At 61.7% G+C, this 54,393-nt stretch carries 53 protein-coding genes; 32 read left to right on the top strand and 21 right to left on the bottom strand.

Translation table 11 applies throughout. The annotated features are described in order from the left end of the window. Positions 1-140 precede the first annotated feature (140 nt). Positions 141-362, bottom strand: a complete 222-nt coding sequence (rpmE, locus tag EDE05_RS23270; RefSeq protein ID WP_105374499.1) for a 50S ribosomal protein L31 — start codon at positions 360-362, stop codon at positions 141-143. A 103-nt stretch (positions 363-465) separates the two neighbouring features. Between rpmE and EDE05_RS23265 the strand changes: the two genes are divergently transcribed. Together EDE05_RS23265 and EDE05_RS23260 are read left to right on the top strand one after the other, a co-directional pair. Continuing rightward, positions 466-2,358, top strand: coding sequence for an ABC transporter transmembrane domain-containing protein (locus EDE05_RS23265; RefSeq protein WP_342588639.1), 1,893 nt, complete (start codon positions 466-468; stop codon positions 2,356-2,358). Between the two features lie 29 nt (positions 2,359-2,387). Continuing rightward, positions 2,388-2,633 (top strand): DUF982 domain-containing protein, encoded by a 246-nt coding sequence (locus EDE05_RS23260; RefSeq protein WP_105374501.1) that lies wholly within the window; start codon positions 2,388-2,390, stop codon positions 2,631-2,633. Between the two features lie 27 nt (positions 2,634-2,660). On the opposite strand, the gene EDE05_RS23255 is transcribed toward EDE05_RS23260, so the two are convergent. The 7 genes from EDE05_RS23255 to EDE05_RS23225 form a co-directional block, all read right to left on the bottom strand. After that, entirely contained in the window at positions 2,661-2,858 is a 198-nt protein-coding gene (locus EDE05_RS23255) for a hypothetical protein (RefSeq protein WP_245423005.1), read from the bottom strand. Between the two features lie 20 nt (positions 2,859-2,878). After that, positions 2,879-3,910, bottom strand: a complete 1,032-nt coding sequence (locus EDE05_RS23250; RefSeq protein WP_105374503.1) for a peptidoglycan -binding protein — start codon at positions 3,908-3,910, stop codon at positions 2,879-2,881. 3 nt (positions 3,911-3,913) lie between these two features. Continuing rightward, the gene (locus EDE05_RS23245) at positions 3,914-4,957 is read right to left on the bottom strand and encodes a MotA/TolQ/ExbB proton channel family protein (protein WP_105374504.1); all 1,044 of its coding nucleotides are present in this window, start codon (positions 4,955-4,957) and stop codon (positions 3,914-3,916) included. A gap of 239 nt (positions 4,958-5,196) precedes the next feature. Next, on the bottom strand, positions 5,197-5,997 hold the full coding sequence (locus tag EDE05_RS23240; RefSeq protein WP_105374505.1) for an inositol monophosphatase family protein: 801 nt from the start codon (positions 5,995-5,997) through the stop codon (positions 5,197-5,199). A gap of 146 nt (positions 5,998-6,143) precedes the next feature. Further along, positions 6,144-7,412, bottom strand: a complete 1,269-nt coding sequence (locus tag EDE05_RS23235; RefSeq protein ID WP_105374506.1) for a DUF4010 domain-containing protein — start codon at positions 7,410-7,412, stop codon at positions 6,144-6,146. A gap of 112 nt (positions 7,413-7,524) precedes the next feature. Beyond that, positions 7,525-8,658 (bottom strand): tetratricopeptide repeat protein, encoded by a 1,134-nt coding sequence (locus EDE05_RS23230; RefSeq protein WP_245423006.1) that lies wholly within the window; start codon positions 8,656-8,658, stop codon positions 7,525-7,527. Positions 8,659-8,667: 9 nt separating this feature from the next. Further along, positions 8,668-9,321 (bottom strand): thiamine phosphate synthase, encoded by a 654-nt coding sequence (locus EDE05_RS23225; protein ID WP_105374507.1) that lies wholly within the window; start codon positions 9,319-9,321, stop codon positions 8,668-8,670. Between the two features lie 113 nt (positions 9,322-9,434). Between EDE05_RS23225 and EDE05_RS23220 the strand changes: the two genes are divergently transcribed. Together EDE05_RS23220 and EDE05_RS23215 are read left to right on the top strand one after the other, a co-directional pair. Beyond that, complete coding sequence (locus tag EDE05_RS23220) at positions 9,435-10,205, top strand: sulfite exporter TauE/SafE family protein (protein ID WP_105374508.1); 771 nt, start codon at positions 9,435-9,437, stop codon at positions 10,203-10,205. Between the two features lie 93 nt (positions 10,206-10,298). After that, a complete protein-coding gene (locus EDE05_RS23215) occupies positions 10,299-10,559 on the top strand; it encodes a metalloregulator ArsR/SmtB family transcription factor (protein WP_105374509.1) in 261 nt (86 codons plus the stop codon). A 120-nt stretch (positions 10,560-10,679) separates the two neighbouring features. Here the strand turns inward: EDE05_RS23215 and EDE05_RS23210 are convergent, their stop codons facing one another. After that, on the bottom strand, positions 10,680-10,856 hold the full coding sequence (locus EDE05_RS23210) for a DUF465 domain-containing protein (RefSeq protein WP_105374510.1): 177 nt from the start codon (positions 10,854-10,856) through the stop codon (positions 10,680-10,682). A 236-nt stretch (positions 10,857-11,092) separates the two neighbouring features. Between EDE05_RS23210 and EDE05_RS23205 the strand changes: the two genes are divergently transcribed. From EDE05_RS23205 to EDE05_RS23175, 7 genes are all read left to right on the top strand, one after another. Further along, positions 11,093-11,296, top strand: a complete 204-nt coding sequence (locus tag EDE05_RS23205; protein WP_105374511.1) for a DUF465 domain-containing protein — start codon at positions 11,093-11,095, stop codon at positions 11,294-11,296. Positions 11,297-11,308: 12 nt separating this feature from the next. Next, complete coding sequence (gene purE, locus EDE05_RS23200) at positions 11,309-11,806, top strand: 5-(carboxyamino)imidazole ribonucleotide mutase (RefSeq protein WP_105374512.1); 498 nt, start codon at positions 11,309-11,311, stop codon at positions 11,804-11,806. Next, positions 11,803-12,873, top strand: coding sequence for a 5-(carboxyamino)imidazole ribonucleotide synthase (locus EDE05_RS23195; RefSeq protein ID WP_105374513.1), 1,071 nt, complete (start codon positions 11,803-11,805; stop codon positions 12,871-12,873). The genes purE and EDE05_RS23195 overlap by 4 nt, the downstream gene beginning before the upstream one ends. A 126-nt stretch (positions 12,874-12,999) precedes the next feature. Further along, positions 13,000-13,125: a type B 50S ribosomal protein L36 gene (gene ykgO / locus EDE05_RS23190; protein WP_006726873.1), complete on the top strand. Its 126-nt coding sequence runs from the start codon at positions 13,000-13,002 to the stop codon at positions 13,123-13,125. 98 nt (positions 13,126-13,223) lie between these two features. Beyond that, complete coding sequence (locus EDE05_RS23185) at positions 13,224-13,823, top strand: hypothetical protein (protein WP_105374514.1); 600 nt, start codon at positions 13,224-13,226, stop codon at positions 13,821-13,823. A 13-nt stretch (positions 13,824-13,836) separates the two neighbouring features. Then, entirely contained in the window at positions 13,837-14,877 is a 1,041-nt protein-coding gene (locus EDE05_RS23180; RefSeq protein ID WP_105374515.1) for an alpha/beta hydrolase, read from the top strand. A 75-nt stretch (positions 14,878-14,952) separates the two neighbouring features. Continuing rightward, a complete protein-coding gene (locus EDE05_RS23175) occupies positions 14,953-15,684 on the top strand; it encodes a hypothetical protein (protein ID WP_132413205.1) in 732 nt (243 codons plus the stop codon). A 78-nt stretch (positions 15,685-15,762) separates the two neighbouring features. Here the strand turns inward: EDE05_RS23175 and pyk are convergent, their stop codons facing one another. Both pyk and EDE05_RS23165 read right to left on the bottom strand, forming a co-directional pair. Further along, positions 15,763-17,202, bottom strand: coding sequence for a pyruvate kinase (gene pyk / locus EDE05_RS23170; protein WP_105374517.1), 1,440 nt, complete (start codon positions 17,200-17,202; stop codon positions 15,763-15,765). Next, positions 17,202-17,612 (bottom strand): DUF1036 domain-containing protein, encoded by a 411-nt coding sequence (locus tag EDE05_RS23165; RefSeq protein ID WP_105374547.1) that lies wholly within the window; start codon positions 17,610-17,612, stop codon positions 17,202-17,204. The genes pyk and EDE05_RS23165 overlap by 1 nt, the downstream gene beginning before the upstream one ends. A 262-nt stretch (positions 17,613-17,874) precedes the next feature. Here EDE05_RS23165 and EDE05_RS23160 point away from each other — a divergent pair, with 262 nt between their 5' ends. The 3 genes from EDE05_RS23160 to EDE05_RS23150 all read left to right on the top strand — a co-directional run bounded on the left by EDE05_RS23160 (position 17,875) and on the right by EDE05_RS23150 (position 19,351). After that, positions 17,875-18,666, top strand: coding sequence for an N-formylglutamate amidohydrolase (locus EDE05_RS23160; protein WP_105374518.1), 792 nt, complete (start codon positions 17,875-17,877; stop codon positions 18,664-18,666). 21 nt (positions 18,667-18,687) lie between these two features. Then, positions 18,688-18,996, top strand: a complete 309-nt coding sequence (locus EDE05_RS23155) for a DUF1244 domain-containing protein (RefSeq protein WP_105374519.1) — start codon at positions 18,688-18,690, stop codon at positions 18,994-18,996. Positions 18,997-19,078: 82 nt separating this feature from the next. Beyond that, on the top strand, positions 19,079-19,351 hold the full coding sequence (locus tag EDE05_RS23150; protein ID WP_105374520.1) for a DUF2312 domain-containing protein: 273 nt from the start codon (positions 19,079-19,081) through the stop codon (positions 19,349-19,351). Positions 19,352-19,423: 72 nt separating this feature from the next. On the opposite strand, the gene EDE05_RS23145 is transcribed toward EDE05_RS23150, so the two are convergent. Together EDE05_RS23145 and EDE05_RS23140 are read right to left on the bottom strand one after the other, a co-directional pair. Then, a complete protein-coding gene (locus EDE05_RS23145; RefSeq protein WP_105374548.1) occupies positions 19,424-21,238 on the bottom strand; it encodes a DUF882 domain-containing protein in 1,815 nt (604 codons plus the stop codon). Between the two features lie 253 nt (positions 21,239-21,491). Then, entirely contained in the window at positions 21,492-23,057 is a 1,566-nt protein-coding gene (locus EDE05_RS23140; protein ID WP_105374521.1) for a sigma-54 dependent transcriptional regulator, read from the bottom strand. A gap of 164 nt (positions 23,058-23,221) precedes the next feature. Here EDE05_RS23140 and EDE05_RS23135 point away from each other — a divergent pair, with 164 nt between their 5' ends. The 10 genes from EDE05_RS23135 (at position 23,222) to hemH (ending at position 34,078) form a co-directional block, all read left to right on the top strand. Continuing rightward, positions 23,222-25,081, top strand: coding sequence for a M3 family oligoendopeptidase (locus EDE05_RS23135; RefSeq protein WP_105374522.1), 1,860 nt, complete (start codon positions 23,222-23,224; stop codon positions 25,079-25,081). A gap of 8 nt (positions 25,082-25,089) precedes the next feature. Then, on the top strand, positions 25,090-26,265 hold the full coding sequence (locus EDE05_RS23130; protein ID WP_105374523.1) for an aminodeoxychorismate synthase component I: 1,176 nt from the start codon (positions 25,090-25,092) through the stop codon (positions 26,263-26,265). Continuing rightward, positions 26,250-26,930: an aminotransferase class IV family protein gene (locus tag EDE05_RS23125; protein ID WP_105374524.1), complete on the top strand. Its 681-nt coding sequence runs from the start codon at positions 26,250-26,252 to the stop codon at positions 26,928-26,930. Before EDE05_RS23130 ends, EDE05_RS23125 begins: the two co-directional genes overlap by 16 nt. Before the next feature lie 6 nt (positions 26,931-26,936). Further along, positions 26,937-27,314 carry a DUF4440 domain-containing protein gene (locus tag EDE05_RS23120; RefSeq protein WP_105374525.1) on the top strand — a complete coding sequence of 126 codons (378 nt, stop codon included), beginning with the start codon at positions 26,937-26,939 and terminating at the stop codon, positions 27,312-27,314. Between the two features lie 83 nt (positions 27,315-27,397). Beyond that, positions 27,398-27,565 (top strand): hypothetical protein, encoded by a 168-nt coding sequence (locus EDE05_RS26970; RefSeq protein WP_157949106.1) that lies wholly within the window; start codon positions 27,398-27,400, stop codon positions 27,563-27,565. Between the two features lie 131 nt (positions 27,566-27,696). Then, a complete protein-coding gene (locus tag EDE05_RS23115) occupies positions 27,697-28,629 on the top strand; it encodes a DUF3445 domain-containing protein (RefSeq protein WP_132413207.1) in 933 nt (310 codons plus the stop codon). Between the two features lie 154 nt (positions 28,630-28,783). Further along, entirely contained in the window at positions 28,784-30,229 is a 1,446-nt protein-coding gene (locus EDE05_RS23110) for a homospermidine synthase (RefSeq protein ID WP_105374527.1), read from the top strand. 145 nt (positions 30,230-30,374) lie between these two features. Further along, positions 30,375-30,737, top strand: a complete 363-nt coding sequence (omp10, locus tag EDE05_RS23105; protein WP_105374528.1) for an outer membrane lipoprotein Omp10 — start codon at positions 30,375-30,377, stop codon at positions 30,735-30,737. Between the two features lie 213 nt (positions 30,738-30,950). Beyond that, entirely contained in the window at positions 30,951-32,918 is a 1,968-nt protein-coding gene (locus EDE05_RS23100; RefSeq protein ID WP_105374529.1) for a 5'-nucleotidase C-terminal domain-containing protein, read from the top strand. A 125-nt stretch (positions 32,919-33,043) separates the two neighbouring features. Next, entirely contained in the window at positions 33,044-34,078 is a 1,035-nt protein-coding gene (hemH, locus tag EDE05_RS23095) for a ferrochelatase (protein WP_105374530.1), read from the top strand. 38 nt (positions 34,079-34,116) lie between these two features. On the opposite strand, the gene EDE05_RS23090 is transcribed toward hemH, so the two are convergent. Together EDE05_RS23090 and queC are read right to left on the bottom strand one after the other, a co-directional pair. Further along, a complete protein-coding gene (locus EDE05_RS23090) occupies positions 34,117-34,881 on the bottom strand; it encodes an MBL fold metallo-hydrolase (RefSeq protein ID WP_105374531.1) in 765 nt (254 codons plus the stop codon). A 102-nt stretch (positions 34,882-34,983) separates the two neighbouring features. Beyond that, a complete protein-coding gene (gene queC / locus EDE05_RS23085) occupies positions 34,984-35,694 on the bottom strand; it encodes a 7-cyano-7-deazaguanine synthase QueC (RefSeq protein WP_105374532.1) in 711 nt (236 codons plus the stop codon). Positions 35,695-35,843: 149 nt separating this feature from the next. Here queC and EDE05_RS23080 point away from each other — a divergent pair, with 149 nt between their 5' ends. Then, positions 35,844-36,881: an SPFH domain-containing protein gene (locus EDE05_RS23080; RefSeq protein WP_105374533.1), complete on the top strand. Its 1,038-nt coding sequence runs from the start codon at positions 35,844-35,846 to the stop codon at positions 36,879-36,881. Between the two features lie 4 nt (positions 36,882-36,885). Then, entirely contained in the window at positions 36,886-37,344 is a 459-nt protein-coding gene (locus EDE05_RS23075; protein WP_105374534.1) for an NfeD family protein, read from the top strand. Between the two features lie 39 nt (positions 37,345-37,383). Here the strand turns inward: EDE05_RS23075 and EDE05_RS23070 are convergent, their stop codons facing one another. Next, entirely contained in the window at positions 37,384-38,379 is a 996-nt protein-coding gene (locus EDE05_RS23070) for a KpsF/GutQ family sugar-phosphate isomerase (RefSeq protein ID WP_105374535.1), read from the bottom strand. A gap of 144 nt (positions 38,380-38,523) precedes the next feature. Here EDE05_RS23070 and EDE05_RS23065 point away from each other — a divergent pair, with 144 nt between their 5' ends. Then, positions 38,524-40,044 (top strand): outer membrane beta-barrel protein, encoded by a 1,521-nt coding sequence (locus EDE05_RS23065; RefSeq protein ID WP_105374536.1) that lies wholly within the window; start codon positions 38,524-38,526, stop codon positions 40,042-40,044. Positions 40,045-40,171: 127 nt separating this feature from the next. Next, a complete protein-coding gene (locus EDE05_RS23060) occupies positions 40,172-40,630 on the top strand; it encodes a hypothetical protein (RefSeq protein ID WP_105374537.1) in 459 nt (152 codons plus the stop codon). A gap of 65 nt (positions 40,631-40,695) precedes the next feature. Here EDE05_RS23060 and galU read toward each other — a convergent pair whose 3' ends face one another. Beyond that, positions 40,696-41,583 (bottom strand): UTP--glucose-1-phosphate uridylyltransferase GalU, encoded by an 888-nt coding sequence (gene galU, locus EDE05_RS23055; protein ID WP_105374538.1) that lies wholly within the window; start codon positions 41,581-41,583, stop codon positions 40,696-40,698. Between the two features lie 198 nt (positions 41,584-41,781). Between galU and EDE05_RS23050 the strand changes: the two genes are divergently transcribed. Both EDE05_RS23050 and EDE05_RS23045 read left to right on the top strand, forming a co-directional pair. Next, a complete protein-coding gene (locus tag EDE05_RS23050) occupies positions 41,782-42,999 on the top strand; it encodes a lytic murein transglycosylase (protein ID WP_105374539.1) in 1,218 nt (405 codons plus the stop codon). A 66-nt stretch (positions 43,000-43,065) separates the two neighbouring features. After that, positions 43,066-44,310, top strand: coding sequence for a DUF459 domain-containing protein (locus EDE05_RS23045; protein ID WP_245423007.1), 1,245 nt, complete (start codon positions 43,066-43,068; stop codon positions 44,308-44,310). Positions 44,311-44,470: 160 nt separating this feature from the next. Here the strand turns inward: EDE05_RS23045 and EDE05_RS23040 are convergent, their stop codons facing one another. The 3 genes from EDE05_RS23040 to gltB are packed head-to-tail and all read right to left on the bottom strand — an operon-like array spanning position 44,471 to position 50,823. Beyond that, entirely contained in the window at positions 44,471-45,925 is a 1,455-nt protein-coding gene (locus tag EDE05_RS23040; protein WP_105374541.1) for a glutamate synthase subunit beta, read from the bottom strand. Positions 45,926-45,937: 12 nt separating this feature from the next. Beyond that, on the bottom strand, positions 45,938-46,105 hold the full coding sequence (locus EDE05_RS26965; protein WP_157949107.1) for a hypothetical protein: 168 nt from the start codon (positions 46,103-46,105) through the stop codon (positions 45,938-45,940). Then, positions 46,102-50,823: a glutamate synthase large subunit gene (gene gltB, locus EDE05_RS23035; protein ID WP_105374542.1), complete on the bottom strand. Its 4,722-nt coding sequence runs from the start codon at positions 50,821-50,823 to the stop codon at positions 46,102-46,104. The genes EDE05_RS26965 and gltB overlap by 4 nt, the downstream gene beginning before the upstream one ends. A gap of 469 nt (positions 50,824-51,292) precedes the next feature. Here gltB and EDE05_RS23030 point away from each other — a divergent pair, with 469 nt between their 5' ends. Further along, positions 51,293-52,342: a low specificity L-threonine aldolase gene (locus tag EDE05_RS23030; protein WP_105374543.1), complete on the top strand. Its 1,050-nt coding sequence runs from the start codon at positions 51,293-51,295 to the stop codon at positions 52,340-52,342. A gap of 13 nt (positions 52,343-52,355) precedes the next feature. Here EDE05_RS23030 and EDE05_RS23025 read toward each other — a convergent pair whose 3' ends face one another. Continuing rightward, complete coding sequence (locus EDE05_RS23025; protein WP_105374544.1) at positions 52,356-53,213, bottom strand: LysR family transcriptional regulator; 858 nt, start codon at positions 53,211-53,213, stop codon at positions 52,356-52,358. A gap of 87 nt (positions 53,214-53,300) precedes the next feature. Between EDE05_RS23025 and EDE05_RS23020 the strand changes: the two genes are divergently transcribed. Then, complete coding sequence (locus EDE05_RS23020; RefSeq protein WP_132413209.1) at positions 53,301-54,299, top strand: bile acid:sodium symporter family protein; 999 nt, start codon at positions 53,301-53,303, stop codon at positions 54,297-54,299. The last annotated feature ends 94 nt before the right edge of the window (positions 54,300-54,393 follow it).

Raw genomic sequence — 54,393 nt, 5'->3', positions numbered from 1 at the left:
CTTCCGCAGTTGCGCTTCACTTCGCTCGCCATGACCAGCTTACGGTGGGACTTCCACCCACAAGAATGCGCCCATGCTGGGCGCACAACAAAAAAAGCCCGGCTTTCGCCAGGCTTTTATCGGATCGTTCGAAAAGCAGCTTAGAGGCCGAGGCCGCCGAAGCGCTTGTTGAACTTGGAGACGCGGCCGCCGCGGTCCATGAGCTGCTGGTTGCCGCCCGTCCAGGCCGGATGCGACTTCGGGTCGATTTCCAGGTTCATGGTTGCGCCTTCAGAACCCCAGGTCGAGCGGGTTTCGTACTCGGTGCCATCGGTCATGACGACCTTGATCATGTGGTATGCGGGATGAATGTCAGCCTTCATGTCGATAATCCTGCTCTGCGAGGTCCATATGTCGCAATTGCGAGCGAGAACCCTCTTTAATAAATGAAGCCGCAGACCGGTCCGGTCACGGCTTCCCAATTCGATGCGGAGCCTATACAGGAAGGTCGCCCGAAGCACAAGTACCCGCGCCTTTCGAAAAGCGCCCCGACACCAGAGGGAAAAATTGGCCGAAGCCCGCGAAAACCAGCCCAGCGAAAGCCCCCGGAGAGGCAAGGCACTCAGGCCGCTTGCAAGGCTTGTCCCCTACCTTTCACGTTACCGGCCGATGGTTGCGGCGGCAACATTCTTCCTCGTCCTGGCCGCTGCCACGACGCTGGCGCTGCCGCTCGCCGTACGACGCATGGTCGATCATGGCTTTGCCTTTTCGGATGGCAGCTTCATCAACAACTACTTCGGCATGCTGATGGCGCTGGCCGCCCTTCTCGCGGTCGCGAGCGCCATGCGCTACTATTACGTCATCACCATTGGCGAACGGGTGGTCGCAGACCTGCGCCGCGAGGTCTTCTCGCACATCACCCGCCTGTCGCCCGCCTTCTACGACGTCAACCAGTCGGGCGAGATCGTCTCGCGCCTGACGGCCGATACGACCCAAATCAAGTCCGCCTTCGGTTCGGCCGCCTCGCAGGCGCTGCGCAACACCATTCTCTGTCTCGGCGCAATGGGGATGATGATCTATACGAGCCCCAGGCTTTCCGCCCTGGTGCTCGGGGCGATCCCCCTCATCGTCTTCCCGCTGGTCGGCTTCGGCCGCTCGGTCAGGCGCCGCTCGCGCGCCGCCCAGGATACGCTTGCCGAAACCTCCGCCTTTGCGGCCGAAACGATCGGCGCAACGCGGACGGTACAGGCATTCGGGAGCGAAACGACGGCCGCAAACCGCTACGGCAAAACCGTCGAAAGCGCCTATCACGCGGCCCGAACGGCCATCAAGGCGCGTGCGCTGCTGACCGGTTTCGGCATCCTGCTTGTCTTCGGCAGCGTCGTCGGCGTCCTGTGGTACGGCGCCCAGAGTGTTCTGGCGGGCACGATGACTGCTGGAACGCTCGGCCAGTTCGTGCTCTATTCGGTCATCGCGGCAAGCTCCCTCGGGCAGCTTTCCGAAGTCTGGGGCGAGCTTTCTGCCGCCGGCGGAGCTGCCGAACGGCTGACCGAATTGCTGCACGAAGTCCCGGCGATCCGCGACCCGGACCGCCCTGTCGCGCTCCCCTCTCCGCCGCATGGCGAAGTGGAATTTGACGCGGTATCCTTCGCCTATCCCGCCCGCGTCAGCGCCATCACGCTCAATTCCCTATCGTTCCACGTCAGGCCCGGCGAAACGGTTGCGATCGTCGGCCCATCGGGCGCCGGCAAGAGCACGATCTTCTCTCTGCTGATGCGGTTCTATGATCCATCCAGCGGAACCGTGAAGCTCGACGGCGTCGATCTGAGGCAGGCGAGGCTTGCGGATCTGAGGTCCCGTCTGGCGATCGTACCGCAGGACGTGACGATCTTCGCCGCGTCGATCCACGACAACATCGCCTTTGGCGTGCCGGATGCCAGCCGGGAGGCTGTCCGCGCCGCGGCCATCGCTGCGCAGGCGGACGAGTTTATCTCGCGGCTCGATCAGGGCTATGATACGCTTGCCGGCGAGCGCGGCATCACGTTGTCCGGCGGCCAGCGCCAGCGTATCGCAATCGCCCGCGCTATTTTGAAGGACGCACCGGTCCTGCTGCTCGACGAAGCGACCTCGGCGCTGGATGCGGAAAGCGAGACCTTGGTGCAGAAAGCCCTCGACGGACTGATGCAGAACCGCACGACACTCGTCATCGCCCATCGGCTGGCGACCGTGCTAAAAGCCGACCGCATCCTTGTCATGGAAAATGGTCGGGTCGTCGAGGAAGGCACGCACCAGAGCCTGGTGGCGCAGGGCGGGCTCTACGCCAAGCTCGCCCGCCTGCAGTTTCACGACATCGAAAGGCAGAGCGCGACGGCGCTCTAACCCGTGGTCAAAGGATAATGGTGATAGCCATGGACTCTCTCTGGAAGAATCCGGTCGTCGTGTCGATCGGAGAGCCGCCCGTCGAAACCGTGATCGACACCACGCAAGCCGCGGCCTGGGCGATGATCGAAGACTGGCCCATGGAAGATGGCACGGCGCTCGATCGAGCTCTTGCCCTCTGCGCCGCGGTCGATGCCGGAAAGCGCAAACCGGAAGAGGCAAGGCATGCCTTTGTCGAAGCGGCCAAGGAAGCGGGTATCTTCATCCGAGGCTGAATTGGGTGCCCGACAACGCCCCACCCGTCACGTCACGCGTCTGAAAGTCCATTTCACGACATAGTCGCCGTTGCGCTTCAACTTGCCCTTCGTGCGTACCTCGACAGGACCGCCCAATTCGATTTCCGCCTTGGCGAAAGCTTCACGGGCTTCCGCCATTGCCTTGTGATAGACGCTGTTGTCTCGCCTCGGGCTGTCGGCGACCGCCTTTACGAGGGCGGTCATATCCTTGTCCCCGGCCATCGTTATCGCTCGGTGAGCTTCAGCTCGATGCGGCGGTTCTGCGATTTGACGTCTGGGGTGTCTCCCTGCGCGATCGGCTGGAACTCGCCGAAGCCGGCCGCCACCAGACGGTTCGCCGGCACGCCTTTGGAAATGAGATATTTCACCACCGAGGTGGCGCGGGCGGAAGAGAGCTCCCAGTTGTCGCGATAACGGCCGATGCCGGAAAGCGGCGAATTGTCGGTATGGCCATCCACACGCAGTACCCAATTGATCTCGGCAGGAATTTCCTTCGCCAGATCGAGAAGCGCCGCGGCCAGTTTGTCCATCTCGGCGCGACCGGCATCATCGAGTTCGCTGCCACCCACGGGAAAGAGAACTTCCGACTGGAAAACGAAACGGTCGCCGACGATGCGGATGTTCTCGCGATCGGAAAGGATTTCGCGAAGCCGTCCGAAAAAGTCGGAGCGGTAGCGGTTGAGTTCTTGCACGCGCTGCGCCAGCGCCACGTTCAGGCGCCGGCCGAGATCGGCAATCTGTGCCTGCGATGACGAATCCTTCGCTTCCGAAGCCTGCAGCGCCTGCTCGATGGCGGCGATCTGCGCGCGGAGGGCGGCAATCTGCTGGTTCAGCAGCTCGACCTGGCTTGCCGCGCGGGCGCTCAGCTGCTGTTCCTGGTTGAGCTGGCTGGTCAATTCGCCGACGCGCGCATTGGCCGCGGCACTGCTGCCGGCACCCTCGCTCAGCAATTGCTGCAGCCGCGACCGTTCGCTTTCCGAAGCCGAAAGGGAGGACTGCAGGCTGGCGAGCTGGTCCTCGAAATCCTGGCTGTTGCTCTTTTCGAGCGCCAGGAGCTCGGTCAGCTCGGCGATCTGGCTGTTCAGCCGGTTCAGCACCTCGTCGCGGCCGGTGATTTCCCGGCTTAAAAGGAACTGCGCCAGCACGAAGACGGTCAGCAGGAACATGATGGCGAGGAGCAGCGTGGAGAGCGCATCCACGAAACCCGGCCAGAAGTCGACGGACCGATCCCGGCGGCGGTTCTTGGCGAGGGCCATCGGTTATTTCCCCCCGACCTTGTCGGAAAGTCGGTCGAGGGTGCGGCGTAGCGCCTTGGCCTCTTCCTGCTGCGCTTCGATCCAGTCGCGCAGCATCTGCTGCTCATTGCGCATGTTCTTCACAAGCCCCTGGATGCCTTCGGCAAGATTGGCCATCGCCGAGAGCGAACGATCGGAATGGTGGCCGTCGGGCGCCTTGGACTGGGCGGCGGCAAGGGCTTTTAGTTGTTCGGTAAGCGCGCGGATATCTTCCGAGGAGCCATGCGCGATCGTCTCCGCCACGGCAGGCATGTCCGACCCGAGGTCCGTCACCGACGAAAGCCAGTTTTCGAGCTCGGTGTAAAAACGGTTCTGGGCCCGGCCCGCCTGCAGGTCGAGGAAGCCGAGGATCAGCGAACCGGAGAGACCGAGCAGCGACGAGGAGAATGCCGTGCCCATGCCGGCGAGCGGCTGAGCGAGACCGCTCTTGATCGCTGCAAGAACGTCGTTCGAATCGCCTGAATTCGGGTCGAGCGCGCCGATGACATTGCTGATCGAGCCGATCGTCTGGATCAGGCCCCAGAAGGTGCCGAGTAGACCGAGGAAAACCAGCAGGCCGATGAGGTAGCGGGAAATGTCGCGTGATTCGTCGAGGCGGGTGGCGATCGAATCGAGGATCGAGCGGAAGGCGTTGGTCGACAGCGCCATCTTGCGGCGCCCGCCGATCAGCGTTCGCATCGGCGCGAGCAGCTTCGGTTCGCGGCCGACCTTGTCGGCGCTGCCGGCGGCGCGGAAGGAGTTGAACCAGCGTACTTCCGGGATGAGTCCGATCACCTGGTTGAAGACGAGAATGATGCCGATCAGCAGGACGCCGAGAATCAACCCGTTGAGACCCGGATTGGTCTGAAAGGCATGCGCGGCCTGGCGATAGAGAATGGAGGCGACGAACCCGACGATGATCAGGAAGATCAGCATCGTCCACAGGAATGACGCCGGATTGGAAAGTTTGTAGGTATAGCCGCTGCGCGCTTCAGACTCGTCCAGATCGTCCACTCTCGCATTCGCCATGATACGCCTTCAGCCTCCGATACTCTTGCACGTCGGAGGCTACGGCATGTCCTCCGGAAGTGCAAAGCGGTTTCGGGACAAGGACATGCGTAAAACAAGAGTCTACGGCATATCGCGTGAATCCCTCTTTCACGCGATATGCTGTAGTTTAAAATTGCGACGAATTGAAGTGCGGACGCTACGGAAAACAGTCGGCTATCAACCGTCCGCAGCGCCGGCCTATCGGCTTTGAGTTCCGCTCAGCGAGTCGGCACGGGCCGGTTGGCAACCTCGAGCAGTGCCTTCTGGATGAGCTCGTTGCCCGCGACGATGTTGCCGCTGCCGAAGATATCCGTGGTGCCCTTCATGTCGCTGGCGAAACCGCCTGCCTCGCGGATCAGCACGATGCCGGCAGCCATATCCCAGGCAGAAAGGTCGGTTTCCCAGAAACCGTCGAGACGGCCGGCTGCCACATAGGCAAGGTCGAGCGCGGCAGCACCCATACGGCGGACGCCTGCCACTTCCCCCATGACGTGGCGGAGTTCGATGAGGAACTTTCCGTGGTTGCCGCGGCCAAGATGCGGCACGCCGCAACCGATCACGCAGTCGGACAGCACGCGGCGGGCAGCGACCCGGATGCGACGATCGTTCATGAACGCGCCGCCACCCTTTTCGGCGGTGAACAATTCGTCGGTCGCCGGATTGAAGACGACGCCGGCGACGATTTCGCCGTTGCGCTCGAGAGCGATCGAGACGGCGAACTGCGGAATGCCGTGCAGGAAGTTTGTGGTGCCGTCGAGCGGATCGACGATCCAGCGATGGGCGCCGTCCGTGCCCTTCAGCTCTTCGCTTTCCTCGCCGAGGAAGCCGTAGGTCGGGCGCGCCTTCATCAGCTCGTCGCGGACGATCTTTTCCGCCTTGAGGTCGGCCTGGGAGACGAAGTCGCTCGGCCCCTTTACGGAAACCTGCAGGTTCTGCACTTCGCCGAAATCCCTGGAGAGCGATTTGCCTGCCTTGAGGGCAGCCTGAACCATGACGTTGAGAAGGGCGGAGCGGGCCATGCGGGAAATCCTTGGACGCAGTCCCGGATTGCATCTGACGGGACGATATTTTCAGTTTTTCTTGATGGGCGGCTTCAAGACCACAAAACAGCGGGAAATTCAAGTCGTCCGCCGGAAACGAACGCGTTGAACAACTTGCCGCCCTCTCAGACTACAGCTCGCGCCCAAACGGCAGCCATCCCCGCCGCAATAGACAACAGGGAGGCAACGACCAGATGGACGGCAAAGCCGCGGCTGCCGAAAACCGCCGCGTAGGCGGCCTTCGCTGCCATATTCACGATCACGCCAATGCCGATCGCCTGGGCTGCCAGCTTCGGTTCGAGCGTCGGCAGCATACCTGCAACCGTCACCGTTACAGCGTCCACATCCGCAAGGGCGGAAAGTGCCGATGCAACGATCAGGCCCTCGCTGCCGAAATACTGGGTCGCCGCGCGGGCCAGAAATGCCACGCCCGCAAGGAGCGCCGCCATCTTCGCTACTGCAGGCAGTTCGAACGGATTGCCGGGAAGATTGTCCGCAGCGGGCTCCTGCCGCCCGAAGGAGAGAAATGCCGCATGACCAAGCATGACAACGGCCCCGACGCCCAGAGGTAAAATCAGGTCCGCAGCCAGGCTCGGCGCCAGCATGACAACCAGGGCGGCAGTCCGCAGCAGCGACACCGCACCGGCGGCAATTGCGCCCGCAGCGAGTGAACCGGTGCCGGCCGCGACCAGGCTTCGCCGCGCAAATGCGACGGTGGTCCCGGTCGAGGAAATAAGGCCTCCGATCGCTCCCGCCAAAAGGTCACCACGCGACGCCCCAAGCATCCGCACCGCCAGATAGGCCGCGAAGGAGATCGATGCGAGCGTTATGACAAGTATGATGAGATTTCGCGGTGAAATGCCTCCGAACGGCCCCACCGGCTCGGCGGGTATGATCGGCAGGAGCATGAAGGTCATCGCAATCAGGATCACCGCCGAACGGAGTTCGATCCATTTCAGACGGCGGATCGACGCGTGCAGGAAATTGCGGCTGGCCAGAATCGTCACTAGCGCCGCTCCCGCCGCGGAGACCAGCACCATATCGCCGATGACGGCAAGTACGCCGAGACCGAAGGTAAGGATCGCAACGATGACGGAAGTGGCGCTGAAAGATTCTTCTGCAATTGCCTCGCGCAATTCGAACACGGCCATGACGGCAGCGACAGCAATCAGAAAGCCGACAGTCACGATACCCGCATAGCCGGAGCCGGGGTTGAGGCTGCGCTCGATCAGGCCCGCGATGCCGCCGACCATGCCCACCATGATAAAGGTGCGGATGCCCGCCGTACGGCTGCCCGCCGGCTCGTCGCGCTCGCGCCAGTGTCGCTCGACCCCGACCGCGGCGCCGATCGCGATCGCCAGACCGACCCGCTGGAAAAGCTCGACATGGTCCAAATCTGCCCCCTGCACGCACTCCGAAGAGTGCTCCCGGCCTTCCGTTCACGCTTAGAGGCGTTCGACGCCGAAAGCGATCCCTCGATCGATTTTCCGTTCGCCGGACCGCCCCTTACCCTCGACGGAACCTGTTTGCCGCCTCGATCGCCTGTTTCTGTGTTTCCTCATTGATTCCGAGGTAGAAATCTTCGAGTTCCGGATCCTTCATTCCTGCGCGGCGCGAGAGAACATACCACTTTGCCGCCTCGATGGGATTGGGCCGTGTGCCCAGCGCATTGATATAGAGATGCGCCAGCTTGTTCTGCGCCGCGACGTTGCCGCGATGGGCGGCAATCCGCATCCATTCGAAACCCTTCTCGTAGTCGCGTTCGCCGCCAACGCCGTTCACCAGCCAGATTCCCATATCGAGCTGTGCTGTGTCGAAACCTGCCTTGGCGGCACGCTCCATCCATTCTCGGGCCTTGGCCTTCTTCTTCTCCGGTACGTCCCTGAGCGCCACATAAAGTTGCGCGACGGCATATTGAGCGTCCGCCACCCCCTGCGCTGCGGCCTTTTCGTAAAAGGGCAGTGCCAGGTGCAGGCCTTTTTCGCCGGGATTGTCGGAGACGAGGATCTGCCCCCAGTTGAACTGCGCCGAGGAATTTCCAGCCTCTGCGGCCTTGCGCATGAAATCGTCGGCCTGTTTCTTGTCGCGCGGGACGTCGCGTCCGCTCATCAGGAGCAGCGCATATTGGAACATGGCAGCCGGATCGCCGCCTTCTGCCGCCTTTTTGTACCAGAATGCCGCCGTCTTGGCGTCCCGTTTAAGGCCCAGGCCCTTGGTCATCATTTCGGCGACAAGCGTCTGCGCCGCTGCATCGCCGGCTCCCGCCCGCGTCAGCGCCCGGTCGAGCGCGGTGGCATAAAGACCGCGCTGATAAGCGCCGTAAGCCTCGTCGATGGCACCTGCATAGGGTCTTTCAGGTGGGGCGGGTGGCAGAGCCGCGCCCATGCGTTGGTAGAGTGCGACGCCGCCGGAGGGAACGATGCCAACCGCCTGCCCCTCCGGTTCGGCCGTATCTCTCGATGCATCGGGTACCGGCTGTGTCTCCACCCGATCTTTCTTCATCGGCTGCGTGCCGGGATCGACTGGCCGGGTTACCGGCCTCATATCCTGTGCCATGGCCAACTCGGTCATCGTCGCCGATGCGAAGACGCTCGCAAGCAGCCCGTTCAGAATCACGCGGAAAAATCGGTTCGATGCCATGGCGGAGCATCAAGCCTCAAACCGTGGCGCTTTTTCGTCCAGGATTGCGTTGACCTCGGCGACGACAGCTTTTGCTGCTTTTTCGGAAGAAAACACCGCCTTATGCAGGGCGACGAATTCCGCGCCTGTCTCGGCAACAGCAAGCACAGATGAGGGATCGCTGCCGCCCATGACGATGCAGGGAATTTCCACCATGGAGGCCCACCATTCGCCAAGCGCGAGGTTCTTCGGATGCGCCTCCGGTTTGATGTCGCCGTCGAGCTTGCCGAAAAAGATGTAGTCCGGGCGGCGTTCGCCGATTTCGAGCGCCTGGTGCCGGTCGGCAGCCCCGCCCGTGCCGACGATCATCTTGGGCACGAACTTCTCGATCGCTTCGTCAAGCTCCGTCAATGTGCCGTTCATATGCAATCCGTCCGCCTTGACCCGGCCCGCCACGCGGCTGTCGCCGGCAATCAGCGCCGCCGCGCCTGCCCCCTGAACGATCGGCACCATAAGCTCGGCGCGCTTCTGAAAGGCCTGATCGTCGAGACCGTATTGGGGTATGATCACCGATGCGACATCCCCCCCTGCAAGCGCGTCTTCGAGCTGTCGCGCCTGTCCGGCGGTATCATCGCTCTCCGGCAAGATCAGCACGAGGCGGCAGCGGTCTTCCGGTTGGGTCATCTCAAATCCTGTTCGCGGATTCGGCTCAGTGAAATCCGCACTCGTTTTCTGTCTGCAAATTCGATAGACCGGACCGATTGAAGGATCAACCGCCTCTCCCCTCCGAAAGCTTCATGCCCGACACCCTCAGCCTGACCTTTTTTACCTTTGCGGTGCCTGCCGTTTTGCTTGTCGGCCTTTCGAAAGGGGGAATCGGAGGCGCGATCGGCCTGATGGGCGTGCCTCTCATGTCCATGGCCGTGGATCCGGTCAAGGCGGCGGCGATCTTCCTGCCGATCCTGATTCTCATGGATATCGTCGCGCTGTGGTCGTGGCGGAAGTATAACGACCCGACGACGCTTTTGATGATCCTCCCGGGCGGCATCATCGGCATCGCGCTCGGCTGGGCGACATCGGCCTATGTCTCGGACGATGCGCTGCGCCTGGTGATCGCCATAGCCACCATTCTTTTTACCGTCCGTTACTTCTGGCAGGTCTATGGGCCGCACTCCAGCAGGCCCGCAGATCCTCTGCCGCACCGCCCGGTCGCCGCGACGTTCTGGGGCGCGCTTTCAGGTTATGCGAGCTTTGTCGCCCATGCGGGCGGCCCGCCATTCCAGATCTATGTCCTGCCGATGCGGCTCAACCCGCGATCCTACACCGGCGCCAGCATCCGGTTTTTCGCGATCGTCAATGCCGTGAAGGTGATCCCCTATTTCTTCCTCGGCGCCCTTGACCGGGAGAACCTGACAATCTCGGCGACGCTGCTGCCGGTGGCGCTGATAGCGACGATATTGGGTGCGACGATCGTCAAGCATCTGAAGGCAGAGTTCTTCTATCCCATGACCTACGGCCTCGCCTTTCTAGCTGGGCTGAAGCTGCTCTGGGATGGATTGCCCATCTGAAGCGTGGTTTCGGACAAGGGAATAAATTTCTCGACCTTGCTGCAACGCACAATAAATCTTGCCGTTACGGCCGGATTACCGTAAGTTTGCGCCATGACGACAGTTGATCCCTTCGCAGCCATAGCTGATCCCAACCGGCGTTATCTGCTGGAGGAACTGCGGCGTTCGCCGAGAACCGTCAACGAACTCGCCCAAGGCCTGCCGATAAGTCGGCCGGCGGTCTCCCAGCATCTGAAAGCTTTGCTTGAAAGTAATTTGGTGACGGTCACCGCAGAAGGCACGCGGCGCATCTATGCCGTCAACAGCAAGGGCTTCGACAGGCTCAATCTTTGGCTCGATCAGTTCTGGTCGTGATCTCCTACCACGACCAGAACTGCATTTTCATATTTCTGGATTGGGTTTTGGTGCCGCTTTTAATGTTGCCTCGTACTGATGATGAACCTGAGGCGCGCGGCGTTCTTCTCCTTTAGAGAACTAGTGACGCGTAGAGGCCTTAAGGCGCTGCATTTCGTCTTTGAGACGCAGCTTGCGGCGCTTGAGCTCGGCAATTTCCCGGTCGTCTGCAGAGGGCGACGCCAGAATGGACTGGAGCTCCTCTTCCAGATCACCGTGCTTCCTTTCAAGCGATGCGATATGAGCCTGGACGGTCATGTGGCATGTTCCTTCCTTGGTCAACCTGCCCCGACATTCCCTTCTGCCGAGGCTTCAGGTTTGCGACAGAAGTGTGACACGATCGGTCTGGTTTGTCGAAGGAGAAATCGTGGTTTCTCGTGGGCAAATTCGTGGCATCGGCTAACTTCCAGTTAACGTGGTTTGATGGTAGAGGCTTGCGGACATTGCCGGCAACCGCTCAAGAATAGCCGGGCATGGAGAATGGGGACCGTAATATGGCTGATCAGGAACAGGCGGATATCCGGCTGGCGCTCGCGAAACTCCGTCAGGAGCACGAGGATTATGACGCCGCCATCAACGCCATGATCGAGGTCGGCTGCGATGCCCTGAGGATCCAGCGCATGAAGAAGAAGAAGCTGGCATTGAAGGACAAGATGAGCCAGCTCGAAGATCAGATCATTCCCGACATCATCGCTTGAGGGGCTTCCGACATGGCTGAAAGACCTGCCGTCGCCATAATCATGGGTAGCCAGTCCGACTGGGAAACCATGAAAAATGCCGCCGACACGCTGGACGCGCTGGATATCGGCTACGAGGCCCGCATCATTTCCGCACACCGCACGCCGGAGCGAATGATGGCATTTGCCAAGGGCGCCCGCGCCGAAGGTTTTCAGGTCATCATTGCCGGCGCCGGCGGCGCCGCACATCTTCCCGGCATGACCGCCGCCATGACGCCGCTGCCGGTTTTCGGCGTGCCCGTGCAGTCGAAGGCGCTTTCCGGCCAGGACAGCCTGCTCTCGATCGTCCAGATGCCGGCCGGCATCCCAGTCGGAACGCTTGCGATCGGCAGGGCCGGCGCCATCAATGCCGCGCTGCTGGCTGCCGCCGTGCTTGCCCTCAACGACGCCGATATTGCCGACCGGCTGGACGAATGGCGCGCCCGCCAGTCCACCGCAGTCGCTGACTACCCGATAGACGAGGCTCCATGACCGTCCGCACGATCGGCATCATCGGCGGCGGACAGCTTGGCCGCATGCTTGCCATGGCCGCAGCCCGGCTGAACTTCCGCACCATCATCCTGGAGCCGCAGGAAGACTGTCCCGCCGCCCAGGTCGCGAACACGCAGATCACAGCGGCCTACGACGATCCTGCTGCCCTGGCCGAGCTCGCCGCTCGCTGCGACGTCGTCACCTACGAGTTCGAAAACGTGCCCGTTTCGGCCGCCGAAGCGCTGCAGCGTTCCGTGCCCGTCCATCCGCCGGCAAAGGCGCTCGAAGTCGCCCAGGACCGCCTCACCGAGAAACGCTTCCTCAATGGCTGCGGCATCGAAACCGCCCGTTTCCATGCCGTCGACAGCCAGGAGGATCTCGAAGCGGCCCTTGCGGATTTTGGCGGAAAGGGCGTCCTGAAAACCCGCAGGCTCGGTTATGACGGCAAGGGCCAGCGCGTCTTCCGTTCGCCTGAAGACGACCCGGCCGGCGCCTTCGAGGCGCTGGGTAGCGTACCGCTGATTCTCGAAAGCTTCGTGCCCTTCGATCGTGAGATATCGATCATCGCCGCACGCTCCGGCGACGGCACGGTCTCATGCTACGATCCGGCTGAGAACGTCCACCGCAATGGCATTCTTCACACCTCTACCCTACCCGCCCGCATTTCCGGTGAAACGGCAAGCGTCGCCCGGGAATCTGCAGAAAAGCTGCTCGCCGCGCTTGATTACGTCGGCGTCATCGGCATGGAATTCTTCGTTCTCGCCGATGGTGTGCTGATCGCCAACGAAATCGCGCCCCGCGTCCACAATTCCGGCCACTGGACGGAAGCGGCCTGCATCGTCTCGCAGTTCGAGCAGCACATCCGCGCCGTTGCAGGTCTGCCGCTCGGCAATCCGCACCGCCATTCGGACTGCGTTATGACCAATCTGATCGGCGACGATATTCTCGACCTTCCCGGCTGGCTGAAGAAAAAGGACGTGTTCGTCCACCTCTACGGCAAGACGGAATCCCGGCCAGGCAGGAAAATGGGCCATGTAACGGAGCTTAAAACGTCGTCACAAGGTTGACATAGGCAATAGCTCGGGTTATCTGCACGGCCAACTTGAGAGCGCGCCCCTCCAAGAAAAAGGCGGCGCGCTTTTGATTGATAAGGACAAGCGGCTTAACGGCCCACAGACTGCTGGATCAGTACAATGAAGATCAAGAACTCGCTCAAGGCGCTGAAGGCTCGTCACCGCGATAACCGTCTGGTTCGCCGCAAGGGCCGCATTTACATCATCAACAAGCAGAACCCGCGCTTCAAGGCTCGTCAGGGCTGATACGATTTTTTCGGCTTCGGCATCTGCCGGCCGATCAAATTGTCGACAGACCGGCAAATCGGGTTTGACCTTCGGCGCATGCGGATTACCTTATCCGCATGCGCTATTTTCGTTTGAACTCCCTGATTCTGGCCTCGGCCCTCATCGCCTCGCCTGCGATTGCGCAGACGCCCGCGCCAACCGCGCCGTCGACTATGCCTGCTTCGGCGGCAAGACCGGCCAATTCCCTCGATCCTCTCTTTGATGCGCTGAGGCGCGAACGCGACCCGGATAAGGCGCGCGGGATCGCTAGCCAGATCGCCTCGGACATGAGCGATTCGGGCAGCGCCACGGTCAACCTGCTGATGCAGTGGTCGGCAGACGCGATCAAGGAGAAGCGCAACGCCGCGGCCCTCGATTTCCTCGACCGGGTAACGCTGCTTGACCCAGCCTATCCCGAGGGCTGGAACCGGCGGGCCACCTTGCACTACACCATGGGCAATGCCCGCAAGGCGATGGCCGACATTGCCGAAGTCCTGAAGCGCGAGCCCCGTCATTTCGGGGCGCTCGCCGGAATGGCCGGCATTCTCATGGAAGCCGACAAGGACGAACTGGCGCTCAAGGCATGGGAAGATTATCTCGCCATCTATCCGGCAGATCGAGAGGCGCAGGAAGCAGTGACGAAGCTTTCAGAAAAGATCGCCGGAAACCGGACCTGACCTCCCTCCTCCCATGCTGATCCCGCTCCTCGCTCTCATCGGCATCGTCGCTTCCGCTTTCGGTTTCACCGCCTGGAAAGCGAAGGTGATCGAGGCCCAATTCCCGAATGCCGGCGAACTGATCGACGTCGGCGGCTTCCGTATGAATTCGCTGCATATACCCGGACCATCCGGCGCCGATCTGCCGGCCATCGTCTTCATCCACGGCGCCAGCGGCAATCTGCGCGATCAGGAGATCGCCTTCCGAAAAGCGCTGGAAGGCCGCGCGGAGATGCTGTTCATCGACCGGCCCGGACATGGTTATTCCGAACGCGGCGGCCCGGAAAACGACTTTCCCGATGGTCAGGCCGCCGCGATCGCCCGATTGATGGAAAAGCGCGGCATCCAGAGCGCGATCATCGCCGGCCATTCGTTCGGCGGAGCGATCGCCGCAAGCTTTGCGCTGTTCCACCCTGAGAAGACGACCGGCCTGCTGTTGCTGGCGCCGGCCACTCATCCCTGGCCGGGCAGCATCGACTGGTATTACAATCTCACTGCGAGACCCATTCTCGGGCGATTGTTCAGCCATCTCCTGGCCCTCCCCGCGGGATTGGCGTTGATGGAAACCGCAACCCGATCGGTGTTTCATCCCAATCCCCGGCCCGAGACCTACCTCAATGACGGGGCGCCGGCTCTTGTCCTGCGTCCGCGAAACTTTCGCCACAACGCGATCGATGTCGCCAATCTGAATGCGTATGTGACACGCATCTCGCAGCGTTACCGCGAGATTGTCGCGCCGACGGTGATCATCACCGGCGACACGGACGCGATCGTTGCGGAGGAAATCCATTCGCGTGGTTTGGCGCGCGACATCAAGGGGTCGGAACTCGTCTGGATCCGTCATCTCGGCCACAAACCGGATTACGTCGTGACGGACGTCGTGGTGGCGGCGATCGAGAAGCTTGCGGGATTGCCTCGCGACCTGCAGGCAGCCGCCCACCTGGCGGAAGCACGCATCGCGCCTCGGGTCCAGGAAGCACCGGTTGAAATGGACCTGTCGATCGAGAAGACCTGACACCCAGTAGAATTACGCCAGCCCGAAGCAAGGTGCCCATCCCAACCTCCGACCAAACGGAATCGGAGACACGTGATGGAAATCGGCAGCATTGGCAGGGACTACCCGGCACGGTCCGCGAAGCCGGGTGAGGCATCCCCCCGGACAGACGCCGCCACAGAGGCATCGTCCGGTTCATCCGGTCGAAAAGAAGAGCTATACAATCCCCTGGTTCATAGCCTGACATCGCTGACCAAGGCGACGGAGGAAGCGGAGGAACAGATAAAGGCGCGCGCCAAGCGAAAGCTCGAGGACGCCAAGCAGCAGCTCGCATTCATGCGCCGCTGGGGTTTCGACCCGGACGTGATCGCCAAGCAGGCGGCCCAGCTCAGCGTGATCGTTGCGGGTGCTGCCCGCGAATTTGCCGAGGCTTTGCCCGGAGCCGGCGGGCTCACGTCATCCGCGCCTGCCGATACTCCGTCCACAGGAGATACAGCCGATCCGGTTTTGGATCAGAGCAAGCAGGCTGCGTCAGGCGACAGGTCAGTTGAGGACACGAGACCCGTCTCCCACGCAGAGCGGGCCTATCTCGAGGAGATGGGCGAAACACCGCGAAATACGCCCCGGCTCTCCCCGGACGACATCAAGACGGCAATGGAATTCAGCTCCGTCGCACGCCAGATCAAGGCATTGCTGGAAGAGGCCGCCCGGAAGCTGCGCGAGCAGAACGGCACCGCCGCCTTGTCCGGTGCCCAGAACCTCGACGCCTCCGTCAACGCCCTGACCAGCACGGTCTCCGCTTTGCCAACGGTCAGCATCACGATTTAGCGCTCCATCCGCCGAGGGAAACTGCTCAGCAAAAAACCGCCGGATCGCTCCGGCCGTTTTTGGTTGCTGGCGAAAACCTCAGATACCCGTCTGGCCGTCTGAGCCGATATAGGCAATCCGCAACATGTTGGTGGCACCAGGCGTGCCGAGCGGAACACCGGCCGAAATGATGATCCGGTCGCCCGGCTTGCCGAAACCTTCCGACACCACGATACGGCAGGCGCGATTGACCATGTCGTCGAGATCTTCCGCGTCGTGGGTGACGACGCAATGGGTGCCCCAGCAGATGGAAAGCCGGCGTGCCGTCTGGATGATCGGCGACAGCGCGATGATCGGCACCTGCGGCCGTTCGCGCGAAGCGCGCAGGCCCGTTGTTCCCGATGACGTGTAGGTGACGATCGCCGAAAGGCGCAATGTCTCGGCGATCTGGCGGGCAGCAAGCGAAATGGCGTCGGCGCCTGTCGCCTCCGGTGTCGCGCGCTGCGAATAGATGATGCTCGGATAAAGCGGGTCCTGTTCGACGGTCGTGGCGATCGACGCCATCATCGAGACGGCTTCCACCGGATATTGGCCCGATGCCGATTCTGCCGACAGCATGACTGCATCGGCGCCTTCGAACACGGCGATCGAGACGTCCGAGACTTCCGCGCGGGTCGGCACCGGCGAGGAGATCATCGATTCCAGCATCTGCGTCGCGACGACGACCGGCTTGCCCGCACGGCGACAGGCGCGGGTCAACTGCTTCTGGATGCCCGGCACCGCTTCGATCGGCATTTCCACGCCGAGGTCGCCGCGGGCGACCATCAGCGCATCGGAAAGCTCGATGATCTCGTCGATGCGTTCGATCGCCTGCGGCTTTTCAATCTTCGACATCACGCCAACACGGCCCCGGGCGATCTTGCGTACTTCGGCCAGGTCGTCGGGACGTTGCACGAACGAGAGCGCCACCCAATCGACCTCGCCGGTTGCAAGCGCTGCATCGAGATCGACGCGGTCCTTGTCGGTCAGTGCCCCGACGCCGAGCAGCGTATCGGGCAGGCTGACGCCTTTCTTGTCGGAAATGCTGGTGCCGGCAACCACGGTGCAGACGATGCTCTTGCCATCGGCCTTCTCCGCCTTCAGAGCCAGCTTGCCATCATCGATCAGCAAGCGATGACCCGGCTTCACGGCTTCAAGAATTTCGGGATGCGGCAGGAAAACGCGATTTTCGTCGCCTGGCTCGTCGCGATTGTCGAGCGTGAAGGTCTGCCCCACCTTGAGCGTCACCTTGCCGGCCGCGAACTTGCCTACCCGCAACTTCGGGCCCTGCAGGTCGCAGAGAATGCCGATCGGTCGCCCGCAACGCGCCTCGACCGACCGGATGCGCTGAATGAGCGTCCGCATCAGGTCGTGGCTCGCATGGCTCATGTTGATCCGGAAAAGATCGGCCCCCGCTTCGTGCAGCTTCTGGATCATCTCCTCATCGGCGGAGGACGGTCCGAGCGTGGCAAGGATCTTAACTTTGCGGTAGCGCCTCATCAATTCTGGCCTTCTTGTGTGCCAGGCGTGTCCGAAAGCTGGACCATCCAGCTCCCCTGACGGCCCGTGTCATATTCCTTGAAGCCCATGCGCTGAAAGCCACGGGCGAAACAATCGTTGACGCCGACGATCTTGAACTCGTTTTCCGCGACGCACATGTTGACATTGCCGGTCCAGCGGCCGCCGCGGGCCGCATCCTCCGCATAAAGATAATAATAGCGGGACTGCAGCTCGCCCTCGATCAGCGTCGCGCAGGTGGAGGCGGGCACCTGCCACCAGCCTTCGGTGGTCCAGCCTTCCGTCGCGCGGTAGCCGATGGCCACCCCGACAAGGTTCTGCGTACTGTTGCAGACGCGGAAATCTGCATGCGCAGCGCCCGCCGCAAGCAGCGGCGCTCCGGCCGCCGCCATGGCGAACAGTGCCGGGGCGGAAAAGAGGGAGCGGAGATAGGTTTTCGGGGATTTTTTCGACACGGTTTCCGTCAGGACTCCATGGTTATTCGTGAAGCACTTTCTTCGCGCGCCGGAATCGGAAAGTCAACGAAAGTCTAATCGATTAGCCAACCTTCACGCCACCAACCAGTGCCTTTTAACTGGTCCAGCGCCGCTTGCGCCCGGCGGCTGCGCATGCCATCACCGATATCGACGAAACGACAGCTACTCCCCGCGCCACATGCAGGACTTCATTCCGTTCGAAATCATAGAAGGCGATTATGACGCCGGCATGGTGCTGCTTGCCGATCATGCCATGAACCGGCTGCCGGCCCGATACGGAAGCCTGGGACTTCCGCCGAGCGCATTCGAGCGCCATATCGCTTTCGATATTGGCATCGAGATGCTGACCCGCCGGCTCGCTGGCATGCTGGATGTCCCGGCCGTGCTCGGCTGCTTCTCCCGCCTGCTTATCGACCCGAACCGCGGCGAGGACGATCCGACCCTGGTCATGAAGATTTCCGACGGTGCGATCATTCCCGGCAATCATCCGATCACCGAAGAGGAATGGGCGCTCCGGCTCGATACATATCACCGCCCCTATCACCGCGCGGTCGAGCGGACGATTGCCAAGGCGGGCGCATCCGGCCGGGCTCCGCTCGTGCTGTCGCTGCATTCCTTCACGCCCTTTTGGAAGGGCGTGCCGAGACCCTGGCACGCGGCAGTACTTTGGGACAGCGATCACCGCGCCGTCCTTCCGTTTCTTAAACTTTTGCGGCAACCGGGCGATATCCTCGTCGGCGACAACGAACCCTATGACGGTGCGTTGAAGGGCGACACCATGTACCGTCACTGCATGATATCAGGCACGCCGCATGCCCTCCTCGAGGTGCGGCAGGACCTGATTGGCGATGAGCGTGGCGTCGATGCCTGGGCCGAAAGATTGGCGCCGGTCTTCAAGACGCTGAATGCCGACCCCACATTGCACGAATACAGGATCTTCCCGTCGCGTACGGGTCCCTATCCGACTTGAAGAGAACCAGGAGATGTTCCGATGACCGAACTTTCGAAGGAACAGCAGACCGAATTCGAGGCCGCGGCCTTCCGGCGTCTGGTGCAGCATCTGCGCGAACGGACCGACGTGCAGAACATCGATCTGATGAATCTCGCCGGATTCTGCCGCAACTGCCTGTCCAACTGGTACCGCGACGCCGCAACGGAAGCGGGCGTCGACCTTTCCAAGGACGCCTCGCGCGAGATCGTCTACGGCATGCCTTACGAGGAGTGGAAAAATCTCCACCAGGCCGAAGCGAGCGACGCTCAAAAAGCCGCATTCGAAGTGAACAAGCCCGCGCACGGTTGATCGACAGGCGATTTGTCTTGACCTTCCGGCAGCTTTTCGGCAGTTGACGACCACTCATTCAAATTTTCATCAGGAGATCCCGATGTCTGATGCTCATGGCGTCGCCCGCGACCAACTCCGCGCATTTGTCGAGCGCATCGAAAGACTGGAAGAAGAAAAGAAGACGATCGCCGACGATATCAAGGACGTCTATGGCGAAGCCAAGTCCATGGGCTTCGACACCAAGATCCTGAAGAAGGTCATTGCGCTGCGCAAGAAGGACGACCAGGAACGCATGGAAGAGGACATGATCCTCGATACCTACCTGCAGGCGCTGGGCATGATCGAGTCAGCTCCCGATCAGGACGCCGCCTGAAGCTCCCGGATCCGAGAGTACCAAAAACCCGCCACTCGGCGGGTTTTTTCTTGCTGCGAATTCTCGAGCGGTTCAGTTCGCGGGGCCGCTGAAGCGGTTGGGATCGATCGCCACCGCTGCGGCAACCGGCTTGAAGCCGCCGCCGGAATAGGCTGCCGAATAGTCGGCATTCAGCGTCCGGTTCGTCACGCGCGGCGCCTTCATGGAAGCGACCTCTTCGGCGCGATTATTGTTGAGAGCCCACTTCGCAACCATATCGCCGGTCAGGCCCTTGCTGGATGCCTGGGAGGCAGGCTGGGCTGTACGGCCGCCCTTGGTCGGCGCAGGCAAGGCGCCGGTGGAGGCAGCGACTGGCGTCTTCGGCGCATCGAACCCGTCGCCGAACTGCATGCCCTTCCTGGCGGAAGACGACTGGATGACCTTCGGCGAAACGGCAGCCGTCTGGACCGGTTTCTGGACCGGCACGGCTGGCGGTGCGGGTAGAGCCGCGGCCTTGGGCTGCGCCGGGACCGGAACGGCGGCCGAAGGCGCCGATGGCATTGCCTGGCGCGCAGGCTCGACACTCTGCGAAAGGGCAGCCACGAGTTCGGGCGTCAGTTCCTGTTCGTTGGCATCGTGCCGCGAAGCCGGAGCAGCTGCCGCCGCGGCAGGGCGATGAGCAGGCAGCGGAATAGCGGCCATCTCCTGCGGCGGCTGCATCGGGCCGACGGAGGCCGTCATCACGCCGTTGTCGGCATCGCCCTTCAGGCCACGTGGCCCGAGCAGGGTCGGAACCGGGATCTCATAGGCGGAAAGATCCGCAAAGTTCTCGCCGTTCTGCTGCATATTGGCCTGAGCGGAGGCCTGGATCGCAAGAGCTTCCTGCGCCGGATTGCGTGCCGGCGAATAAAGCGCGGTCGCAAAGCCGCCAGGGGCCGCATCCGAGCGGAAGGCCGGACGCGAAAGCGGAACGGGTGCTGCGATATCGGCCTGAGGCGGCTGCGGCGCAGCCGAAGCGACCATCACGGGAGCCGCAGGCTCCTCTTCCGGTGCCGGTTTTGCGGCCGGTGCCGGACGTTGCGCGGTGGCCGGCGTGCTGCTTTCCTCGTTGTCCTCCTCCTCGTCGGCACCACCGCCGCCGAACAGGAAGGCCAGCAGGTTAGGCTGCCGCTTGCGGCCGGTCTCCTCGCCGCGGATGCCGCCGCCGGCGGTGCTGGCGATCTGGATCGAGCTGGAGCTGACGCGTTTCTTGTAGTCGGCAAGCGCCTGTTCATAACCCGGCAGCGGCTTGCCGTCAGCGGGAAGATGAACGGTATTGCCCTTCGGGAAGATCTGCACCAGTTCCTGGCGCGACATGCGCGGCCAGGCGCGAACACCGCCGACGTCGAGATGCACGAAGGGCGAACCGGATTTCGGATAAAAGCCCACGCCCCCGACCTGCATCTGCATGGCGAGCGCGCGCAGCGTAGAAAGCTTCACGCCCGGTATGTAGAAATCCATGGCCTTGCCGAGCATATGCTGGCTGTTCTTGGCAACGCCCGTGGTTCGGGACCGCGAACGCAGCATGCCGTTGGTTTCAGGCGAACGAAAGGCCGAGACAACGTGGATGTAATCGGAGGCACCGGAACGGCGATAGACTTCCCAGACGAGGTCGAAAAGCCGCGGGTCCATCTTGGTCGGCTGATTCTTGCGCCAGTCGCGCAGGAGCTGGTTGATCTGCTGCAGGCCGCGCTGGTCGTATCTGCCATTCCGCTTGAAGGTAATGACTGCTTTTTCGCCTGTGTGCACGAAATAAAGCTTCAGGCTGCGATCTTCGGCAGCAGCTTGGGTGGCTGAGCCGGAAAGAATAGGAAACGCCGTCAAAAGCAGCAACGCTGCGGCAACGACGTGCTTGGTGAAAGTTCCCATAAGCCCGGCTTTGCCGCCCGGCGCCTTCTCACCCGAAGGCGTTTCTTTTGCATACTGATCCGGCAAAACGATCCCCGTCCTGTCGACAACGTCCCACGTTGCCTCAAATGACTGTCAATTGCGGTGACACGATGGCAAATGTGCCACACATGTACAACCTTATTCCGTATAGTCAACAATTGACTAATAGGAGATTGACAGAGGTTGACAGGACTTCCTTGCGCGAAGGTTAATCATTTCTAATGCACTGTTCCTACGCTGCTTCTTTCAACGGATCGTCAGGGTCGATGCCGTAATCCTTGAGTTTCCGGTAAAGGGTGGATCGTCCGATGCCGAGCTTGCGGGCGACCTGGCTCATCTGGCCGCGATAGAATTTGAGCGCAAAGCGGATGAGCTCTTCCTCCACGTCAGCGAGCTTTCGCACCTCGCCGGTCTCGTCGGTGCTGACGATGATATTGTCAGCCGTCGGATAGGCCGCCGCCAGCATGGCCTTCGGATCCGGCTTTCCGGCGCGCGCTTTTTCGCTGTTGGCAAAGACGGGCGATTCGGCGAGAGCCTCGCGCATGGCGCGGTCGGCGGCGACGGAAGGCGACGGAGCGGCAGCGGTTGCGACCAGTTCCGCCGAATGGAATTCCGGCACCTGCGCTGCGATCTGCGGGAAATCCGCGTCGGTCAGTTCGTCGCCTTCTGCGAGCACCACGGCCCGGAAAACCGCATTCTCGAGCTGACGGATATTGCCCGGCCAGTCGTAGGCCGTCAGCAGCGCTAGAGCGCTTGGGCCGACTGTCAGCGTCTTCGACAGCTTCTGCTCGGTCGAGAAGCGCTCGGCAAAGACGCGGGCGAGATGCGGAATGTCCTCCTTGCGGCGACGCAGCGCCGGGATCGTGATCGGGAAGACGTTGAGGCGGTAATAGAGGTCCTCGCGGAAGCGGCCTGCACGCACTTCCTCGATCAGATCCTTGTTGGTGGCCGAAATGAGGCGGACATTCACCTTCTGCACTTTGGCGGCGCCGACTGTCTCAATTTCGCCTTGTTGCACAGCGCGCAGCAGCTTCACCTGCACATCGAGCGGCAGGTCGCCGATCTCGTCCAGGAAAAGCGTGCCGCCGTCCGCCTCGACGAATTTGCCGGTATGCTTTTCCGAGGCGCCGGTGAAGGCGCCCTTCTCGTGGCCGAAAAGGATGCTTTCCACAAGATTGTGCGGAATGGCGCCGCAGTTGACGGTGATGAATGGTTTGCCGGCCCTGTCCCCGTTCGACTGGATGGCGCGAGCGATCATTTCCTTGCCGACGCCCGATTCGCCTTCCAGAACCACTGGAATGTTCGAATGAGCGGCACGTTGTGCAAGATCGATGACCCGCAGCATGTCGGGACTTGCCGAAACGATATCGCCGAAGCCGACGGTGCCGGGGCGCTGGCGCCTGCCGGCACGGGCTTTGGATTCCTTCTGGTCGAGCTTCAGCGCATTGGCGACCGAAGCCGCGATCCGCTCCGGCGAAACTGGTTTGACGACGAAATCGAACGCCCCGGCCCGCATCGCCTGGACGACCGAATCGATGCTGCCTTGTCCGGTCTGGACGATCACGGGCGTCTCGATGCCGAGCTCCCGGATCGCCGAGAGGAAGGTCAAGCCGTCCATCTCCGGCATCATCAGGTCGAGCACGATGACGTTGATGTCGACCGCGGTTCGCTTCAGGAACTCAAGCGCAACGAGACCGTTTTCGGCGAGGTGGGCGGCGTGGCCATATCGCTCCACAGCATTCTTCAACAGGCGGCGTTGAATCGGATCGTCATCGACAACGAGGATTTGCGCAATCATGCTCGGCTCCCGGCTACGTTCATCGTGCCCCCTTTCGGGCTCTTATGTAGCCGGTTGTGTCAGAAAGGCTTGAACATCCCCTTTTGAGAAAAGCTTGCATTTTAACTGAGGGCGATGAAAACAACTTCGCATAAACCGGACCGTAATATCAGAAGGACAAGGCGATGAGACGACCAGAAACCGTGTGCCGTGAGATTCCCGCCGCGATTGCCGCAGGCGGCGCCGCTTCCGACCCGGCGCTCGGATTGCTGCCGGTCTGGAAGCTTTCGGATCTCTATCCTGCCAAGGACGCGCCGACCTTCGCGGCAGATATGGAAAAGGCGGAGGCACTTTCGCTCGCCTTCGAGGAGAAGTGGAAGGGTAAGCTTTCCGGTGCCGCGGCAAAGACCGGCGCCGGCGGGCTCGGCGAGGCGCTGAAAGAATACGAGGCGCTGGACGATCTCCTCGGCAAGCTCGGCTCCTTTGCCGGCCTCACCTATTTTTCCAACACGACGGATCCGGCCAACGGCAAGTTCTACGGCGACGTGCAGACGAAGCTGACCGATCTGTCGTCGCATCTGCTTTTCTTTGCGCTCGAGCTGAACCGCATCGAGGACGCGGTCATGGATGTCTGCATGGATCGCGATCCGGCCGCCGGCCATTATCGGCCCTGGATCGTCGACCTCAGGAAGGACAAGCCTTTCCAGCTCGACGACAAGCTGGAACAGCTCTTCCTCGAAAAATCGATGACCAGCGCCGCCGCCTTCAACCGGCTGTTCGACGAAACCATGGCGGAGCTGCGCTTCGAGGTGGACGGCGAGAAGCTGCCGCTCGAAGTGACGCTCAACATGCTGCAGGAGCCGCAGCCGGAAACCCGCGCCAAGGCCGCAGTCGCGCTGTCCAGGACCTTCCACGAAAACCTCCGCGTCTTCACGCTGATCACCAACACGCTCGCCAAGGACAAGGAAATCTCCGATCGCTGGCGGGGCTTCCAGGATATTGCCGACAGCCGGCATCTCGCCAATCGCGTCGAGCGTGAAGTCGTCGATGCGCTGGCCGCTGCGGTCAAGGATGCCTATCCACGGCTGTCGCACCGCTATTATGCGATGAAGGCAAAATGGCTCGGCATGGAGCAGTTGAATTTCTGGGACCGCAATGCGCCGCTGCCCGAGGCCCCGACTGCCCTTATTCCCTGGACCGATGCAAAGGAAACAGTGCTTTCCGCCTATCGGCGTTTTGCGCCGGAAATGGCCGAGATCGCCGGCCGCTTCTTCGAGGAGGAATGGATCGACGCCCCGGTACGACCGGGCAAGGCACCGGGCGCTTTCGCGCATCCGGTCGTGCCCTCTGCCCATCCTTATGTGCTCGTCAATTATATGGGCAAGCCGCGCGACGTGATGACGCTCGCCCACGAACTCGGCCACGGGGTGCATCAGGTGCTCGCCGGCGATCAGGGTGCCTTGATGTGCCAGACTCCGCTGACGCTCGCGGAAACCGCCTCGGTTTTCGGCGAGATGCTGACCTTCCGCGCGCTCCTCGAAAACACCAGGGACAAGCGCGAGAGGAAGGCGATGCTTGCCCAGAAGGTCGAGGACATGATCAACACGGTCGTGCGCCAGATCGCCTTCTACCAGTTCGAGCGCAAGGTCCACACCGCCCGCAAGCAAGGCGAATTGACGGCCGAACAGATCGGCGAATTGTGGCTGTCGGTCCAAGCCGAAAGCTTGGGGCCGGCGATCAGGATTTCGGAGGGTTATGAAAGCTGGTGGACCTATATCCCCCACTTCATCCATTCGCCCTTCTACGTCTATGCCTATGCCTTCGGCGACTGCCTGGTGAATTCGCTCTACGCGGTCTACCAGAACGCCGCACCGGGCTTCCAGCAGAAGTATTTCGAGCTTCTGAAGGCGGGCGGCACCAAACACCATTCGGAACTCCTTGAGCCGTTCGGCCTCGACGCCACCGACCCGGCCTTCTGGTCGAAGGGCCTGTCGATGATCGAAAGCCTGATCGACGAGCTGGAGGCTCTGGACAACGGCGCCTGAGTATCCCGATGGAGCAGAAGGCGCCCTACGCGCTCTTTCGCGACGATCCTGCCGGCCGGAGCCTCGTCTTCGACCGGCCGAAGGAGGTCGTCTTTGCCCGCACTGCCGCCGAGGTTCTGCCGGCGTTGCAGCATCTGGAAGAAGCACGCCGCGCCGGCCGCTGGCTCGCGGGCTATATCTCCTATGAGGCCGGTTATGTGTTCGAGGAAAAGCTCCGGCCGCTGATCGTCGACAACCGGGCAACGCCCCTGATCGCCATGGGCATCTTCGACAAGCCTTCCGGCAGCGAGCATCCGCTAGCAGGACCGCCCGGCGCAATCGTCGACGACGGTTCCTCCGAGGGCTCGTTCCTTAGCGAACCGCGCGCCGGGTGGGATTTCGCAACCTACGAGGAACGGTTCAACCGCCTCCATCAGCATCTGCGTCGCGGCGACTGCTACCAGGCGAACCTGACGATGCCGATCACCGCCGCCTGGCAGGGCGATCCGCGTCAGGCCTTCTGGTCTCTCGTCGCCCGCCAGCCCGTTCGCTACGGCGCCCTTGTCCACCTCGGCGGTCCGATCGTCCTGTCGCGATCGCCGGAGCTCTTCTTCTCCGTCGATGCCGAGCGCTTCATCGAAACCCATCCGATGAAAGGGACGGCGCCGCGCGGCCAAACCGCCGAAGAGGACGCAGCCATCGTCGAAGCCATGCTTGCGGACGAAAAGACCCAGGCGGAGAACCGCATGATCGTCGATCTCCTGCGCAACGACATCTCTGTCGTCAGCGAGGTCGGCACGCTGTCCGTCCCGAAACTCTTCGCGATCGAGACCTATCCGACCGTCCACCAGATGGTGAGCCATGTGCGGGCAAAACTCCTGCCCGAGGTGGGTTTCCCGCAGATCCTTGCGGCGCTGTTTCCCTGCGGGTCCATCACGGGAGCACCGAAGATGTGGGCCATGCAGATCCTGTCCCGGCTGGAGGCCCGCCCCCGCGATGTCTATTGCGGTGCGATCGGTTATTGCGATCCCGCCGGCCCCATGCGTTTTTCGGTGGCAATCCGCACGATCACGCTTTTCAATGACGGCAAGGCAGTTTTCAATGTCGGGGGCGGCATCGTCTTCGACTCCGAGGCCAAGGCCGAGTATGATGAGTGTCTTCTGAAGGCACGTTTTGCGGTAGGCGATCAATGGATTTCTCGCTGATCGAAACGATGCGCTGGGAACCGGATTCGGGTTTTCTGCGCCTGGAACAGCACCTGCGCCGGCTCAAGCGCTCGGCCGATGCCCTCGGATTCCGCCCGCCGCCGCCGGATACGCTCAGGCAGCTCGAGGCGGCCACCGGTGGCGACGCCGCCCTGCGCGTTCGCCTCGTCATGACCTACCGCGGCAAGGTCGAGATCACGACAACGCCTTTCATCCCCGCTCCGGCCGGGACGGTGTGGCGTATCCGGGTTGCGGCCACAAGACTTACTTCGGACGATCCCCTGTTCCGCCACAAGACCTCCCGGCGGGAACCCTATGAAGTGGCCCGCTCCGAATTTTCGCCTGATGAGGCCGACGAGGTAATCCTCCTCAACGAGCGCGGCGAAATCTGCGAAGGCACGATCACCAACGTTTTCGTCGAGGATGCAGGCGGACAGTTGCTCACGCCGCCGCTGATGAGCGGACTTCTGCCGGGCATATTGCGGGCCGAGCTGATCCGCGAGGGAAAGGCGCGCAATCAGATACTTCGCGCGGAAGACCTCGATGGTCGCCGTCTCTTCGTCGGCAATTCGCTTCGCGGCCTCATCGCCGCCGAGCTCGCAGGTCGCGAAAAACAGGCCGAACGCGTCAGCGACGACAAGGTCGCCCGCCGAAACGCGGGGTAGACATCGATGCCCGCGCCGCCGCAATCACTTACCGACCACCTTCTCTCACTCGAAACGGCGTTGCAGACGCGCGAGGTCCGCAGCTCCGAGGCAAGGCTGCGCGAGCTCCTGGCGCCCGACTTCCGCGAGTTCGGGCGTTCCGGCCTTGCCTATACGTTCAACGACATCATGACCCGTCTGGTGGTGGAGGATGGACCGGCCAACAGTTCGATTTCGAACTTTGCCGCTTCGATGCTGAGCGAGACGATAGCGCTTGCCACCTATCGCGGCACGCGGCTCAATGCGGACGGCAACAGGCAGTTTACCAACCGCAGCTCCATCTGGCGTCTGGATGCGGATGGCAAATGGCGCATGGTCTTCCATCAGGGCACGGCGACGGAATAGCGGGCTCCTAGAGACTTTCCGGCATTTCGGGGATCGGAAGGAAAGCCGCCCCTGGGCCGCCGCGCTCCTTTGAGGAAGCCACTATGACCGCCATGGTGCAACCGATCAGAAAGACCACCCAGAAAAGGAGCCACGTGCGCCACTCGCTGCGGCTTCTCTGGGCCTCCTCCTGCAGCGGCGATATCCGTGTCCAGGCCTTCAATGCTGCCTCGCGCGGCCCCCATGCCCTGAACATTTCCGCGACGATATAAACCGCCCTGCTGGATAGTCTCATCCAATTACGCCCCGCATGCTGCACTGCAGTATAATTTGTAGGGCTGCGCTTTCTTGTTCCAAGTCCCCGCGGGCAATTTTTACAACTGAGTGAATATGGCTTAAACCGATGCTGAAACGACAATCGAACGGCATGATGGAAAAAAACCTCAGCTACACGCCCTATGACGGCTCCTCGACGCCCTTCACCATCGGGCTTCTGCAACTCGATCCTGCGCGCTGGATCGAGCCAGACGGAGATCTCGCCTATCATCTTTCGAAAAAGAAGAAGCTGTTCGCGGAGCATGGGGAACGGGTTTTCCGCGCCGAGCCCGGCACGGAGCAAGCCCAGCAGGAAATCATCGACGCGCTTGCAGAATATCTCCCGGCCCACCATCCGGCCATCTATCGTCGGACCGGCAGCCTCATGGAAATGGCCGGCCACACCGTTGATCTTGCCGACGACCGCTCGCCGCCGCTTCTTTCGGCCGGCTTCCTGGTACAGGACGATCTCGTCATCATGCGCAAGGGCGATAACGGCTGGCGCATCGCTGCCGCCTTCCTGGCCTTCCCCTCCTCCTGGTCGCTCGCCGACAAGTTCGGCAAGGTGATGGACGAGATACATGCGCCGGTCCCGGACTTTGCCGGCGGCAGCCGCAATGCCGGCCTCATCAACCGCATGTTCGACAACCTGTCGCCGGATCGCTTCGTCGTGCGCTGGAACTGGTCGGTGAACTGGGGCTATGCCCTCTATCGACCGGCCTCTCAACCCGCCCACGAAACTGATCCGATGCAACCGCGAGATGCCTTCGTCCGCGTCGAACGCCAGACGCTGCGGAAGATGCCCGTATCGGGCGATATCCTCTTCACCATCCGTATCTATCTCGATCCGGTCACCGCGCTGGCGGGCCAGCCGAACGGCAAGGAACTTGCCTCGTCGTTCGCCGATCAGCTCGAAGCCCTGACACCGGAGCAGGCTGACTACAAGGGTCTGCTCCGGAAACGCGACAGCCTAATCGCGATGCTGCGAAAAATGGCAACCAATCCCGCGACAGTTGGATAAATCCCAGATTTTTCCGGAAAGGCCGGCAGCCTCTTTATTGTGACGCGGTTTTATGATCTAGAGCGCCGCGAATTGCGCGTGCGCAAAGGTCATCCGTCCACTGCCGAAGAAGCGGGCCAGCGGCCGTTCGGCTGCCGATCCGAAGGAGAAAGATATGTCAGAGCCTAACTATCCGGTTTATGCCGAAATCAGCGGTCCGATCGTGATGATCGGTTTCGGCTCGATCGGCCGCGGCACGCTGCCGCTGATCGAACGCCACTTCAAGTTCGACAAGAGCCGGATGGTTGTCATCGATCCTCGCGACGACGAGACGGGCATCCTGGCCAAGCACGGCGTCCGTCACATCAAGGAATATGTGACGAAAGACAACTACAAGGATCTCCTGAAGCCGCTTCTGACGAAGGGCGGTGGCCAGGGCTTCTGCGTCAACCTTTCGGTCGACACCGGTTCGCTCGACCTGATGAAGCTCTGCCGCAAGCTGAACGTTCTTTACATCGACACGGTCGTCGAGCCTTGGCTTGGCTTCTATTTCGACAAGAACATGAAAAATGCCGACCGCACCAATTATGCCCTGCGTGAAACCGTGCGCAAGGAAAAGGAAAAGAACCCGGGCGGCGCAACCGCCGTTTCCACCTGCGGCGCCAATCCGGGCATGGTCTCCTGGTTCGTCAAGCAGGCGCTGGTCAACCTTGCCAACGACATCGGCTTGAAGTTCGACGAGCCGAGCCAGCATGACCGCGAAGGCTGGGCAAAGCTGATGAAGAAGCTCGGCGTCAAGGGCGTCCATATCGCCGAACGCGACACCCAGCGCACGAAACATCCGAAGCCGCTCAACGTTTTCTGGAATACCTGGTCGGTCGAAGGCTTCATTTCCGAAGGCATGCAGCCGGCCGAGCTCGGCTGGGGCACCCATGAAGAGTGGATGCCGAAGAACGCCAAGCGGCACAAGAAGGGCTGCCAGGCGGCGATCTATCTCGAACAGCCCGGCGCCAATACCCGCGTGCGCACCTGGTGCCCGACGCCCGGCCCGCAATACGGCTTCCTCGTCACCCATAACGAATCGATCTCGATCGCCGACTATTTTACGGTTCGCGACAAGGACGGCGAAGTCACCTTCCGCCCGACCTGCCACTACGCCTACCACCCGGCCAACGACGCCGTGCTGTCGCTGCACGAGATGTTCGGCAATGGCGGCAATCCGCAGCCGGTCCACCACGTTCTCGACGAGGACGAGCTGGAGGACGGCATCGATGAACTCGGCGTGCTGCTCTACGGCCACGAGAAGAATGCCTACTGGTACGGTTCGCGCCTGTCGCTTGAAGAAACCCGCCGCATCGCGCCTTACCAGAACGCCACCGGGCTGCAGGTCACCTCGGCCGTTCTTGCCGGCATGGTCTGGGCGCTCGAACACCCGAGCGCCGGCATCGTCGAAGCCGACGAGATCGACTACAAGCGTTGCCTGGAAGTCCAGCTTCCCTATCTCGGCCCGGTCGAAGGCCATTACACCGACTGGACCCCGCTCGACGGCCGCCCGGGCCTCTTCCCGGAAGACCTCGACGAGAGGGATCCGTGGCAGTTCAGGAACATCCTCGTCCGCTGACGCTCGCATGTGCAAAACCGCCTGTTATCGACAGGCGGTTTTTGCCTCTCGAAACTTCTGCCTTTTCAACGCCACATCTTGCGTTACATAGGTTCCGAACGGCATGTTTTGCCGAATGGGACGACCGAGTCGCGGGAGACAGATCATGAAAATCAAAGCGAGCCTTGTGCTCATCGCCGCTGCCAGCCTGAGCGCCTGCGTTTCCTCTCCGCAGCCGACCCGCGTATCGGCGCCGGCTCAGCCTCAGGGCGTCGAAGGCACCTGGGTCGATCCGAACGGCATCGTCTCCTCGTTCCAGGCCGGCACGTTCAACACGCGTTCCAGTGACAGCAACACGTTGCTCGCCTCGGGCACCTATACCAGCCTGTCGCCAACGCTGGTGGAGATCAACATGACGTCGCTGGTGAGAAAGACCCAGTCGCGCGTCAATTGCGCGCTGGTCAATCCGAGCCAGCTCAATTGCACGCAGGACAGCGGCGCCCAGTTCTCGTTGACGCGCCGCAGCTAAGAGTCGGTATTTTTAGTTTTCCGGAACCCCGCCTCGGCGGGGTTTTCGCGTTTGGGAAGAACCACGCGCTCGCACAACCTTGTCATATTTCCCTTGAAACCGCTTGGTCTTGATGAAAACATGCGCTGCACAACGATTGTCACGGTGGGACGCTAGAACAATCGGGGCGAGGCGGCGAGAAGCCGGCCGGTAAAAATAGGAGAGAGAAATCAGATGATGAAGACATTGAGATTTGGGTTGACGACCGCTTCGGTCATCGCCCTTTCAACCGGCGCGGCGCTCGCCGACTACGAGCTCAATATCCTGCACATCAACGACTTTCATTCGCGCATCGAAGCCATCAACAAGAGCGATTCCACCTGCTCGGCGGAAGAGGCCGGAAAGAACGAATGCTTCGGTGGCGCAGCCCGCCTGTTGACGGCGATCAACCAGACCCGCGATGGCCTGAAATCTGAGAACAAGAATGTCATCCTGCTGAACGCCGGCGACAACTTCCAGGGTTCGCTCTTCTACACCACCTACAAGGGTGCGACGGAAGCCGAAGTGTTGAACGCCATGAAGTTCGACGCCATGACCGTCGGCAACCACGAATTCGACGACAGCGACGACGTCCTCGCCACCTTCCTAGACAAGATCCAGTTCCCGGTCGTCACCGCCAATGTCGTGCCGACTGCAGCTGCCAAGATCGGCGACCGCATCAAGCCGTCGATCGTGCTCGAAGTCGGCGGCCAGAAGGTCGGCATCGTCGGCGCCGTCACCAACGACACGCCGGAAATTGCCAATCCGGGCCCGAATATCCAGATCGCCGAAGACGTCGCCAAGATCACCGAAGCCGTGCAGGCCTTGAAAGGCCAAGGCGTCAACAAGATCATCGCGCTGACCCATGTCGGCTATCCGCGCGATCTTGCAGCTATCGCCAAGATCCCGGATGTCGACGTTGTCGTCGGCGGCCACACCCACACGCTGCTCTCCAACACCGTCAAGGACGCCGCGGGTCCGTATCCGACCTGGTCCGACAACCCCGCCGGCTACAAGGTTCCGGTTGTCCAGGCCTACCAGTATTCGAAGTATCTCGGCGACCTGAAGGTCGTCTTCGATGACAATGGCATGGTCAAGGAAGCGAGCGGCGAACCCATCCTGATGGATTCCAAGTTCCAGCCCGATCAGGCCATGACCAACCGGATCAACGAGTTGAAGGCACCGATCGAGGACCTCAAGAAGAAGGTCGTCGGAGCATCCGAAGCGGTCATCGACGGCGATCGCCGCAATTGCCGTGCCAAGGAATGCTTCATGGGCAATCTCGTGGCAGATGCCCAGCTCGACCGTGTGAAGGACCAGGGCATCACCATCTCGATCGCCAATGGCGGGGGCTTACGCGCCTCGATCGACGCCGGCGAAATCACCATGGGTGAAGTCCTGACCGTTCTTCCCTTCCAGAATACGATCGCGACCTTCCAGCTCAAAGGCTCCGACGTTGTCGCCGCGCTGGAAAACGGCGTGAGCCAGATCGATGACGGCGCCGGCCGCTTCCCGCAGGTTTCCGGCCTCAAATATTCCTTCGACAAGTCCAAGCCGGCCGGATCCAAGGTCAGCGACGTGCAGGTCAAGGAAGGCGACAAGTTCGTTCCGATCGATCCGAACAAGACCTATGGCGTCGTCACCAACAACTACGTCCGCGGCGGCGGTGACGGTTACAAGGTCTTCGCCACCGGCGCCCAGAATGCCTATGACTTCGGCCCGAACCTGGAACTGGCGCTGGCCGATTATCTCGGCGCCCACAACCCGTACAAGCCTTACACCGATGGCCGCATCACCGACCTGACGCCGGCGAGCTACACGCCGCCGCCGAAGCCGGCTCCGGCCGCTCCGCCGGCGCCGACCGCTGCAGCCCCGACGGCACCGGCTCCTTCTGCTGCCGCTCCAGCTGCACCTGCGGCCCCCGCCGCCCCGGCTCCCGCTCAGACAGCAGCAGCCCCGGCGACACCCGCTCCGGCGGCACCGGCTGCTCCCCAGCCGGCAGGCCCGACCAAATACACGGTCGTCAAGGGCGATTCGCTCTGGAAGATTGCCGAGAGCACCTATGGCAATGGCGAAGAGTGGACGAAGATTTCCAAGGCCAATTCGCTCTCCAATCCGGACCTCATCCAGGTCGGCAAGGAATTGGAACTGCCGGCGAAATAGGCCATCCTCCTGACTGGACAATTTGTCTCTTGTCAAAATGCCGGTCCGGGCTTTTCCGGGCCGGCATTTGTTTCTAGATAACGTGCAATTCACCGGCGCCTAGCCATTGGAACAAGAGTATCCGCATGTCATCATCATACGCCCACATGCCTCCTGATCATCCCAAAGTGAGTTTCGGTAAGGTCGGCGTGCTGCTTGTCAATCTCGGCACGCCTGACGGCACGGACTACTGGTCGATGCGGCGCTATCTCGCCGAATTCCTCTCCGACCGGCGCGTCATCGAATGGTCACGGCTCTACTGGTACCCGATCCTCTACGGCATCGTGCTCAACAAGCGGCCTCAGAAGGTCGGCAAGGCCTATGAGGAAATCTGGAACAAGGATCTGAACGAGAGCTATCTGCGCACCTACACCCGCAACCAGGGTGAGCTGATGGCCGAACGGCTCAAGGATCTGCCTGATGTCGTGGTGGATTGGGCCATGCGCTACGGCAAACCTTCAATTGCCGAGCGTATTGATGCCTTGAAAGAAAAGGGCTGCGAAAAGATCGTTCTTTTTCCGCTCTATCCGCAATACGCAGCCTCCACGACCGCAACAGTCAACGATAAGGCCTTCGAACATCTGATGAAGCTGCGCTGGCAGCCGGCCGTGCGTACCGTCCCGCCCTATCACGACGATCCGGCCTATATCGAAGCGCTGGCGAACTCCGTTCGGCAGACCTATGCGACCCTCGACTGGGAACCGGAAATGCTGATCGCCTCGTTCCACGGCATCCCGCAATCCTATTTCAAGGCGGGCGATCCTTATTACTGTCACTGCCAGAAGACCGCGCGGCTGCTGAAGGAAGCGCTGGGGCTCACCGACAAGAATTTCATGATCACCTTCCAGTCCCGCTTTGGGCCGGAGGAATGGCTGCAGCCCTATACGGACAAGACGGTCGAGAAGCTGGCGGAAGAAGGCGTCAAGCGCATCGCCGTCATGAATCCCGGCTTCGTATCCGATTGCCTCGAAACGCTCGAAGAAATCGCCGGCGAAGCGGGCGAGATCTTCCATCATCACGGGGGCGAAAAATTCGTGCATATCCCCTGTTTGAACGACAGCGAAGGCGGCATGACGGTGCTCGAAAAAGTGGTGCGCCGCGAACTGCAGGGCTGGGTGTAACCCGGCTCCGCATCCCATCCTCCTGATACCGTCCCGGGTCAGCGCTTCCAGCGAACCGGCAGCTCGATCATATCGCCGTCGGCCGGGATCAGCAGGCGCGACGGGCCGATTCCCGCCGTATCAGCCGCCTGGCGCAGATTTGCGCGCGAAACGGTGGCGTGATCGAGCGCCTCCATATGCACGGCGATCACGGTCGCCTCCGGCGCCGACTGGCAGAGCGCCACGGTTTCCGCCGCATCCATGACGATAAGGTCGCCGTCCCAGCGAGCGCCGCACGAATGGCTGACGATGACATCGGGCGCGACACGCTCCACCGTCTCCAGCACCGGTGGATAAAGGACTGTATCGCCCGCCCAATAAATTACCGGCTCACCGGGCGCGGCAAGCGTCAGTCCCATCACCGACCCCATCTTTTCCAGAACCGGACCAAGCCCGTGGCTGCCCTCGCAGCGCGTGATCGTGATGCCTTGCCAGACGATCTCATTCTTGAGCGGCGTCACATCGACGAAACCTTCGCCGGAGATCGCTGCCTCATCCCCCGGCCGACAGATCAGCGGCAGGTGTTTCGGGACAAGATGCTTGGCCACCGAATCGAAGTGGTCAGAATGGAGATGCGAGACGATCACCAGTTCGACGCCGTGCAAAATCTCCTCCGTGGAAAGCGGCAAGTCCGTCAGTGGGTTGGGAGACTTGCCGGTATAGGACGGCAGGCTGTGCCGGGGCGCGAAATATGGATCGATCAGAATGGTGCGATCCGCATAAGTAAGCTTGAGCGTCGCATTGCGGATCAATTGAAGCTTCATCGAGGCACCTCCTGCAGGACATCGAGACCTAGACCGATCGGCGCTGATGATCCAATGACGGTTTTAGATGGGAGGGCCCTGCCTTTCCATAACTTCCGGCATTCAGCTGGTTTCCTCCGCCCTGAACCCTTCCGTCGCTGCCCTCCAGAAATCCGGATCCTCGTATTCGGTGGGATCCGTGATGCCGGCCAGGTGAAAGGCCTCGCGCCGCTCGACGCAGGTGCCGCAGCGGCCGCAATGGCGCGCGCCGCCCTTATAGCAGGACCAGGTTTCGGCAAACGGCGTGTCGTGTCGCGCGCCGTCGGCGACGATATCCGCCTTCGAGCCATGGACATAAGGCGCAAGCAGCTTGACCGAGGCGTAACCGTCGAGCGCATGGTCCTGCATCGCCTGAAAGGCATCGATGAAGCCCGGCCGGCAATCCGGATAGATGAAATGATCGCCCCCATGCACCGCAATCGCCACCGCCTCCGCCTGTCTTGCCGCAGCAACCCCGAAGGCGACCGCCAGCATGATGGCATTGCGGTTCGGCACGACGGTAATCCGCATCGTCTCTTCCGCATAATGCCCGTCCGGCACATCCAAGTCATCGGTCAAGGCCGAACCGGTAAGCCGGCCACCGATCCCGCGCATGTCGATGATCTCGTGAAAGACCCCGAGCCGCGTGGCGCAGGCGGCTGCGAAGTCGAGCTCCTTGCGGTGGCGCTGGCCGTAGTCGAAGGAGATCAATCCCAACAACTGCTCCTCCGCCGCCATCCTGTGGGCGAGAGAAACGGAATCCAGTCCGCCTGAGCAGACGACAATAACCTTCATCTATGGTGTCCTTGTTTTGACCGGGTAGGCTGCGACCGGAATTTTCAGAGCGCGTTCTAGAACCATCGCCGCCGCTTGTGAATAGGTGAGCTGTTGAATAGGATCGGCAGCGTCCGAACAGGCGGACTGGGAAAGCACAAGAGGGTCAAATGGAGCTGGGTGGGTTCGATATTGTGGTGATCGGCTTCGTATTGCTGATCATTCTGATCCTTTTTGCCGGGATCAAGACCGTGCCGCAGGGCTATCGCTATACCGTCGAGCGTTTCGGCCGTTATACCCGCACGCTGGAGCCGGGCCTCAACCTGATTACGCCGTTCATAGATCGCATCGGCGCCCGCATGAACGTCATGGAGCAGGTGCTGGATATTCCGACGCAGGAAGTCATCACCCGTGACAATGCCAGCGTCTCCGCAGACGCCGTCGCCTTTTACCAGGTCCTCAATCCGGCCCAGGCCGCCTACCAGATCTCCGATCTCAAAAACGCTATCCAGAATCTCACGATGACCAATATCCGCTCGGTCATGGGTTCGATGGATCTGGACGAGCTGCTCTCCAACCGCGAAGTGATCAACGAGCGGCTTCTGAGGGTGGTGGACGAGGCGGTCGGCCCCTGGGGCATCAAGGTCACCCGCGTCGAGATCAAGGATATCCAGCCGCCGGCCGACCTGGTCGAATCCATGGCCCGCCAGATGAAGGCGGAACGCGAAAAGCGGGCTCAGATCCTCGAGGCGGAAGGCTCGCGCAACGCCCAGATCCTGCGTGCGGAAGGCGCCAAGCAGGCGGCGGTGCTAAAGGCGGAAGGCGAGCGCGAGGCGGCCTTCCGGGAAGCGGAGGCACGCGAACGTCTTGCCGAAGCGGAAGCCAAGGCGACCCAGTCCGTCTCTCAGGCGATCGCCGCTGGTGACGTCCAGGCCATCAATTATTTCGTCGCCCAGAAATACACAGAGGCCCTGGCTGAAATCGGCAAGGCCCCCAACTCGAAGATCGTGCTGATGCCGATGGAGGCCTCGTCGCTGATCGGTTCGCTCGGCGGCATCGGCGCCATCGCCCGGGAAGTCTTCGGTGACGGACCAGCGCCGCAGGCGCCGCCGCGCGCGCCCGCGCCTCCTCGTACGCCGACAGGGCCTAAATTGACGACATCGCCCGCCAACCCTTTCGCCCAGCCCTCGACACCTTCTGAGACCTGACGACATGCTTCAAGAACTGGTAAAGGGTCTCGGCCTCTGGAGCTGGTGGATTCTCGGCCTCGTTCTGCTGGCGGCAGAGCTTGCGGCTCCCGGCGTATTCCTGATCTGGATCGGGGCCGCCGCCATCGTCATCGGCACGCTGTCGCTGCTGTTATGGGATTCCGGCTTCTGGACCTGGCAGCTCCAGCTCGTCCTCTTCGCGCTGCTGTCGATCTCCTTCGCCCTTGCCGGCCGCCGATTCTATGCCAAGCGCAGCCAGACGAGTGACGAACCCATGCTCAACCGCCGCGGCGAAAGCCTGGTCGGGCGCACGGCGACCCTTCATGAGCCAATTACTGAGGGCCGCGGCCGCATCCGGCTCGACGATACATGGTGGTCGGTCATGGGTCCTGATCTGCCCGCCGGCACGCAGGTGAAAGTGGTGGCGGCAAGTGGACGCGACCTCACGGTCGAAGTAGCGTAGTTCATCTCGCCCGAGAATCGCTGGGAGCCGAACCCGGCGTCAAGCGACGCCGACGCGCAACAGATCGTGGAAATGCACAATACCAACCGGCCGGCGCTCGTCATCGACCACGAGCAGCGCACCGATACTGTGCTTGTTGAGGATCGCCATGGCGGCCGTGGCAAGCGTCTCTCTGCCGACCGTCTTCGGATTTTCGGTCATTACGTCGTCGACGAGCGTCTCGCCGAGATTGAGATGCAGGTGTCTGGCGATATCGCCATCCGTCACGACGCCACAAAGGCATCCATTTTCATCGACGACGCCGACGCAGCCGAAGCGCTTGCGTGACAGTTCCTGGATCGCTTCGGGCATGGAAACGCCCTTCTTGACCAACGGAAGACGGTCTCCGGTATGCATGAGGTCGCTGACATGCGACAGCATCGCTCCGAGCTTGCCGCCCGGATGGTAGACGCGGAAATCGGTGGCGGAAAAGCCCCTCGCTTCCAGGAGTGCCACCGCCAACGCGTCGCCCATGGCAAGCTGCATCAGCGTCGACGTGGTGGGAGCCAGGCCATGCGGACAGGCTTCCTGTTCCCGCGGCAGCAGCAGAACGATGTCGGCTTCGCGAGCGAGCGTCGAGATTGCGCCTGAGGTCAAGGCGATCAGCGGGATGGAAAAGCGGCGGGTAAAGGAAACGATGCCCTGAAGTTCAGCCGTTTCGCCACCCCAGGACAGCGCGAGCACCACGTCGCCGGGCGCGATCATCCCGAGATCGCCGTGGTTGGCTTCAACCGGATGTACAAAAAAAGAGGGCGTGCCGGTGGAGGCGAGGCTGGCTGCAATCTTGCGGCCGATATGTCCGCTCTTGCCGACACCAGTCACGACCACTCGGCCGTCGATCTCGCCGATCAGTTCCACCGCTTTCCGGAAACTGTCGCCGAGGCCGTTCTGCAGGGCGATCTCAAGCGCATTAAGCCCCTGTTTCCCGAAGGAAATTGTCCTCAATGCGGAATCTACGACGTCGTTTTCGACCAGTTGCAAAGCTCTCTTGATCATGGCGAAGCCTTAGCGCCTTTCGCCTGCCAAGTCCATCAGGTTCGGCATCCCGCGGCCAAGTACGCTGGCGGACACGTTGCCGCAACCAAACATTAACCACATGGCTTTACGTTTGGGTAAGCATTCGATCGCCCAGGCAGGCCCATGACCATCACCACGAAGACAGGCAGGACGCGTGACCGGCGCCGCGCGGCGGTCGGCCTGCTGCTGGCCTGTTCGGCGCTTGCTTCGCCTGCCATCGCCCAGACGGCCAGCCCTTTTCCGCCGCGCAACGGCTCCCTGCCGTCGCTGACAAACACCGCGTCCTCTGCCACGGCGGCCCACCCCGCAACCGGAACGTCGGCACAGCAGCGCGCCAATGCTTCCGATCCGGCTTCCGCCACCGACCAGGCGGATCCGAACATGGCGACCGGCTCGCTGCCGGCAAACACCGGCCGGCCGGATGAAGAGCCCCGTTACGAGGAGGACCTGAACCAACCCTACGAGCAGCCTCTTGATCCGGGCGCCGAACCGCTCGAAGCCCAGGAGCAGCCGCGCGAACCGGGTGACCCGACCGGCATACGGCTGGGGAGTTTTCTTCTTCGCCCGTCGGTGAACAACAGCATAGAGACCGAGCGGACCCGATCGAACGGCGCCAGCACCCGCCGCGACTATCTCTCCACCGCGATCCGCGGCACCCTGTCCTCCGACTGGTCGCGCCATTCGCTGACCGTCACCGGCGAAGGCATATTCGAACGCAACGTTCATGGCGGCCAGGACGACGTTCAGCCGGAGGCCCAGGTCGACGCGGACCTCAGGCTCGATCTGGCGGACGATACGGTAGCCCATATCACCGGCGGCTATCGCTTCAGCCGGGAAGACGACTACGATCCGAATGCCGTCGGCGGCGCAGCGACGCAGCCGGGCGTCCATGAACTGAACGGCGGACTGTCCGTCGAGCGCGACTTCGGCAAGATCCGCGGCACGGCAGCGGTTGACCTCTCCCGTGCCATCTACACAGATGCCGAACTCTCCGACGGCACGGCCATCAGCATGAAGGACCGCAACCGCACCGGCATCGACGGAAGGCTGCGGCTCGGCTACGAGCTTTCGCCCGCGCTCATTCCCTTCGTGGAAGTAGCGACGGGCCACACATTCTACGACCTGAAGCGAGACAGTTCAGGTTATGCCCGCTCCTCGCAGAGCTATGCGGCGCGCACCGGCGTGGAATTCGATCTCGGCGAGAAGCTGCGGGGCGAAATCGGCGCCGGCTACGAACTTGTCGACTACGAGGACAGCCGCCTCAAGTCGGTCGATGCCATCACCTTCAACGGCAACGCCATATGGTCGCCGCAGCGCGGCACTGATGTCGATCTCGGCCTGCGCACCACGGTTCAGGATTCGACTGCACCCGGCCAGAGCGGCTGGGTCGAATATCAGCTGACTGCTGCAGTCGCCCATGAGCTGCGCGACAATGTGGTGGCCCGCCTCACCGGCAGCACGACGCTGCGAGACTTTCCGAGCGGCCAGAGCGACGAAACCGTCTGGGTGGCAGGCGCCGGCCTCAGCTGGGCAATCAACCGCTATCTCGATCTCACTGGCGACGTGGAATACGAACGCGCCGAGGGCGGCAGCTCCGACAATCGCATCGTCCGCGCCGGCGTCGGCCTCACTGTTAAGCGATAGGTCGCAGCCACCCAATACCAGTGGCACATTCCCAAGATGTAAGAGCGCAGGGATACATGCAATTTTCTGTTGCATTTCGCCGATGGGTGTGATGAATTCGCCATACACCTATAGCGAGCAAAGAACTATGGCGGAACTCCGAGATCAGTTAGCTGCAGAATATACCATGCTGCAAAACCAGTACGAGACGTTCGACACCCGGGCACTGACGATCAAGTCATGGTCAGCACCCCTTCTGGCGGGCGGTCTGGGGATCGCGCTGAAGGAGGGCTCTCTCGGGCTGGTGTTGGCGACAGCTCTGGTCGCCCTGTGCCTTTGGTTCCTTGAAGGGATATGGAAATCCTTCCAATACAGCTACATCCATAGAATAGATCTTCTGGAGAGCTATTTCCGGGGAGAGATCGAAGACGGAGCGCTCAGGCCTTATCAGATAAGAAGGGCGTGGATGGAGGAATATGGCCGCTGGTACGGCAAATCCGCAGTGCTTTGGTCTCTCTTGAGGAAACCTTTTGTCTTCCTGCCATATTTGCCGATCGTATTGGCCTGTATTCCGGCGATTGTCTGGATCGTAGAGAACAAAAGATGAAAAGCACCCCTGATGATCTGCCCATCAGGGGTTCTTAGGGCCGTTAAGTCGATCGGCAGCCTTTCCTATTTCAGCGAGGCGAGCAGCGCTTTCATCGGCCCCTCGATCGCCGGGCGGATGTCGGCGCGCTGCAGCGCAAATGCAAGGTTCGCCAGGATGAAGCCGTCCTTGGCGCCGCAGTCGAACGTGTCGCCCTTGAAGGGATAGGCGGCAAACTCCTGGGATTTGGCAAGCGCCAGCATGCCGTCGGTGAGCTGGATTTCGTTGCCGGCACCCCGCTCCTGCGTTTCCAGGATCTTGAAGATTTCCGGCTGCAAGATGTAGCGGCCGTTGATGTAGAGGTTGGACGGCGCGGTCCCCTTGGCGGGCTTTTCGACCATCTGGGTGATCTTGAAGCCTTCGCCCACGGCGTCGCCGACGCCGACTATGCCGTATTTATGCGCCTGTTCCGGATCGCATTCCTGAACGGCCAGCACATTGCCGCCGGTCTGGGCATAAAGATCGACCATGCCCTTCAAGCAGCCCTTCTCGGCCGACATGATCATGTCGGGCAAAAGCACGGCGAAGGGTTCGTTGCCGACGATGTCGCGGGCACACCAGACTGCGTGGCCGAGTCCGAGCGGCACCTGCTGGCGCGTGAAGCTCGCGGTGCCTGCTTTCGGCAGAAGTCCGGCAAGCAGCGTCAGTTCCGCATTTTTGTTGCGCTCGCGCAGCATCTGCTCCAGTTCGTACTGGATGTCGAAATAGTCTTCGATCACGCCCTTGCCGCGACCTGTCACGAAGACGAAATGCTCGATTCCTGCTTCCGCCGCCTCATCCACGACATACTGGATGACCGGCTTGTCGACCACCGTCAGCATTTCCTTCGGCACTGCCTTGGTCGCAGGCAGGAAGCGCGTACCAAGCCCTGCTACCGGAAAGACTGCCTTACGGATCTTCTGTTGTTGTGCCACTCATGCCTCCTGAAGCACTTCATTGTGCGAATTCTGCGACCCTCGGCCTCTAGCGGCGAATTACTACCGTTTCGCAAAGACTGCCGCTGGCCGGATTTCTATGGTAAAGAATTTGTTGACCCTATTCTGTTATTACATCGTTAAGCCGCTTGCCACTCTCGCCGTCAGGCTTGGTTAGAAGAATGGACTCGACTGCCGATGAAAACGTTTCGCACCAACCTCCTGCGCGGATTTTTTATCCCGCTGCTCGGTCTTGCTGCCGCAGGCATGCCGATAGATGCGCGGGCTGACACCGCTTTCAAGACTTGGATCGTAAAATTCTACGAGACCGCCGCCAAGAGCGGCATTAGCCGTTCCACCTATGAAAAGGCCTTTGCCGGCATTACCGAGCCGGACCGGGATGTGCTCGAGAAGGCGGCCTACCAGCCGGAATTCAAGTCGGTGATCTGGGAATATCTGGATTCCCGTGTAAACCCGTACACTGTGCGCATCGGCCGCGAGATGGCGGCGAAATACGGCTCCACCCTGAACGCTCTGGAGCGGCATTTCGGCGTCGACAAGCACATCCTGCTCGCCATCTGGTCCATGGAGTCCAATTACGGCGCGGTCCTGGAAAAGCCGGATCGGCTGCATCACGTGCCGCAGGCGCTCGCAACTCTCGCCTGGGGCGATCCCAACCGCTCCAAATTTGCCCGCACCCAGCTTATCGCGGCGCTGAAGATCCTGCAGTCCGGCGACGTTGCGCCCAAACAGCTGACCGGATCCTGGGCCGGCGCCATGGGGCATACCCAGTTCATTCCGACGAGCTACCTGCTCTATGCAGTCGATGCCGACGGCAACGGCAAGCGCGATATCTGGCATTCGGTGCCCGATGCGCTGGCCACCTCCGCCAATCTATTGGCCAAGAACGGCTGGCAGAACGGCAAGACCTGGGGTTACGAGGCGGTGCTTCCGGCCAACGGTGCCCGTCTGGAGGGCCAGACCAAGACACTCGCCGAATGGGCAAAGCTCGGCTTTGCGCGCCCGAACGGCAAGAATTTTCCGCGCGGCACCGATCGCGCGACGTTGAAGCTGATGGCAGGCGCGAACGGCCCTGCCTTCCTGATGCTGAAGAATTTCTTCGTGGTGAAGCGCTACAACGCCGCCGACAGCTACGCGCTCGCAGTTGGGCTGCTTGCCGACGAACTGGCCGGCCATGGCGGCGTGCAGCAGAGCTGGCCGCGGCCGAACGGCACGCTCGACATCAAGCAGAAATTCGAACTCCAGTCGCGCATGAAGGAACTCGGCTATTACGAGGGCGAAGTCGACGGCAATTTCGGCTCCGGTTCGAAAGCTGCCATTTCCGTCATTCAGAAGCGTCTCGGCATGCAGCCGAACGGCGAACCGTCACGACAGCTTCTCGAAGCTTTGCGTTGACAGGGCGGCGTTTTGCCCCACATCCTTCGGATGAGAATGCCAGAGCGTATGAGGCGCGGTAGAGGCGTGAAGACTTTGCAGGAATCCCGGCAAAACAGGACATGGCTTCGAGCCTTCCTGTTTCTGCTGGCGTTGGTGATCGCGCTGCCGGTCCAGCTACGGACGGCCACGGCTCAGGAACCGGCCCCTCGCCGGAATATCTTCGACATGCTGTTCGGCGGCCCCCGCTACGAGCGTTATGAGCGTTACGAACCCTACGAACCTCGCCCGCGCCGACGCTATCAACGGGATGGCTCGGTCATCGAAATGCGGCCGCGGCCGCGCAATCGAGGCACTGCCGGCCGCGCGGCGCCGCCGCGCCCGCAGCAGCAAGCGATTACGCCGCCTGCGCCGGAACCGGTAGCCAAGCTTGAAAACGCCAAACAGGTCCTCGTGGTCGGCGACTTCATGGCGGGTGGCGTGGGCAGCGAGCTCGAGAACACTTTTGCAATGTCTCCGGGCGTCGTGATCAGCGAGCGCAGCGACGGTTCTTCGGGTCTCGTACGCCAGGACCATTTCGACTGGCCGGGGCAGCTTCCCGTCATGCTGGACGAGCTGAAGCCGACGGTCGTGGTGGTCATGCTCGGCGCCAACGACCGCCAGCAGATGTCGATCGGCAGCGGAAAGGAAAAATTCCGCACCGACGCCTGGTTCAAGGAATACGAGGCGCGCGTCGCCGGACTTGCCGGCATTGTCGCCGCCCGCAAAGTCCCCCTCTTGTGGGTCGGGCTGCCTTCCTTCCAGTCTCCGTCGATGACATCGGATGCGGTGACGCTGAACGCCATCTACCGCAACCAGGTGGAAAAGGCAGGCGGGGAATTCGTCGATATCTGGGATGGCTTCGTCGATGAAGACGGGAAGTTCGTCATCACCGGCTCGGACGTCAACGGCCAGCAGGTGCGCTTGCGCGGTTCCGACGGCATCACCTTCACCAAGGCCGGCAAGCAGAAGCTTGCCTTCTATGTCGAAAAATTCGTTCGCCGATACCTGGGCGAGATGGCAAGTCCCGATCTCGTCAAGCTCGACGGCACCAATCTGCCGCCGCTCGTCACGCTTCCGGCCGCACCGGGCCAGGCCGTGCCGGTACATCCGATCAGCCTGTCGGATCCTGAACTCGACGGCGGCAAGGACCTGCTTGGCGCCGGTCCCTTACCGACCGTCATGGTGGAAACCCCGCGCGACAAGCTGGTCAAACGAGGCGAACTTGCCCCGCCGCCGGCGGGCAGGATAGACGATTATCGGATTCCGGCCGCGGGTGCGGCGACACGTTAGCGATAAGCGCCAACCTCGCCGCAAGCGAAGAGGCTCGCTCTGCGCGATGCTGGAGATGAGATGAAAACGGCGCGGCACTCCGATCTCCCCCTTGAGGGGAGATCATTGGGAGCATGCCGCATGCCTCACATTATTCGTCGGCCTTGCAAAGAGACCCCGCTTACCGCGGCAGGACCGAGCTCCCCATCAGGGCCTCGTCGATCGCCCGCGCCGCCTGGCGGCCTTCACGGATCGCCCAGACCACCAGAGACTGGCCGCGGCGCACGTCCCCTGCTGTCCAGAACTTGTCGACCGAGGTCTTGTAGTCGCGATCGTTGGCGACGACGTTTGTCGAGCCGCGGCGGTCGACATTCAGCGTCAGCTTGCCGTCGAGTTCGGCAAGAACGCCGTCGGCGAGCGGGCCGGAGAAGCCGATTGCGATGAAGGCAAGGTCCGCCTTGATGATGAAATCGGTACCGGCGATCGGCTTGCGGCGTTCGTCGACTTCGCAGCAGCGTACGCCCGTGAGCTGCCCGTCCTCACCGATGAATTCAAGCGTCGCCACTTGGAATTCACGAACCGCCCCCTCCGCCTGCGAAGAAGACGTGCGCATCTTCGTCGCCCAGAAAGGCCAGACGGCGAGCTTGTCTTCCTTTTCCGGCGGCTGCGGGCGGATGTCGAGCTGGGTCACCTTGACGGCGCCCTGGCGGAAGGCCGTGCCGACGCAGTCCGACGCCGTGTCGCCACCGCCGACGACGACCACATGCTTGGCGCCGGCGAGGATCGGATCGGACGGCCAGGCGACGCTCTCGATGTTTTCACGGCCGATGCGGCGGTTCTGCTGCACGAGATAGGGCATGGCATCGTAGACACCATGCAGGTCGGCGCCGGGAATGCCGGCCGGGCGCGGCGTTTCCGAACCGCCGCAATAGAGCACGGCATCGTGCTCCGCCATCAGCTTTTCGACGGCCAGGTCGACGCCGATATTGACGCCGGTATGGAAGGTCACCCCTTCGCCCTTCATCTGCTCGACACGACGGTCGATGAAGTTCTTCTCCATCTTGAAGTCGGGGATGCCGTAGCGCAGGAGGCCGCCGGGCTTCGACTCGCGCTCGTAGACATGCACTTCGTGACCGGCGCGACCGAGCTGCTGGGCAGCTGCCATGCCGGCGGGACCGGAGCCGATGATCGCCACCTTCTTGCCCGTATGGACCGTCGCCGGCTGCGGTGCGATGTAGCCGAGTTCGTAAGCCTTGTCGGCAAGCGCCTGTTCGACGGTCTTGATTGCGACCGGCGCGTCCTCAAGGTTCAGCGTGCAAGCTTCCTCGCACGGCGCCGGGCAGACGCGGCCGGTGAATTCCGGGAAATTGTTGGTGGAATGGAGGTTGCGGATCGCCTCTTCCCACTTGTTGTTGTAGACGAGGTCGTTCCAGTCCGGGATCTGGTTGTGAACCGGACAGCCGGTCGGCCCATGGCAATAGGGAATGCCACAGTCCATGCAGCGCGCGGCCTGCTTGGTGACTTCCGCATCCGACATCGGAATGGTGAACTCGCGGAAATGGCGGATGCGGTCGGACGCCGGCTGATACTTCGCCACCTGCCGGTCGATTTCCAGGAAACCCGTTACCTTGCCCATGTTTTACCCTTTTCAAAGCAGGGTGCCCGTAGGACCCCAATACCAGTAAGCGAAGCCTAGAACCGCCCCCAGCACGATGAATTCCAATGCGACGTTGCCGCTCTCCATGAATGCCGCCGCCGGAACGGCGATGGCAACGATCAGCGAAATCAGCCGGTGAACGACTGCAAAACGGATCACTCCGCCGCGATCCCCATCCGCATCCGCTCCATCTCGACCAATGCACGGCGGTATTCGACCGGCATGACCTTGCGGAATTTCGGCCGGTATTCGGTCCAGCGATCAAGGATCTCCTTGGCGCGGGTCGAGCCCGTGTAGTGCAGGTGGTTGGAGATGAGCTGGTAGAGGCGCTCCTCGTCGTGGCGCGTCATGTCCTCGGAAACGTCGACACGTCCCTTATGCATGAGGTCGCCGCCGTGATGGTGCAGCTTCTCCAGCATGTCGTCCTCTTCCGGAACCGGCTCGAGTTCGACCATCGCCATGTTGCAGCGCTTGGCGAAATCGCCCGTTTCGTCGAGCACATAAGCCACGCCGCCGGACATGCCGGCCGCAAAGTTGCGCCCCGTCTCGCCGAGCACGACGACGATGCCGCCGGTCATGTATTCGCAGCCGTGGTCGCCAACGCCCTCGACGACGGCGATCGCTCCGGAGTTGCGCACGGCAAAGCGCTCGCCCGCGACGCCGCGGAAGTAGCATTCGCCGCTGATTGCGCCGTAGAGCACCGTGTTGCCCACGATGATCGAGTTCTCCGCCACGAGCTTGGAGTTTTCCGGCGGACGCACGATGATCCGGCCGCCCGAAAGCCCCTTGCCGACATAGTCGTTGCCGTCGCCCACCAGATCGAAGGTGATGCCACGGGCGAGGAATGCGCCAAACGACTGTCCCGCGGTACCCGTCAAGGTCACATGGATCGTGTCGTCCTTGAGCCCCTTGTGCCCCCAGCGCTTGGCAAGCGCGCCCGACAGCATCGCACCGGCGGAGCGATCGACGTTCTTGATCGACACGTCGAAGACCACTGGCTCCTTGCTGTCGAGTGCCGCCTGCGACTTCTCGATCAGCTTGCGATCGAGAATGTCGTCGATCGGATGCTTCTGCCGCTCGGTCCAGTAGGTCGCCTGCTTCGGAGCCTCCACCTTGTGGAAGATCTTCGAGAAATCGAGGCCCTTCGACTTCCAGTGGGCGATCATCTCGTCCTTCTCCAGAAGCTCGGACATGCCGATGATGTCGTCGAGCCTGGTGAAGCCGAGCGAAGCAAGGATTTCGCGCACTTCTTCGGCGACGAAGAAGAAGTAGTTGATGACGTGCTCCGGCGTGCCCTTGAAGCGCTTGCGCAGAACCGGGTCCTGCGTCGCGACGCCCACCGGACAGGTGTTCAGGTGGCACTTGCGCATCATGATGCAGCCGGCTGCGATCAGTGGTGCGGTGGCGAAGCCGAACTCGTCGGCCCCGAGCAGCGCCCCGATGATCACGTCGCGGCCAGTCTTCAGACCGCCGTCGACCTGCAGCGCGATGCGCGAGCGAAGTCCGTTCAGCACCAGCGTCTGCTGGGTTTCGGCAAGACCGATTTCCCAGGGGCTGCCGGCGTGCTTCAGCGAGGTGAGCGGAGAAGCGCCCGTGCCGCCGTCGAAGCCCGCAACCGTGATATGGTCGGCGCGCGCCTTGGCGACACCTGCCGCAACCGTGCCGACGCCCACTTCCGAGACGAGCTTCACGGAAATGTCCGAAGTCGGGTTGACGTTCTTCAGGTCGAAGATCAGCTGCGCCAGGTCTTCGATCGAATAGATGTCATGGTGCGGCGGCGGCGAAATGAGGCCGACGCCCGGCGTCGAATGACGGGTCTTGGCGACAGTCGCGTCAACCTTGTGGCCGGGCAGCTGGCCGCCTTCGCCGGGCTTTGCACCCTGCGCCACCTTGATTTGCAGCATATCGGCATTGACCAGGTACTCGGTAGTCACGCCGAAGCGGCCGGAAGCGATCTGCTTGATGGCCGAGCGCTCAGGATTCTGGCTACCGTCCGGCAACGGCATGTAGCGGTCGCTTTCCTCGCCGCCCTCGCCGGTGTTCGACTTCCCGCCGATCCGGTTCATGGCGATGGCGAGCGTCGTATGCGCCTCGCGGCTGATGGAGCCGAAGGACATGGCGCCCGTCGAGAAGCGCTTGACGATATCGACGGCCGGCTCGACCTCGTCCACCGACACCGGCTTGCGGCCGATCGTGTCAGCGGTCTTGATCTTGAACAGGCCGCGGATGGTGTTCATCCGGGACGAGGTCTCGTTCACCATCTCCGCAAATTCGCGGTAGCGGTCCTGGCTGTTGCCGCGCACCGCGTGCTGCAGGGAGGCAATCGCATCAGGCGTCCAGGCATGGCTCTCGCCGCGCATGCGATAGGCATATTCGCCGCCGATATCCAGCGTCGAGGCAAGAACCGGATCCTTGCCGAAAGCCGCATGATGGCGTGCGACGGTTTCTTCCGCGATCTCGGCAAGGCCGATGCCTTCGATCGTCGTGGCAGTGCCGAAGAAATACTTCTCGACCAGTTCCGACGACAGGCCGACGGCGTCGAAAATCTGCGCGCCGCAATAGGACTGGTAGGTCGAAATGCCCATCTTGGACATGACCTTGAGAATGCCCTTGCCCACGGCCTTGATGTAGCGATAGACGATTTCGCTCGCATCCACTTCCTTCGGGAATTCGCCGCGCATATGCATGTCGGTCAGCGTGTCGAAGGCGAGGTAGGGGTTGATCGCCTCCGCGCCGTATCCGGCCAGACAGCAGAAATGATGGATCTCGCGCGGCTCGCCGGTTTCGACCACGAGGCCGACAGACGTGCGCAGCCCTTTGCGGATCAGGTGATGGTGCACGGCCGCCGTCGCCAGAAGCGCCGGGATCGCGATGCGGTCCGGGCCGATCTGGCGGTCGGAAAGCACGATGATGTTGTAGCCGCCCTTGACCGCCGCTTCCGCGCGCTCGCAGAGCCGGTCGAGCATTTCCGGCATGCCTTCGGCGCCGCGCTCGATGTCATAGGTGAAATCGAGCGTCTTGGTGTCGAACCGGTCTTCCGTGTGGCCGATCGAGCGGATCTTTTCTAGGTCGCCATTGGTCAGGATCGGCTGGCGAACTTCGAGGCGCTTGGCATTCGCCGCGCCCTCGTGATCGAGAATGTTCGGACGCGGGCCGATAAACGACACGAGGCTCATGACGAGTTCTTCGCGGATCGGGTCGATCGGCGGGTTGGTGACCTGCGCGAAGTTCTGCTTGAAATAGGTATAGAGCAGCTTCGACTTCGCCGACATGGCAGAGATCGGCGTATCGGTGCCCATCGAGCCCACGGCTTCCTGGCCGGTCGTCGCCATCGGCGACATCAGGATCTTGGTGTCCTCGGAGGTGTAGCCGAAGGCCTGCTGGCGGTCGAGCAGCGACACATCGCGGCGCAGCGCCCGCGGTTCCACCGGCTTCAGGTCTTCAAGGATGAGCTGGGTGCGATCGAGCCACTTGCTGTACGGGTGCTTGGTGGCAAGCTCCCGCTTCAGCTCGTCGTCGGAGATGATCTGGCCCTTCTCCATATCAATCAGCAGCATCTTGCCGGGCTGCAGACGCCACTTCTTGACGATGCTTTCCTCCGGCACCGGCAGCGTGCCGGCTTCGGAGGCGAGAATGATGCGATCGTCGTCGGTCACCATGTAACGAGCCGGGCGCAGGCCGTTGCGGTCGAGCGTCGCGCCGATCTGCTTGCCATCGGTGAAACAGACGGCAGCAGGGCCGTCCCACGGCTCCATCAGGGCCGCATGATATTCATAGAACGCCTTGCGCTCCTTCGACATGGACTGATTGCCGGCCCAGGCTTCCGGGATCAGCATCATCATCGCGTGCGCCAGCGAATAGCCGCCACGCGTCAGGAACTCGAGCGCGTTGTCGAAGCAGGCCGTGTCAGACTGGCCCTCGTAGGAGATCGGCCAGAGCTTTGAAATGTCGTCGCCGAAAAGCGGCGAGGAGACAGATGCCTGACGCGCCGCCATCCAGTTGACGTTGCCCCGCAGCGTGTTGATTTCGCCGTTATGGGCGACCATGCGGTAGGGATGCGCCAGCTTCCAGGAGGGGAAGGTATTGGTCGAGAAACGCTGGTGCACGAGCGCCACCGCCGTCTCGAACCGCGGATCCGACAGGTCCTTGTAGTAAGCGCCGACCTGATAGGCCAGGAACATGCCCTTGTAGACAATGGTCGAGGACGACAGCGAGACCGGATAGAAGCCGGTCTCCTGGCCGCCGAACTGGTCGTAGATGCGGTTGGAGATGACCTTGCGGACGAGGAAGAGCTGGCGCTCGAATTCGGCGTTCGTCGCGGCATCCCGACCGGCGCCGATGAAGACCTGCAGATGATAGGGTTCGGTCGCGGCGATATCGGGCGCCTTTGACAGCGAGGAATTGTCGACCGGCACCTCGCGGAAGCCGAGGAACTGCTGACCTTCTTCCGCAATGGTTTCGACGATCACCTTCTTGAAATGCTCGATCTGCTCGCCATTGCGCGGCAGGAAGAAATGGCCGACCGCATATTCGCCGGCCTTCGGCAGGGTGACGCCCTGCTTCGCCATCTCCTCGCGGAAGAAGCGGTCGGGAATCTGCACGAGAATGCCCGCGCCGTCACCCATCAGCGGATCGGCGCCGACGGCTCCGCGATGCGTCAGGTTCTCAAGGATGAACAAACCGTCCTTGACGATCTGGTGCGACTTCTTGCCCTTCATATGGGCGATGAAGCCGACGCCGCAGGCATCGTGCTCGTTGCGCGGATCGTAAAGCCCCTGGGCAGCCGGAATCCCGGAGGCGACGAACGGAGCGCGAGCTTTCGTCTCGGCAGAGACTTGGGGCTCGGCGCCTGATATCTCGGAGATCATCTTCGTCATCGTCATTCCTCCTGTTGGCCGCCGACCGGCGGGCAAAGTGGCTCTTTATTGTCTCGTCTGGATGACAGGGCTTCCGCCATCCCTACTCATGCGATGGCGCCGCTCCAGCGTCCGCTGCAGCCTTAGCAACCGCAGCATAACCCGGATCGGCGTCCCCGTCAGCGGAAAAGAGGGGCAGAAGGCCCGTCAATTTCCGCAAATTAGGTCAGTCATTCTGTCCTAATTTTCAGTTTCTATGCCATAGATATGAGTTCTTAACAAGAGCCGGTCTGGAAAATCTGCGGCGTAAACGACACTACATTGCGGGATAACGCGTATTCGACGAAATTTAATTACGCCGAATAACAAGAAGGATTCATTTCATTGCCCTCCGCATAGGTCCACTGTGTGACCTTGCCTTTGGCCGTTGATTACCGGACCAAAACGCTTAAGCTCCACTCGCCTTTCAAAGACCATTCAAGGTTCCTCCATGTTTTTTTCTTCCGACAACTGGGCCGGCGCCCATCCCGCCATCAATGAACGCCTGTCGAAGGAATCGACACGCTTTGCCGCGGCCTATGGCACCAGCGATCTGGACAAGGCCGTGGAAGCCCGGTTCAACGAAATCTTCGAGAGGGACGTCTCCGTTTATTTCGTCTCGACCGGCACGGCGGCAAATTCCCTTGCGCTCGCCAGCATCGCCCGCGTCGGGGGCGTTGTCTTTTCCCATTCGGAAGCGCATGTGATCGAGGACGAATGCGGCGCGCCGGATTTCTTCAGCGGCATGCGCATGGTTCCGGTCGAAGGCGAAAACGGCAAGATCGACCCTGAAAAGCTCGCGGCCCGCATTGCTGGCTTCCCGCAGGACTCCGTTCATCACGGCCGTGCCGCTGCCGTCACCCTTACCCAGGCCACCGAAAGCGGCACCGTTTATTCTCTGGGCGAGATCGACGCCATCACCGCCGTCGCCAAGGCGAACGGCCTGCCGGTCCATATGGATGGCGCGCGTTTTGCTAACGCCCTTGTTGCGTTGGATGCAACGCCGGCGGAAATGACGTGGAAGCGCGGTGTCGACCTCCTCTCCTTCGGCGGCACCAAGAACGGCTGCTGGTGCGCTGAAGCGATCATCTTCTTCAATCCTGATCTCGCGAAGGATTTCGCCTTCATCCGCAAGCGCGCCGCCCAACTCTTCTCCAAGACCCGCTTCATCTCGGCACAGTTCGAAGCCTATCTGCAGGATGATCTCTGGCTCAACATGGCAAGCCACGCCAATGCCACGGCCGATCGGCTGCGCGCCGGCATCCGTTCGTTGAACAGCACCAGGCTTGCCTGGGAAACCACATCGAATGAGGTCTTTGCCGTGCTCAACAAGGCTTCCGCCGAAGCGGCGCAGGCCAGAGGCGCAAAATTCTACGACTGGCCGGAACCGAAGAACATGCCGGAACCAGTCAGGGAGGGCGAAATGCTGATCCGCCTCGTCACCTCCTTCGCCACCACCGAGGAAGATATCGACCAGTTCCTGTCAATCTGCCGGGGCTGATCCCGATCTCCCTCTACGGTTGCCCCTGTGGCGCGATCCGCGCCGCAATGAGATCCGACAGCGCTTCCGTGAGTGCGGCATCGGCGCCGCGCCGCGGAACCAGAACGAACTCCACGTCCTCCAGGACCGGCAGGCGGTCGGCAGGCACTTCCTTGAGGCCCGCAGGCGCCATGCTGCGCGGCTGCACCAGAACGCCCATGCCTGCCCGGGCCGCCGCCGTCAGCCCGCTGAGACTTCCGCAGGTACAGACGATCCGCCACGCCATCTTCTCCCGGTCGAGAGCCTCCTGCGCCACCCGTCTGGTGATGGAAGGCGGCGGAAAGGCGATCAGCGGCAGCGCGTCTCCCCGCGACAGCACATGCTCGGGATCGCGCGCCAGCCAGACGAGCGGCTCGCGATAGAGAAGCCGCCCATGCGTTTCGCCGATATGCCGCTTGGCGAGCACGAGGTCGAGGTCGCCGGCATCCTGCATCTGATAGAGCACGGCCGAAAGCGCCACCGTCAGTTCCAGGTCGACCAGTGGATAGAGGCGGATGAAATCCTCCAGAATGGAGGTGAGCCTGTTTGCGACCACATCCTCCGACACCCCGAGCCTCAGCCGCCCCCGCAACCGGCTTTCGCCGAAAAGCGATGCGACCTGCCCATTGAGGTCGAGCATGCCGCGGGCATAACCGAGCAGTGCCTCGCCCTCCGCCGTCAGCCTCACTTGATGCGTGTCGCGAAAAACCAGCTGCCGCCCGAGCGATTTTTCAAGCCGCTGGATATGCTGCGTCACTGTCGATTGCCCGATCCCCAGCCGGATCGCCGCCTCGGTGAAGCTCCCGGTCTGCTGCAGCATGACGAAGCTGTTGAGGTGATGGAGGTTGAGCATCTAAATCGCACTTCGTGATAACTGTTAGTGTTTGCATCGTGCTTCATGATGAGCGATTTGCAAAGTCCACTCAAGGAATGCTGCCTCATGACCCGTTTTCTGCCGGACCGCTTTACGGTCCTCCTCGTCTGCACCGTCATCCTTGCTTCGGTCCTCCCTATCCAGGGAGAGGCGGCGGACTGGTTCGGCACCGCGACCGATATCGCCATCGGCCTCCTTTTCTTTCTGCATGGCGCGCGGTTGTCGCGGGATGTCGTGGTGGCCGGTGTCCTGCACTGGCGCCTGCATCTGACTATCCTCGTGACGACATTCGCGATCTTCCCGCTGCTGGGATTGGCAATCGGCTTCATTCCGGAGAGCATCCTCCCCTCGCCGCTCTACATGGGCATCCTCTTTCTCTGCGTTCTGCCGTCCACCGTCCAATCCTCGATCGCGTTTACCTCCATGGCGGGCGGCAACGTGCCGGCAGCGGTCTGCGCGGCCTCCGGCTCCAATATTCTCGGCATGTTCCTGACGCCTCTGCTCGCGGGCATCCTGCTGTCGACCACCGGCGAGGCCGGCTTCTCCATGGATGCGCTGGAAAAGATCCTGCTGCAGCTCCTCGCGCCTTTCGTGGCTGGGCAGGTCCTGCAGCCCTGGATCGGCGGCTGGATCCGCTCGAAAAAGAAGATACTTGCGCCCGTCGATCGCGGCTCGATCCTGATGGTCGTCTATCTCGCCTTCTCGGAAGCGGTGGTTGAAGGTCTCTGGCATACCTTCTCCGCAGCGGATATCGGCGTCGTCATCCTCCTCGACGTAGCACTGCTCGCGATCGTCCTCTGCCTCACCATGTTCGGCAGCCGGGCGCTCGGTTTCTCGAAAGAGGACGAGATTACCATTACCTTTTGCGGGTCGAAGAAGTCGCTGGCAAGCGGCGTGCCTATGGCCAACGCCATCTTCGCCAGCCAATCCTCTTCGATCGGCGCAATCGTCTTGCCGCTGATGCTCTTCCACCAGATCCAGCTGATGGTCTGCGCCGTCATCGCCCAGAAATATGCTGGCCGGCTGAAGAGAGAAGAAGAAGTAACCGCAGCAGCGGCAGCCTGAATCGGCATAGGGGGCGATTTAATCAATCGCACCCCTGCCACACCACCCGGCATGCGGGTCCGCACCGGGCGGTTTGAGAGATTGAGGCTAAGCG

This window comes from Neorhizobium sp. R1-B (assembly GCF_004368875.1).
GTDB lineage: Bacteria > Pseudomonadota > Alphaproteobacteria > Rhizobiales > Rhizobiaceae > Neorhizobium > Neorhizobium huautlense.
The sequence above is the reverse complement of the archived record's forward strand: the minus strand, read 5'-3'. Positions and strand labels throughout refer to the sequence as shown.

Coding starts and splice junctions, on each gene's coding strand:
- hemH (WP_105374530.1), top strand. CDS start 33,044: ATGTCATCATCATACGCCCACATGCCTCCTGATCATCCCAAAGTGAGT.
- ykgO (WP_006726873.1), top strand. CDS start 13,000: ATGAAGATCAAGAACTCGCTCAAGGCGCTGAAGGCTCGTCACCGCGAT.
- EDE05_RS23100 (WP_105374529.1), top strand. CDS start 30,951: ATGATGAAGACATTGAGATTTGGGTTGACGACCGCTTCGGTCATCGCC.
- omp10 (WP_105374528.1), top strand. CDS start 30,375: ATGAAAATCAAAGCGAGCCTTGTGCTCATCGCCGCTGCCAGCCTGAGC.
- EDE05_RS23040 (WP_105374541.1), bottom strand. CDS start 45,925: ATGGGCAAGGTAACGGGTTTCCTGGAAATCGACCGGCAGGTGGCGAAG.
- queC (WP_105374532.1), bottom strand. CDS start 35,694: ATGAAGGTTATTGTCGTCTGCTCAGGCGGACTGGATTCCGTTTCTCTC.
- EDE05_RS23225 (WP_105374507.1), bottom strand. CDS start 9,321: ATGACCCAACCGGAAGACCGCTGCCGCCTCGTGCTGATCTTGCCGGAG.
- EDE05_RS23240 (WP_105374505.1), bottom strand. CDS start 5,997: ATGGCCCGCTCCGCCCTTCTCAACGTCATGGTTCAGGCTGCCCTCAAG.
- EDE05_RS23025 (WP_105374544.1), bottom strand. CDS start 53,213: ATGCTCAACCTCCATCACCTCAACAGCTTCGTCATGCTGCAGCAGACC.
- EDE05_RS23195 (WP_105374513.1), top strand. CDS start 11,803: ATGACCGTCCGCACGATCGGCATCATCGGCGGCGGACAGCTTGGCCGC.
- EDE05_RS23080 (WP_105374533.1), top strand. CDS start 35,844: ATGGAGCTGGGTGGGTTCGATATTGTGGTGATCGGCTTCGTATTGCTG.
- EDE05_RS23145 (WP_105374548.1), bottom strand. CDS start 21,238: ATGGGAACTTTCACCAAGCACGTCGTTGCCGCAGCGTTGCTGCTTTTG.
- EDE05_RS23210 (WP_105374510.1), bottom strand. CDS start 10,856: ATGACCGTCCAGGCTCATATCGCATCGCTTGAAAGGAAGCACGGTGAT.
- EDE05_RS23065 (WP_105374536.1), top strand. CDS start 38,524: ATGACCATCACCACGAAGACAGGCAGGACGCGTGACCGGCGCCGCGCG.
- EDE05_RS23250 (WP_105374503.1), bottom strand. CDS start 3,910: ATGGCCCTCGCCAAGAACCGCCGCCGGGATCGGTCCGTCGACTTCTGG.
- EDE05_RS23090 (WP_105374531.1), bottom strand. CDS start 34,881: ATGAAGCTTCAATTGATCCGCAATGCGACGCTCAAGCTTACTTATGCG.
- pyk (WP_105374517.1), bottom strand. CDS start 17,202: ATGAGGCGCTACCGCAAAGTTAAGATCCTTGCCACGCTCGGACCGTCC.
- EDE05_RS23260 (WP_105374501.1), top strand. CDS start 2,388: ATGGACTCTCTCTGGAAGAATCCGGTCGTCGTGTCGATCGGAGAGCCG.
- purE (WP_105374512.1), top strand. CDS start 11,309: ATGGCTGAAAGACCTGCCGTCGCCATAATCATGGGTAGCCAGTCCGAC.
- EDE05_RS26970 (WP_157949106.1), top strand. CDS start 27,398: ATGACCGCCATGGTGCAACCGATCAGAAAGACCACCCAGAAAAGGAGC.
- EDE05_RS23265 (WP_342588639.1), top strand. CDS start 466: ATGCGGAGCCTATACAGGAAGGTCGCCCGAAGCACAAGTACCCGCGCC.
- EDE05_RS23130 (WP_105374523.1), top strand. CDS start 25,090: ATGGAGCAGAAGGCGCCCTACGCGCTCTTTCGCGACGATCCTGCCGGC.
- EDE05_RS23220 (WP_105374508.1), top strand. CDS start 9,435: ATGCCCGACACCCTCAGCCTGACCTTTTTTACCTTTGCGGTGCCTGCC.
- EDE05_RS23205 (WP_105374511.1), top strand. CDS start 11,093: ATGGCTGATCAGGAACAGGCGGATATCCGGCTGGCGCTCGCGAAACTC.
- EDE05_RS23070 (WP_105374535.1), bottom strand. CDS start 38,379: ATGATCAAGAGAGCTTTGCAACTGGTCGAAAACGACGTCGTAGATTCC.
- EDE05_RS23180 (WP_105374515.1), top strand. CDS start 13,837: ATGCTGATCCCGCTCCTCGCTCTCATCGGCATCGTCGCTTCCGCTTTC.
- EDE05_RS23120 (WP_105374525.1), top strand. CDS start 26,937: ATGCCCGCGCCGCCGCAATCACTTACCGACCACCTTCTCTCACTCGAA.
- EDE05_RS23115 (WP_132413207.1), top strand. CDS start 27,697: ATGCTGAAACGACAATCGAACGGCATGATGGAAAAAAACCTCAGCTAC.
- EDE05_RS23140 (WP_105374521.1), bottom strand. CDS start 23,057: ATGATTGCGCAAATCCTCGTTGTCGATGACGATCCGATTCAACGCCGC.
- EDE05_RS23125 (WP_105374524.1), top strand. CDS start 26,250: ATGGATTTCTCGCTGATCGAAACGATGCGCTGGGAACCGGATTCGGGT.
- EDE05_RS23185 (WP_105374514.1), top strand. CDS start 13,224: ATGCGCTATTTTCGTTTGAACTCCCTGATTCTGGCCTCGGCCCTCATC.
- EDE05_RS23150 (WP_105374520.1), top strand. CDS start 19,079: ATGTCTGATGCTCATGGCGTCGCCCGCGACCAACTCCGCGCATTTGTC.
- EDE05_RS23215 (WP_105374509.1), top strand. CDS start 10,299: ATGACGACAGTTGATCCCTTCGCAGCCATAGCTGATCCCAACCGGCGT.
- EDE05_RS23030 (WP_105374543.1), top strand. CDS start 51,293: ATGTTTTTTTCTTCCGACAACTGGGCCGGCGCCCATCCCGCCATCAAT.
- EDE05_RS23050 (WP_105374539.1), top strand. CDS start 41,782: ATGAAAACGTTTCGCACCAACCTCCTGCGCGGATTTTTTATCCCGCTG.
- EDE05_RS23165 (WP_105374547.1), bottom strand. CDS start 17,612: ATGGCGGCGGCCGGAGCGCCGCTGCTTGCGGCGGGCGCTGCGCATGCA.
- gltB (WP_105374542.1), bottom strand. CDS start 50,823: ATGACGAAGATGATCTCCGAGATATCAGGCGCCGAGCCCCAAGTCTCT.
- EDE05_RS23155 (WP_105374519.1), top strand. CDS start 18,688: ATGACCGAACTTTCGAAGGAACAGCAGACCGAATTCGAGGCCGCGGCC.
- rpmE (WP_105374499.1), bottom strand. CDS start 362: ATGAAGGCTGACATTCATCCCGCATACCACATGATCAAGGTCGTCATG.
- EDE05_RS23075 (WP_105374534.1), top strand. CDS start 36,886: ATGCTTCAAGAACTGGTAAAGGGTCTCGGCCTCTGGAGCTGGTGGATT.
- EDE05_RS23245 (WP_105374504.1), bottom strand. CDS start 4,957: ATGGCGAATGCGAGAGTGGACGATCTGGACGAGTCTGAAGCGCGCAGC.
- EDE05_RS23135 (WP_105374522.1), top strand. CDS start 23,222: ATGAGACGACCAGAAACCGTGTGCCGTGAGATTCCCGCCGCGATTGCC.
- EDE05_RS23110 (WP_105374527.1), top strand. CDS start 28,784: ATGTCAGAGCCTAACTATCCGGTTTATGCCGAAATCAGCGGTCCGATC.
- EDE05_RS23160 (WP_105374518.1), top strand. CDS start 17,875: ATGCAGGACTTCATTCCGTTCGAAATCATAGAAGGCGATTATGACGCC.
- EDE05_RS23255 (WP_245423005.1), bottom strand. CDS start 2,858: ATGACCGCCCTCGTAAAGGCGGTCGCCGACAGCCCGAGGCGAGACAAC.
- EDE05_RS23060 (WP_105374537.1), top strand. CDS start 40,172: ATGGCGGAACTCCGAGATCAGTTAGCTGCAGAATATACCATGCTGCAA.
- EDE05_RS23230 (WP_245423006.1), bottom strand. CDS start 8,658: ATGGCATCGAACCGATTTTTCCGCGTGATTCTGAACGGGCTGCTTGCG.
- EDE05_RS23020 (WP_132413209.1), top strand. CDS start 53,301: ATGACCCGTTTTCTGCCGGACCGCTTTACGGTCCTCCTCGTCTGCACC.
- EDE05_RS23175 (WP_132413205.1), top strand. CDS start 14,953: ATGGAAATCGGCAGCATTGGCAGGGACTACCCGGCACGGTCCGCGAAG.